Consider the following 57671-nt stretch of genomic DNA (forward strand, 5'->3'; position numbering starts at 1 on the left):
GTACACAGGACATGGCAACACCATCTGTGGAGAGCTTTGTAACGCTTCTCTTAAGTACATAAGAACCCCACTGCTTTAGCTGTGGGAGTAGTCAGCTCCTGAAATTAGTCTGTACAGAAGATGATTTATTATCCGTAGATTAGTTTTAATAATGAAGTAGTATTCACCAAGCGCTTTTTATTATGTCTTGGGAGGTTGAGAATGATATTGAAAGAGGAAATATTAAAGGGTCACCGGAGGATTGTGACCCTTAGTACCGATTTGAAGGTGTAAGGTTTAATTAGTATTACCTTACAATAGTTATGAGCATTAAAGGCGGTATTAGGTATTAATAACCTTTAGTCATGAAAGTAGCGCCTACAATAATTAAAAGAATGAATAGAACAACAATTAGCGCAAATGCTGAACCTGTGCCACTACCACTACCATAGTATTCAGACATAGTAATTTCCCTCCTCTCTATAATTTTATAATATGTAAAGTTTTCAAAAGGGATTGCGATATTTATCTACTTACAAAATTTAATTTTAAAAATAATTTTCAAATATTTTAATGATAAAGAGTTCACTCTTGTAAAAGTGACCATTAAATAAGGTGATTTAAAGCTAAATAAGCTTTACCCATTATTCTCGCTATTTGTGATAGGTATTAACAATGGCTCTTTAGATTAATACAAGAAAGTAGCGCCGATAATAATTAAAAGAATAAATGGAACGACAATTAGAACGAATGATGAGCCACCATAATCTTAGATGGCACACAGTAATTGTTAAGTCTATAGTAGTTAAAATCGGAAATTAGAATATACTATTTTTACTATATATATACTCTTCGGCAAGTTGGGTATGAAACTAAACTACTGTATTTTAAAAATTAATTTCGTGGTATAATTTCCTAAAAAAGGAGTGGTTTTTTGGGAATTCGAAATTATTTTAAAGTAATAAAAATTCTAGTATGTTTATCTGTTAGTTTATGCATCATTAATTACCCGATTATTTCCTTTGCTGCAACACTTGATCCTAATGTAGCTAGTGAAAAAAGCAACTCTAATGACATTGATACTGGTATAGCAAACTTGAACTACAATAACAGAGAAGTTTTAGCGGTGAATGGTGACAAGGTTGATAGTTTTGTCCCAAAAGAAGGTATTAACTCAAATGATAAATTTATAGTGGTTGAACGTAACAAAAAATCACTTACAACTTCACCGGTAGATATTTCAATTATCGACTCTATGGCGAATCGTACATATCCAGGAGCATTACAACTTGCCAACAAAGCTTTTGTGGACAATCAACCTAGTTTATTGGTGGCAAAAAGAAAACCGCTAAATATTAGCATAGATTTACCTGGCATGAAAAGGGAAAATACTACGACTGTGGACAATCCAACATATGGTAATGTATCCGGGGCAGTAGATGAGTTAGTATCTACTTGGAGTGAAAAATATTCAACAACCCATACTTTACCTGCAAGACTACAATATTCAGAATCTATGGTTTATAGCAAATCTCAAATAGCAAGCGCTCTGAATGTTAACGCCCAAGTTCTTGATAATTCTCTGGGAATTGACTTTAGCGCAATTGCGAGCGGAGAGAAAAAAGTGATGGTTGCGGCATATAAACAAATATTTTATACCGTAAGTGCAGAACAACCGAACAATCCATCAGACCTTTTTGATGATAGTGTTTCTTTTGAAGAGTTAACTCGTAAAGGGGTAAGTAATAATGCTCCTCCCGTTATGGTATCAAATGTAGCGTATGGCAGAACAATTTATGTGAAATTAGAAACAAACTCTAAGAGTAAGGATGTACAAGCTGCTTTTAAAGCCTTACTGAAGGATGTCAATACTAATGTAGAAACTAGTGGGCAGTATAAAGATATTTTTGAAGAAAGTTCCTTTACTGCTGTAGTATTAGGTGGAGATTCACAAAAGCATAACCAGGTTGTCTCAAAAGACTTTAATGATATTAGAAAAATAATTCAGGATAATGCAGAATTTAGTCTTAAAAATCCAGCATACCCAATATCCTATACAAGTGCTTTCTTGAAGGATAATTCAATTGCTGCTGTTCATAACAATACAGATTATATCGAGACGACAGCTACAGAATATTCTAAAGGCAAAATCATCCTTGATCATTATGGTGCATATGTTGCTCAATTTGAAGTAGCTTGGGATGAATTTTCATATGATGAAAACGGGAAAGAAGTACTAACCCATAAAACTTGGGATGGAAGCTGGAAAGACAAAACAGCTCATTTCTCTACAGTAATACCACTTCCGCCTAATTCAAAAAATATAAGAATTTATGCAAGAGAATGTACAGGTCTTGCATGGGAATGGTGGAGAACGATTATTGATGAATACAATGTTCCATTATCTAATGAAATAAATGTTTCAATTGGAGGAACTACATTATACCCAACAGGTAATATTAATTAGGTATAAACTTCGCCCTGGAAAAACAAACGGCTGAGGCTCTTGTTACACAAGAACTTCCGCCGTTTTTATTTCCTCAAACATCTAGCCGGATTTATGAACACCAATGACTCCACCGAGTGCAATTCCACCATAATGGTAATCCCTTTTTTCTATGAACTGAATATGAATTTAATACTCGATTTATTATCAAAAGATTTACTCCGGGATATATTTAAACCTTAAATGTTCAATAACTCTTGTTTAAATTTATTGAAACTAAAGCTTACAAAATTATAAGTTTCATGTAACCAAATTTAATTGTTAAAACTAAAATTGTGTTTTAAAATTGCTATTGTTGAAAATAATGAGGTATTCTTATGGTTTAAAATCCCCCGTAAATGTTAGTTGAAAAACGCATATGCGGAGTTTTTTTACGAAAGGTGATTTACACTAGTAGGGAGAAATGTACTAGCTGTCTTCAATTGTATTTAACAACTTGACAGAAGTCTATATGGGGAGTAGTATACAATAGCTACGAAAAAGATACTGTGAAATAATATATTTTGAATGCAATATATACTTATAATCTAAGTTAATATACATCTAGATTTAAAGTAAGTAAACGAGGTGCAAAAATGAAAAATTTTTTAAGTAAAAAAGATAACCTATTAAACAAATTTTTAGGGATATATTTATTAGCTGTTTTAATGTTATGGATTAAAACATACATCGCTCAAACAGCACAATTTAAACTGGGAGTAGAAGGATTCCTTCAACATTTCCTTTTACTATTAAATCCACTAGGTTCAGCAATGCTGTTTCTAGGAATATCATTTTTATTTAGAGGAAAGAGAAAATATACATCACTAGTTGTAGTGTATACTCTGATGTCTATTCTTTTATATGCAAATATTGTGTATTACCGATTTTTTAGTGATTTCATTACATTACCTACAGTTACCCAAACGCAGAACTTCGGAGATTTAGGTGGTAGTGTTCTTACTTTAATAAAGCCTTATGATTTCTTGTTCTTTGTGGATGTATTCGTAATGTTTTACTTACGATTCTCAAGAAAAATACAAAAAGATAGCAATCGTTTTGGATATAAAAAAGCAACGGCAATCATTACTTTTGCATTAGCAATATCAATCCTAAATTTAGGACTAGCTGAAGCTGATCGTCCGCAACTATTAACTCGAGGTTTTGATAGAAACTATATTGTGAAATATCTCGGAATGTATAACTATACGATTTATGATTCAGTAGAAACGATGAAAGCATCTTCACAGAGAGCTTTGGCGGATAGTAGTGATATTACAGAAGTGATGAACTATACAAAATCCAACTACGCCAAACCTAATGCGGAATATTTTGGTAAAGCAAAAGGAATGAACGTTATCTATTTACATTTAGAATCATTCCAAAACTTCCTTATCGACTATAAGTTAAACGGTGAAGAAGTTACACCATTTTTAAATTCATTAACAAAAGATAAGAATACATTGTATTTTGATAATTTCTTCCATCAAACAGGTCAAGGTAAAACTTCCGATGCAGAATTTATGCTGGAAAATTCTTTATTTGGATTACCACAAGGATCTGCTTATATTACAAAAGCACAAAATACGTATCAAGCAGCCCCTAGTATTTTAAAAGATTATGGTTATACATCTGCTGTATTCCATGGTAACAACGGAAGCTTCTGGAATCGAAATGAGATTTATAAATCATTTGGATTCGAGCACTTCTTTGATGCTAGTTATTATGACACGGGTTCTTCAGAAAACATGGCTGAATATGGATTGTTAGATAAACCATTCTTTAAACAATCTGAAAGTATGTTAAGTTCGTTACCACAACCTTTCTATACGAAATTAATTACGGTAGGGAACCACTTTCCATATAAAATGGATCAAAGCTTAGTTACAATTGATAAAGCTAATACTGGGGATTCAAGTGTAGACAATTATTTCCAAACAGCTCGTTATGCAGATGAAGCAATCAAACAGATGTTCAATCAATTAAAAGAATCAGGATTATATGATAATTCGATGATCGTTCTTTATGGTGACCATTACGGTATTTCAGATAATCATAATGATGCGATGGAACAAGTCATTGGAAAAGAAATTACACCATATGAAAATGCTAATTTGCAACGTGTACCATTATTTATACATGTTCCAGGAATGCAAGGTGGAACTAACCATACTTATGGTGGCCAAACAGACCTTCTCCCAACATTATTACATTTACTAGGAATTGATACACAAAAATTTGTTCAATTTGGTTCCGACTTATTATCAAAAGAGCATGATGAAGTTGTACCATTTAGAAATGGCGGTTTTGTCAGTCCTACTATTTATTCGGTTAATGGGAAATTTTATGATAATAAAACAGGTTTACTACTAGATGATAATCAATTAGAGTATGCGAAAACTATTAAAAATAATGTGGATCGTAAATTAGAATTATCTGATAAAGTTGTGAATGGTGACTTATTGAGATTCTATACGCCAACAGATTATACTCCGGTTGATCGTTCTAAGTATAATTACTCGAAAGATAAGTAAACTTTTACAGCGAAATTAGGAAATTTTACATCAGAAAAGCGCGGGAAATCAACGTTTCTAAAATTGATTTCTCGCGCTTTTTAAAGTTTGACCAGCTTTATTTCAGCTTATTTTTGGAGGTTTTCAATGAAAGAAAAGTTAGGAATATAGCATTGGTTTTATGCATTAAAGATTCCTTTGTTGGCGTTAGGCTGTTCAATATGTCTCTTTGGGAGCGAAATGGCCGATTCCCTTTAATTCAAAGTCAAAAAATTTAAGGATTAGTTCATTTTCAGTTTCAATACAGTAATATTTATCAATGTTGGCTTTTCCTCCTTGTAGAATATTTGCAAGTATAGGAGAGAAAAGCGGTAAATCGGTTAAGCTTAAATGTTTTGCCCCTTTAAAATGAGTAGTATATGCTCCTTCGAACTGTTTATTATTGAGTTTGTTCGCTACATAAACAGGAGTACGATTCAGTTGACGCCAAACATCGTCTGAATAAATGTTAAAAAGAGGGGTTGTGTAGGCTTTGCTGCTTGCCATAAAATTATCATCAGCTTTGTTATAAATAAGTTCACTAAAGAAAGGGGCATCGATATTTACTACTGCACTTACATCATCGCGTTCTCTACCTAGCAACACACTTGCAGCACCTCCCATTGAGTGCCCAAACACACCAATTTTCTCTGTATTGATATGTTGATAAATAGGGTCATTGTCACTTTTAGTTTTTGTAAGTATTGTATCAATGACAAAATTCATATCGTCTGTTCGCAGTTTCATCCATTTTTGAATGATATTGTACCGTTCTTCGTTCGAATAAAGACCTTTATTCGTATCTTCGACTTCATTTTTAAAATCAGGACTGATCATAGTTACTATCCCATCCTCTGAACGAGTATAGAAGGAATGATAAGGATGGTCGATGGAAACGACTATATAACCGTGGCTTGCCAGTTCAGTATAAGTAGAACTGTTGCTTGTCTTGATACCATATGCTCCATGTGAGAATACTAATAAAGGGTATGTTCCATCTGCGTTTTTGGGATACCAAAATTCCACATTAACAATTCTGTTGTCCCCCTTGTCAGAAAACTCCTCAATACGGCTCTTGTCGATAAATGTGTCAGTAGCGGTTGCGACTTCATATTCTCCTGTCACTTTTGGTGATTGATACTGTGGAAAAATAATGACAGGTGAAAGTACAAAGACAAATATCAATATCATCATAATGGACTTCCACACAATGGTAGAAGTTTTGTATTGTTTGATATTTTTTTTCTTAAGGATAAGAGATACTGTCCCATATACGGCTAATAAGAAAAGTAGGAAAGCAAGCATTATCCAGCAAAAACTCCAGACAATCACCGATGAAACAGTAAGTATCACAAATACAATAAATACAGTAATCCTAATCCAATTCTTTAATTTTTTATGGTTTTGCTTAGTTGCTATGCAGTAGATTGCAAAAGCAATCTCGAAAATCACAGCTGTTAATAATAGTAAAATTCCCATAGTCGTTCCTCCATCTCATTGGAAAAATTTTTATGAAATTATCATAATAAACAGATGAAAGGATGTATATGGAAAAACGGTAAGCTGTATTTATAAGCCAATAAGATGCAAAAAAAGGTAAGCTCAAATGCTTACCGTAAGATCAATTTCGCCTTGGCGTAATTGCCGCTGACGCTCCGCTTTCGCGCAGTAAACATTTGTAGCTGTCGCTTTGCTTTCGCTACCGATAAACAATGTGTCCGGATTTTGAATTGTGCCCAGGCCTGCACGAGGGCCGACACGATGTCGGTCATTTCGGTAATGCCACAGGACGTGGCGTTTTACCGATGCAGGTCAGTTAGCCGTTTTTGCAGGATGCGAAGGTTTTAGGCTAACATCCTTTATTCATTCCTTTGAAAATCCGTGACACCCGCCGGAGGCTTTATCTTCATTCAATAGGTGTTTGGATACCCACTGAAAAAGTAATTAAAATCGCATTCATCTTACCACCTATAGAGGTGGGAGTCTTTCACTGAATGAAGATAATCTGTTGCAGCCAACTACTGTACTGCTTATTGAATTTCTTGACTACTCACCAAAGTCTTTCTTAAATGTCTTTAGTTTTTCATTGATTTTTTTTGCATCTTTTTTATCATTTTGCCATGACAGTAGATGAACAATGATATAGATTACCGCAATTTGCAGTGCAAGAATGATTAGCCCCGTACCAGTTACAAGATTCATAGCGCTGCCAAGGACAATCAATAAAATCTCCAAAGTGAAGAAATGAATAATAATCCTTATACGCATTTTCTTCTCACTTAGATCATCAGGAGAATATAAAATAAATCCCGTTAATGCACCTAAAAATGAAAATGCCATAAGGATATAAATTGACTTCAAATCGAAGGCCATGTCAGGATCATAAATTTGTCGCAATATAGTAATAATCATGATTATGGATCCGAAGATAATAAAGAAATTCTTAATTATCTTTTGTACAAATTCAAAAAAATTCATATGTATCCCTCTTTACAAACCAAGCATATTTTTAAGGACAGGTACATACTGCCTTGATATAACAGTACGTTCTCCGTTATCCAGGACAGCTTCGAACCGACCACTAATAGTCGGATGAACAGATGAAATTTTGGCGATGTTCAAAATAGTTGATTTCGATGCGCGAAAACAGTTTTTTCCTTTACATAATTCCTCTAACTCGTATAGTTTTTGTTTCACCTCAAAAACGTTGTTCCTGCAGTACATAAAAACTTTTCCATCGACTGCCTCGAAATAATAAATATCACTGAGCCTAATGCGGTGAATACTATCTTGTTGATGTCCGAGTAAAATAGGATTTTCAGATTTCAGCTTGTTTAAGATTTCATTTATTTCTTCATCAACCTCATGACACCTAATAAGAATCTCTTCTTCTAATTCTAGGCTTATTTCTTCTATTGAAATTTTGATATTATCACCCACAAAAATTCAAATTATTTCAGTTTTACTCGAATTCTGTATAAATTTGCAAATGAAACATAGCTAAAGAAGGTTTATTTATTCTAATGATAACAACTTCATATACAATCCTTTTTTACATTTTATCAGGTTACCGTTTTGATTTTATTTTATGATAGTATCCAGAATCTGCTAAGTCAAGTGCAGGAGAAAGGACTCATTAATAGTTATAACTATAATAAGGATAAAGAAACTTTCACTCGTTATGATGAGTATCTTTTCTCTCCAAGTTCTCCACTTTTCGTTTTAATTGCTCTATATCTCTTATTTTAGTTATTATGAATTTAATTGATAAATAAATAGCGAATATTAATAAAATCAGTATAATTGCGATAATAATTGACTCCAACATTAACATCACATACCTTTCTTACTTTTTCACTTTTTTTAAAACATATTAAGTAATGACCCCTTACAGTTCAATATTACTAAACAACAACATGCAAGTAAAATGAATATACAGAATTGTTCTGTATTTGTTTTATAAATGAACGAAGGGGGAGAGCGTGATAGGATTGAAGAATATATTTATTTTTGTGGGAGGGAAACTAAGTAACAATATTTGGAATAAGTTAAAAAGTAACCGCTGTCTTTAAGGATTTACTTCGAAGTGAAATGAAACCATTTCCTATAGAGGATGTAAATATCTCAAACAAAGTATTATTAATTGATTAATATAAATAATGTCTGCTTATGAGGGAAAGCAGACAGGAAATTATATAATGATAGGAGGGTACTAACAGTTTAAAAAACAATTGAACTTATTCGTTATTTCCATAAGAATTCGATTTAAAATACCCTGATTAAAAAACACCAACTATCATAACAATTAAACCAAATATTTGTATTGGTTTAATTTGATTTTTCGAAGAGTTAAATAATCCGAATTTTTCTACCATCAGGCTACCAGTGATTTGACCAAATAAAACAAGGACTACAGTTTGCCCGTTTCCGATTTGATCAACGAGAAATACATTTATTAGAACATAAGCCCCCCCTAAAATACCTCCAATCCATACCCACCAAGGAGCCGACTGTTTAATAGGCTCTTTAATATTTGTGTAAGAACGATCCATGACCCCAACGACGATAATTAACGTAATGGTACCTACCAAAAATGAAACAAAGGCTGCGTGGGAAGAAGAATTCAGAACTTTTCCTAACTGACCATTGATAGCAATTTGTATAGCCAGTAATATTCCTGACATTATTCCTACTAAACGCCAAATCCATTGATTTAACATGTTTTTCTTAGTTGCTTCGGAAGGGTCTTGGTTAGTTTTCATACTCGGTAAAGCCACAGCTAAAAAAACGCCTATAATGACTAATAATACTCCAAAAACTCGGTTCAAACCGAAAGAATATTGCCTAGAGTTAATCCAGCCATAATTGTCTATTAGCATACTCATCAAAGTCATTCCCAAGATTGGCATTATCGCTGTTTGTACACTTCCTAATTTAGGGAATAAAAGTATATTGGTAGTTACAGCAACTGCACCACAGATTCCTCCTAGCCATATAAAAATAGGTTGGCTTAAGAATAAATCAAATGGAATACCTAATGGTAAACCACTAACTAATATTGTAATCGCTAAAAAGATTACCCCTACAGAGAAGGAGATCATTGAAGCTAAAAAAGGGGAAATCACGAATTTTCGTAATTGAGCATTGATCGCTGTTTGCATAGCAAAAACAACTCCAGTGCTTATAGCTAGCAGTATTGCAAACATAAGAATTCACCCCAAATCTTGTTGAATAAAATTTAGTTTATTTTACTGAGATATTGCCCTTCTCATCACTAATAATGAAAAACGCCGGTATCGACTAATCAAAACCGCCGTTTGGCATATTGAATAAATTTTTGGCACGAAAGTTCAGCTGTTTTACTAAAATCCATTTTATTAAAAGGTAATAGTTAATCTATGATTGTTCATGTAATAAGATTATAAAATGATTACACATTTTAATGAAGTGAAAAAAGACTGAATATTGGTTTCAGTCTTTTTTTGTTAAACAGAACTTTTTAAATTCATTATATTCAGGGGATGTATCTTTCTGCTTTTAAATTTAATGGATAAACTTTACAAACGAACAAATAAAATATATAATCAATAATCATATTAACAATGTTTATATGGTTGTTGATTATATTTATTATGTGAGGTGCTTATTTTGAAAGGAAGAGATGTTGTTTTAGGATTACTTATGGAAAAAGAATTATCTGGTTATGATATAAAAATTGTTTTTGAAGATGTATTCACGCATTTTTTTGATGGCAGTTTTGGAATGATTTATCCGACTTTAAGACAGTTGGAAAAAGAGGGGAAAATAAAAAAAGAGGTTGTCATGCAAGAAGGTAAGCCAAATAAAAAAATGTATTTCATAACAGATGAAGGAAGAGAAGAGTTTTATCAATACATGAAGACAGATGTAGAAAAGGATGTTCTACGTTCTGACTTTTTAATGAGGATGTATTTTGGGAATTATAGCGATAGCAATTCAATGAAAAAGTGGATTGAAGAAGAAATTGAGAGAAAAGAGGCGTATGTTGCAGATCTTCTCTTAAAATATGAAAAATGGAAAGAAGGCATTACATTTGCGGAAGAGATTTCATTAGAGGTTGGGATTGCATCTTATATGGCTCAAGTTAAAACATTAAAAGATAAATTAGCGCAATTAGTAATACAAGAAAAAAGAGATGAATTGTAAAGTTTCGTGAAAGTGGGGGGATTTATGGAACAACCAAAAGGAATCAAAATCGTTTTCTTAATGTGTTTAGGGATTTTCTTGTGTATGATTGATACGACAATTATGAATATTGCCTTACCAGCAATACAGACTGATGTGAACACATCTTTGGAGAAAATGTCTTGGATATTGAATGTCTATACGATGTCTATTGCGGTATTAGCGATACCACTAGGGCGAGTCGCTGATATCTATGGAAAGGCAAAATTATATATTATAGGCTTAATAGTTTTTGGAGTTGGTTCAGCGTTATGTGCATTTGCAAATACGGGGGATTTTCTTATTTTTTCTCGTTTTGTTCAAAGTATAGGAGCTGCTGTTTTGTTTCCAACAAGTATGGTAATTGGCGTCTCGGCAGTTCCGCTGGCAAAAAGGCATGTTGCGTTGGGGATTTTAGGGGTGACACAAGGGGTATCGGCAGCTATAGGTCCTGTACTAGGTGGAGTTATTACACAAAATTTAGGATGGAGATGGGTATTCTTTGTGAATATTCCGATTTGTGTAATTGGTATTGTGTTATGTTTCATTATGTTAAAGATAAAGAATGAGGAACGCGTAGTTGCTAAAATTGATTGGACTGGATTAGTACTTTCTAGTTTTGCTATTTTCTTTTTCACACTTGTTTTAGTTAAAGGGAATACATGGGGGTGGATGAGTAACTTTGCATGGATGTGCTATATCATCAGTGCTACTTCTTTTATTCTATTTATCTTAGTTGAATGAAAAGTTACATCACCGATGGTAAATTTGCAGCTATTTAAAGATCGAATTTTTGTTGGAGCTTCTATTGTAGTTATACTTAGTAATTTATTCTTAATTGGTGTAACTGTTTTGCTTCCAACGTTTCTCACAAAAATACAACACCGAACAGAAATGGAAGCAGCTTTTTTAGTGACACCTATTTCTGCTATGATATTTTTAGTTTCTCCGTTTGCTTCACTCGCTATGAAGAAACTTGGCAAGGTTCAGGTTATTTTAGTGGGGTTTATAGTTATGAGTTTTGCTTATTATTGTTTACAGATGATAGGAGCTGAATCAACAAATAAAGAAATTATCATTCCGTGTATGATTTTAGGTGTTGGATTTGGTTTAATTGTTGGGCCAATTACTATGTTAACAGCCTCCACATTTGAGGGGGAATTATTAACCGCTTCTCAAAGTGTTGTATCCATGCTCAGACAAATTGGAATTGTCTTGGCTGTAGCTATTTTTGTCTCAGGCTTAACTCATAATTTATCCATAAATAAAGAAAATGTTTATCACTATGCGGAAAAAAAGGTGCATGAACTTCATGTTGATCAAGCGGAGCAAGAGCAAATATTAACAGTAACAAAGGAAAAAATACAAAACAAAGACTTAGAGTCGAATATAGAAAAGAATCAGGGAACTGATCATATTGGCATAAATCAACAACAAAAGGAAAGCATGATTAAAGAGAAAGTAAATAATGCTTTAAATGAGGTTCCGGTAGAATACAGAGAAATAAAACGGGTAGAAATTACAAACCAAGTAACAAAAGCGGTTGGAGAAAAAATAGAGGACATAAATAGAGAAATTAATACATTCTCGAATGATATTAGTCATTATGCTGAAAAAGAGATGGCAAAAAGTTTCACAGATTTATATAAAGTAAGTGTACCAATTATTTTGCTCTGTAGTTTAGTGTCTTTTATGTTTCGCAATAGAAAATTTGAAGTTAATAACAGAAAAAGACAAAATGTATAGTAAAATTGTTGCCCCATGATTTTGCAACGAAGTTTCAATCTTATAACTTTAAAGGGGTTACAGAAATAATTTGGAATCGATATAGATGCTACTTGTGTCAGAAACAGTACTTTTGGGTAAAAATGATGTTTGAATTGTATTTCAGGGAAAAATTTGTTAATATACAAATACAATGATGAGAGGACTGATGGATGGACATGATTAACTAATCTGTATTTTTATTTGAAATGAAAAACTTCAAACTACAAAATATAGGATTAGTCTGTCCATTTTTATAAATCAGTTTACACTTTATTTGTCATGGTTCCAATGGCAAATAAAGAGCTTATTTAATATAAGTAAAAGACTAATCCTTCCAATTTACAAATTGGGAGGATTTTTTATTCTCTCATGGTTAAGATCTATTGATTTCTGTACCTTAATTTAATAAATAAAGGGGAGTGGAAAATGAGCGATTCAGACACTATTGTTACGCATGTATTACTCCGTACAAGTCGTTAATATCCATCAAACTTATACGGAGAAATTTAGAATGGATGGATATGCCGACTTTGTATAAAAAGTAAAAAGTATTGATATACAAAGGAGGAATTATCATGTCAATGATACAAGTTCAAAATTTAACTTTTTCTTATCCAAGTAGCTTTGACAATATTTTTGAAAATGTAAACTTTCAAATAGATACGGATTGGAAACTTGGATTTATCGGTAGAAATGGACGAGGAAAGACAACATTCTTTAATTTATTATTAGGGAATTATGAGTATAGTGGGAAAATCAATTCTTCGGTGGAATTTAATTATTTCCCTTATCCAGTTTCGGATAAAAACAAGTATACTCATGAAATCATGGAAGAAATTTGCCCCCAAGCAGAAGATTGGGAAATTCTTCGTGAAATTTCCTATCTAGACGTTGATGCCGAGGTCATGTATCGACCTTTTAAAACATTGTCAAATGGAGAACAAACAAAGGTGTTGCTTGCTGCACTTTTTTTGACGGAGGGTCAGTTTCTATTAATTGATGAGCCAACTAACCATCTAGACACGGAAGCACGAAAGATGGTCTCTGAATATTTAAGGAAGAAAAAAGGGTTTATATTAATTTCACATGACCGAAACTTTTTAGATGGATGCGTTGACCATATCCTATCTATAAATAGGGCCAATATTGAAGTTCAAAGTGGTAACTATTCTTCTTGGAAATTAAATTTTGATAGACAGCAGGAACACGAAGAGGCAACTAATGAGCGTCTACAAAAAGACATAGGGAGATTAAAACAGTCTTCAAAGCGTACATCAGGTTGGTCAAATCAAGTGGAAGCTTCCAAAAATGGGACGACAAATTCGGGTTCTAAGTTGGATAAGGGTTTTGTAGGACATAAAGCGGCAAAGATGATGAAGAGAGCAAAGAACATTGAATCAAGGCAGCAAAAAGCTATTGAGGAAAAGTCAAAACTGCTAAAAAATGTGGAAAAAACGGAGTCATTAAAATTAGAATCATTGTCGTTTCATTCAAATGAATTGATTGTTTTGGCTGATGTGTCTGTTAAATACGATGACCAAATTGTGAATAAGCCAATAAGCTTTAAACTGGAACAAGGTGACCGAATTGTGCTAGATGGAAAGAATGGAAGCGGAAAAAGTAGTATCCTCAAACTAATTCTAGGAAAACCGATACAGCATACAGGCTCGATGTATGTAGGTTCAGGTCTCGTTATTTCCTATGTCCAACAAGATACTTCTCATTTGAAGGGAATGTTATCGGACTTTATTGAAGAGCATGGGATTGATGAAACGTTATTTAAATCTATTCTACGTAAGATGGACTTTGACCGAATTCAATTTGAGAAAGATATTTCTCATTATTCTGGTGGACAAAAGAAAAAGCTGCTTATAGCCAAAAGTTTATGTGAAAAATCGCATATCTATATTTGGGATGAACCGTTGAATTTTATTGATATTTATTCGCGCATGCAGATTGAAGAGCTTATTCAAGAATTTAATCCCACAATGGTGATTGTTGAGCATGATCAGGCATTTCAACAAACAGTTGCAACCAAAATTATATCTATGTAGTTAATATGAAGAACTGAAAATATAATCAGTTAATCAGGTATTAAACTATGGTGCATTAGTTAAAGAACGTAGATAAAATAATCAACCTCTTTGTGAAGACCTAAACATAAATATATAGAGAAGAATCCATTTTGATCAATCTTTTTTTCAAAATGGATTCTTTTATTTATCGTAAAATACTGGATTATGAGGTTTTTTGAACAAACTTTATTTTAAAGCAACAATAAAAGGAATGGGTGATAAAGGCATCAAATTAACAACAATTCAGTATGGTGAGAAAACTGGTATACCAAAAGGCTGAAGGAAGTGGCTATTAATCAATTATTGTGATTGAATGATGCGGTCATTAACAAATGCTTTTAAGAAAAATAATTCATCATCATTGGGGTCTCTTTTATTTTCTACTTTAAAGCACTTAATAGCATTTTCTAGTGAGGTGGATTTTACAGCTCGACTTGCTGTTGTTAACTCTTCCCAATATATAGTCATTTCATTGGAATCACAGATCGATTCATGACCAAGTAAGAACATTTCAGCATCATATTTTTTAATGTCATTAATCATAGGCAATAACAATGATTGCTTGAAATGAAATAGGGAATTTGTAGTTGTACAATATGCAGAATCACCTAAAAAAACAACTTTTTCGTCAGGAATATAAATAATTGTAGAGTCGTCTGTATGAGTACTTCTGATTCTTTCAATTAGGCAAACTTTATTACCTAAATCAATAGTTAATGTATTTTCAAAAATTACATCTGGAGAATTCAATTTAAAACTACCTCTGTTAGGTATACCAGCTTGTATAATCTCTATACACTTAGCATTCATCTGATTAGTTTTCACATACTTTTGCAGTGAATTATCATCAAACCTATAACTTTGCCATTCTTTTAACAATTCGTTTGTTCGACTATTAACTATAACAGTTGCTTCAAATTCATTCATTCCAAGGAAGTGATCCCAATGCGCATGTGTAATTACCAAATATTTGATAGGTGGTACACTTAGTTTCTCGATTTCTAGTAAAAAGTCTTTAGCATGTTGAGTTGAATTGCCAGCATCTATAATTAGACTAAATTGGTCACCACATACCAAACCTAATGTTGGCCGTTCGTTATCTTCTTGATTTGGTAAATAATAAATAGTATCACTTAATTTATTTAACATGTTATTTCTCCTCTACTTTAGATATTAATTCTATGAAAGAGAAAATCTACATGTTTGTTGTAAAAAACTAAAACATAATTTAAGATTTTCTCATTTTACTTTTTTACCATTGGACTGTACCTCCTTTTTTTACTAAGGAAAAGTATAACACAATAAACGGATTTTTGCGAAAATTCAGAATAGTGGTACCCGTATTTTATTTAAAGTGCACACTTCGTCAAAATAACAGACAAAACAAGCACTCTCTATTTTGTAATAATAAGCACTGGAAAGGGAGGGGGAATGGGATACCCCATGTGAAAATAATTTCTTTCCGTTATCCAATAAAAACAAGGTCTGTTTGGAAGGAGGTTATTCTATAGGAATAATTTTATCTTTGATAGACAGCAGTATTTCTAGTTGCTTCAAAACTCTTGTAGGAAATAAGGCGGCTAAAACCCAGCCATATAAAACCGGCGCCTGTTAGCGTCCCACCCGTTTAATCTTTCATTTGTTGATGAAATAAGGGTTAAATTGAGTCAGTGAACAAATACTAACTGTGAAAAGGCTGTATTTTATAGAACAGCAAACCTTATTTATTTATAATTAGTAGAGTAAAATTTGGTTGACCTTAAGAAACAATATTTCTTAGAAAAGGAGGTCGTACATGGAGCTCTTAATATCGATATTGATTCTACTTGTATTATTATTAGTGACAAATGTACTGGCACATTATATTTCTTTCATCCCGATTGCTTTAATTCAAATTGCAGTTGGAATTATAGTTGCTTTAGTAGCAAAGAATTTTACCATTGAAATTGAAGCGGAATGGTTTTTGCTATTGTTTATTGCACCGTTACTTTATCATGATGGCGCACATTTTCCTCGTGAACAATTATGGAAAATGCGATTACCGATTTTAGGCAATGCGATTGTATTAGTACTATTAACGACTATTGTTGGTGGTCTGTTTGTGCACTGGATGATTCCGTCGATTCCTTTAGCGGCTGCCTTTGCTTTAATGGCTATTTTATCACCTACTGACCCAGTGGCGGTAAATGGCATCGCCAAAAGAGTTCATATTCCAGATCGTATAATGAATTTAGTTCGCGGGGAATCTTTAATCAATGATGCATCGGGGTTAATCGCGTTTAAATATTCAGTAGCGGCGATTGTAACCGGTTATTTTTCATTGAAAACAGCAACAAGTGATTTTCTTTATATGTTTTTTGTTGGTTTACTTATAGGGATTTTAGGTGCATTAGCAATATATTGGATTCGACTTCATCTTCGCCGTATAGGAATAGTGGATTCAACATTTTACGTCTTGCTACAAGTTCTAACACCATTTATTTTATATTTGATAGCAGAAGAAGTATTTCATGCATCAGGGGTAATTACAGTTGTAACAGGTGGAATTATTGCGGCAATTGTTAAAGAAAAGACCGAAAGTTTCATTGCACAGGAACAGGTGGTAACAGAACATGTTTGGTCAATTGTGACTTTTACATTAAATGGGGTTATTTTCCTCCTGCTTGGGCTAATGCTACCTTCTGCCACAAATTCTATACTAATAAGCGAGGAAATTCACAATAGTATCCTTATTTTATATGTGCTAGCAATTGGCTTGATGGTGTTAGTCATCCGTTTTGTTTGGGTGATGTTCTTTCATGTAGTAGATAAAAAAATATTTAAGAACGAAGATACAGTGACAATGAAAGATCATATTGTGACAACGCTTGTTGGCGTTCGAGGTACGATCACGATGGTAGGTATATTATCATTACCTCTAGTAACTGATCTAGGAGAATTATTTCCGGATCGTCAATTACTTATCTTTTTAGCTGCAGGTGTTATTTTATTCACCTTGATAATGGCAACCATATTTTTACCTTTATTAAATGATCAAGAAAAAGCCCAACAGCCAAATATAATGAATGAAAAAAGAGAAATGTTAAAACATGCGATTCGTAGTATTCAACGTGAAACAGTTGAAGAAAATGCTGCTATAGCTCTAAAGTTAATGAATCAATATAACGCAATGTTAATGAATGTTGAGCGAAAACAGTCAGAAGAAGCATTTCAAGCATATAGGCAACAAATGTTGGAAGTTAGAAAAATTGGGATGGAATTAGAAATAATTTATACGAAGCAATATATGACTGAACTTGGATTAAACGAATCAATTCAACAGGAAATTGATTATATTCTTAAAGAAAGAAAAGATATGTTAAATAATCGAACATTTACTTTATTAAAACGTAGTTTACGTCATTTTTTACGTGAACGGAAGATGAGCAAACTACCAGCCAATGTTGTAGAACAAATTAATAAAGTAAAAAAAGATTTAAAAGATCATGTGACATCATCAATTATCAAGCATGTTCAAGAAACGAATGAATATTCTATAGATATTGCTCAAAAAGTGGAAATGTACTATCGTCACTTACAATACTCATCTTATAAAATGGATTCTTCAGAGCAAGAAGAACAAAAAGAATACTTAGCTTTAATAGCCATTGAAGCACAAAGAAATCTTATAAATGAATGGTATCTGGCCGGTGATATAAATAATGAATTAGCTAAAGAGTTAAGAAGATTTGTGAATAATTTGGAAAGTGTTATTTTACTTGAAGAGGAAGAATAAATGGTGACTGCCTAGCATAATTTGCTGGGCTTTTATGTGTTTTGTTACTTTGAGTTAGCTACGGTTAATCAGTCAATAATGCAATTGGTAATGCTACTGGTTCAGAGGTATTTTTGCCTGGATAGGCCCGATACCAGCCGTAAGAGAATCGCCTATCCCCAGATAACATAAAGGATTGAAATCCATATTTCATCTCAAATGATTAATTGTATTTTTATAGTATTCAGTTCAGTTACGATTAGAAACTATTTGGTTGTCATACAGCCAGGCATGAGGGACAAATCCCGCTTTGTTGGAACTAACATATACATATATAAAGTACTTACTATTGAGATGGAAAGGGGGAAAATCAATGCCAAGCGGAACGCATCAGGTAGAGGTGGAGTTACCGATAAATAAGATTTGGGATTTTGTTAAGGATATGGATAACTGGGCTCCACTTATTCCTGGATATATTCAACACCGAAAAATTACTAACCGCCAGTCCACTTGGGAATTTTATAGTAACATCGGATTCATAAAGAAAAAGATTAATCTAATGGCCACTATAGAAGAATGGATTGAACCGACAAGGGTTACTTTTAATTTAAAGGGTTTAAATGAGGAACTTTCAGGCGGTGGCTATTTCCTGGCAGAAGTAATAGCTAAAAATAAAACGAGGATAACAGGTTTTCTTGAGATCAATGCTGGTGGTGCATTGGGACCGCTGGTTAATGAGGTATTAAAGTCTTATCTTCCTAAAGTAACAGAAGAAATGACGATTGGGATCTCTACAAAATTGGAGGAGCTTAATTAAAAAATGTTGCATAAAGTCATTGCTACACCACAGAAAATGAAAGATTATTACGTTATTTCATGGGAGTTCATTAAGTAAAAAAGAGCTGCATATGCAACTCAATGTTATACAAGTAAAGCCCCGAATAATCTCACCTGCTCCTCAAATTAGCCCTCATCTATTTAAGATGGGGGCTATTTGACGCTTACGAATTATTTGCGACAATGTTGCTATTCCGAGTCGTTATGCAAAAGAAGATAATAATTGGTTGAATCTATCGCGCTCCTCTAAAAAAGCGCAATGGCCGCTGTTTTGGAACGGAACTAGCGTTGAATTTTTGATCAGCTTATTTGTTTCCTCAGCTTGAGTAAACGGAACGACTTTATCGTGAATTCCGTGAATAATTAATGTGGGTACATCGATCTGACCAAGATCGTTGTAAACATTTTCATCCCTAAGCGTGACCATAATGGCGGAAGTCGCCCAATTCGCCGCTTGTAATCCCATTAAAACGAACCAATCGGATTTCAGTTCGGAAATATACTGAAAGAAAAAAATTCGCGTTTGGTCTTGCAGCATTTGCGGTCGGTCATGATTTGTATCCTCGATGATTTTATTTGTAAATTCTTTTGGAACGCTAGATGGAGAGGCAGCGTCGACCAGGACGAGTTTAGATACCCCATACCCTTTGTAACGAGCCATGTAACGGATCGAGATTGCACCTCCTGTAGAGTGCCCTACCAGTGTTATGTTGCTTAGCTGTAACGTCTCGATGACCATGCGGACATCATCTGCTAATCTATCGAAAGAATACCCGCTAAAAGGTTTATCCGATTTGCCATATCCCCTCCAGTCCATTCCAATACAACGATATCCAAGCGTTGGAAGGAAATTGAACTGATATTCGAACTGGTTATGGTTTAGCGGCCACCCATGAATAAACAGAATCGTTTTGTTTCCCTTTGGATTGATGTCCTCGATAAATACGTTGACGCCTGGTTCGACAGTTACAAAGTATCCCAAGTGTATCACCCCATTTATTAAAAAGTAATTTCCCATTAAGATATTCACCTAAGGCAGAGTGTATGCCTAATATCGGCGTTAAACTTTGTTGAGCTAGTGCGAAGTTCTGATGAATACAAACTTAAGAAACGCCCATGGTAGGGGGATTTTTCGATTTTTAATGCAATGGCGGAAAGCCCCTTTCCTCGTTGAAGCAGCATATTAGTATTGATATTTTCGCTCTATAATAACGCGATTTCAACAGTTGAATTCGCTTCAAAAGGTTAAGCAACAAACCAGAAAACGAGCGCTGATTCTTGTTACATAATCGCGCCCGATTGTTGAAGATCGTTATTCAACTAAAGCCCCTGTAGTTAAAATCAAGAACTTTATAAGAAGATTAACTAAATTCAAGAAACTACTCTAAAGATATTCTTATACGCTTTAAAAAGTATAAATCCTATAAAACAACTTAGTAGGTTTAGAATAATGTCATCTATATCAAAACTACCTAAAAACAAGATTAGTTGGAGGATTTCTACACTGAGTATGAGTAAAAAGCAAGAAATCATCGTTTTGATTATATTTCTTTGAGAGGTAAAAGCCATTGGTATTAGAAATCCCATTGGTATAAAAGGAATGATATTACCAAAAATATTCATAAAAGCTATACTAAAACTCAAATCATTTATATAAGTTTCGATTGTTCTAAAAGGAACTAAGTTTGCACTTAATCCCCATTGGTCCCTACGCTCTATATTCGATTGTATAGTATTGATAACATCTTGTATGTCTCCATTAAACTTAATCACTATAAAATTTAGCACTAATAATATGTATATTGAAAAAAGAATCCTCCAATTTTTGTTATTCATACTTAGAAACCACCTCAATTCAGCCTATGTACTACATCATTGGTTGAAGTATAACCTTCCAAAGCGCCGTTTGGTAACATTTTATAAAAAAATGTTATTCAACAATATGGCCCGATTGTTGAACAACAAGTTAAAAAACACTCTTCAACTATCCTGCGCCGTTAGTTGAATTAGAAAAAGATGGGATCTCTATGGAATCCCATCTTTTAAGTAAAGCCCCCATTAGCTTAAAAAGAGAAGTTAATTTTCGGAGGGACATTGTACCCCAAGGCGGATTATACAAAGTAAATCGCTAGAGCCCCTTGTTCCAACCCCAACGACAAGAACCGTCCCCTTAACCCAGCCACGTTTTTCCACTCTGGCATATAATTTTAATAAGGTTATTTTATAAAAAGCAATATAAAGGGGATATATATATATGATTGTAGATGTTAATGTTTTCAACTTTACTGATATCACAACAGCATTAGTGGGCGCACAAGACGGAGATGTATTCAATTTTTTTATTATAAATGATATCAATTTCAGTAGTGTTGTTTTGATACAAAAAAATATCACAATTAACCTGATAAATAGCAGCGGCAGTAGTAGTGTTACACTTGCGATTACAAGTGGAGGAAGCTTTCGTCACTTTTCAACGTTAACAAACGGCAGTTTAACCGGAGTGTCGATGAATGTAGGTGTAGGTATCATCCTTGATGGCGGAGGGACGGGCGGAGGTATATTAATTTTCGGTTCCAATTGTTCCCTAACGCTTGATGGCAGCACAATTACCAATTGCAGGAGTAGTGGCAACGGTGGCGGCATCCTGGTTCAGGGCAATATTAGTAGAAGCAGTCTGATCATGAACGGCGCGCTCATAGAAAACTGTTTTGCTGGTAGTGGTGCCGGTGTCTTTGGTGCTGACTGTGACATCATGATGAACGGTGGGGAAATAACAGGCAACCGTGCGAACAACAGCGGTGGCGGTATTACCACAATAGCGGGAGGGAACAGACTGGGTTCCACCCTTACCATTAACGGAGGAATAATCACCGCTAATTCTACCGTGGTGGCTTTCGGTGACGCAGGAGGTATAAACGCGTTTGACACCATCGTTACAATTCAAAACAGTGAAATAAGCAACAATTCGGCCGACGGCAATGGCGGCGGCATCTATTCAATGCCACAATCTTTGGGTAGCAATGCAAATGCGCTTGTTATCATGAACAGCACAATAATTGGCAACAGTATAAGAAATTTCGGCGGAGGTATTAGGGTACAGGGTGTTCTAGGCGAATTTTCAATTACAAACTGCTTAATTACTGAAAATAAGGCAGTCAGTGTTATAGCCGGCTCAAATCAAGGCGGTGGCATTTACTTCTCCAGTGGTTCCACCCTTACCCTGAGCGACGGCCAGGTGACCGGAAACACGGCGGGAACAGGAGGAGGCGGGATTTTTGTAAATGATGGCTCTATCCTTGTCCTTACAGGGATCGCTGAGGTAAGCGGAAACCAGGCGGGCCTTGAAGGTGGCGGCATTGATGCATTTTCCGGCTCTTCCGTTACCATCGAAGGAAACGCAAGTGTTATCAATAACCACGCAAACAGCAACGGGGATCCCCAAAATGCTACTCGTGGCGGCGGAGGGATTGCGCTTTTTGCGTCGACCCTTACGGTAAATGCGAATGCGACCTTCAGCGGCAACTCATCTTTAAGCTACGGCGGAGCAATTTGGACTTTTCCGACATTCACTCCCATCTCAACTGTTACCATTACGGGCGGGACGATTGAAAATAATACAGCAAATTTTGGCGGTGGCATCTCCATGGGCGCCGTTCCAGGATTCACACCTACCTTAACGATAACCGGCGGCATAATTACGAATAACACCGCATTAACGGATGGCGGCGGCATCATTGCCATGGGTTCGCTCGTTTCAATTGCCGGCGCTGAAATAACAAATAATACCGCCGGTGGGGACGGCGGAGGTATATTTACGGATGAGCTCGCCAATGTAACGGTATTTGCCTCAGTTATATTCAGTGGAAACCTTGCGCAAACATATGCGTATTGGGCTATCACAAGTGGCGGGGACAGCGATATATATAAGACGCATATATTTACAGAGCATTTCAGCACTTTCATCCCAGATCAGACGCCGCCACCGTTGGTATGGTCTTTTCTAAATGCTTATAACAATTACGACATCAACTATGTTAAGCCGGTGAAAATCGTAACAGTAAACTTTGTAGAATTCAATAACCCCGCCCATGTGATTCATTCAACAATTATTAACAGTTTTATTGGCGCCACGGTAATCATTCCACCGTTTGAAACGTTTACGGACATAAATGGTACGGTATGGACATTGTTCCCTCCAGACCAGCCCTCACAAACAATACAATTAATCAATCCTGAGGCAGATTACGTCGTTACATTCACTTACGCAACAACACCTATATTCATGATGACACGTAGGTCTGTTAACGCCTGCTGTAAAGGCATTCGCATTGATTGCGATAACTGCTAACTGACCTGTCATCGGTAAAAAGCGTCACGTTTTGTGGCTTTACCGAAATGACCGACATCGTGTCTACCCTCCTGCAGGTCAAAGCACAAAGCCGAATCCGGATTACAGAAAGAAGATTAAAAAAGCTGAAAACTCAGAAGAAATAAGAAAGGCATTTGTTCCTTTTCTTTTAGTAGGGTTGTATTTTTTGTATCCATTTCATTATTTCTTACTTAACTAACGGGGTGCAAGAGTTAAAAATTAATGAACTATGTAAGAGTAGGTCCATTAAATGGGCAAATGAAAAAGCTTTACAGCTTAAAGCCGCTGCAGCTCGTAATCCTTTTGAAAAGACCGTTTACCAGAGTCATATTTTAAGTCTTGATATGTATATAAAGTTCCTTCTTCAATACAAAGAGCATCTATCAAAGTTAGAGTCAGAAATAGATGCCCTCGCAAAAGAAATTGAAGAATATAGTATTATCAAATCTATCCCAGGTATCGGTGAAAAAATCGCTGCAACGATTATTTCTGAAATTGGTGAAATAGATCGATTTAACAACCCTAAAAAGCTTGTGGCTTTCGCTGGAGTCGACCCGAGTGTTTTCGAATCAGGTAAGTTTTCAGCAACCAAAAATCGAATTACAAAACGAGGTTCAAGTAGACTTCGTCATGCCTTGTTCATGGCTGTTCGTTGTGCAATACGAGATTGCAGGAAAACTAAAACAGACGATAAAATCATTCCTCGAAACAAGAAATTGCGTGAGTTTTATGATAAAAAACGTGACGAAGGAAAACCTTTTAAAGTAGCGATAGTAGCTTGTATTAATAAACTATTACATTGGATATTTGCCTTATTAAAAAACAGAACTACGTACCAAGATTTAGCTTGATAAGTAAGTACAACTAAATTAAACAAAACCTTCCAAAAAACAAACTTTAGGAAGGTTATTTGTCATGCATTTTTTTAGTATAGCACGTACCTATTAAACTTTTAACAGAAAATTATTGACAAACTATTAGCTGGTTTAGTTTAAGTACATTTCTTCACAATATTTACATTAACTTTAACATAAATATCCAGTAACGAATCACCTCTAAGAACAACTAAAGAGGTCATTTTTATCAAACTTTATTATAAACAATCAAACTTTTTTACAAAGCTACACTTAAATATTCCAATTTTCATTTTTGCTCATAAAAAAGCTGAACTAATTTGTTTGAATTAATTCAGCCTAAAAATACCTATTATAATGTTACATTTTATGAAGAATACTGGTGTATAGATAATACGTTAACTATTGACTTTTAATAAAATCGAATTGCTACTTTTTTATTATATATAATCGTTTCTCCCAAAATATAGCTCGGAAATTGATTCACTTAAACTCCCGTATTTCTCTAGATAAACTTCGCAGTATCTCCATATAAACTACAGATTATCCTTCTATAGTTGAACTATCAAGGAGGTAATAAAAAATGAATTTTATCAAACGTGCATTTTTAAGTGTTAAAGCAAGGAAAGGCAAATCGCTAATATTATTTACTGTATTTCTAGTAGTTTCTAATCTAGTATTAGCGGGTTTTGCAATTCAAAATGTCTCACAAAAGGCGAATGATCATGCTAGACAAACATTAGGTGTAGACGTAAGTCTTAGAATCGATGAAGAGAAGCTTATGGAAAATGTGGCAAAACAGCGAGAAGAGAATCCGAGTGGAAAAATAAAGCATCCGGAACTTTTGGTAGAAGACGCAGACCAGTTAGCTAAATCGCCCAATGTAATAGACTACAACTATTTAAAAAGTGACATGCTTGTAGCAGATGATTTTGCACCTATTAATAGTGAAAAAGATGAAGAAGGGGTAATTGGAACAGTAGGTGGTAGTAACCCTGGAAATATGAAAATGCCTAATACATTTATCCAAGGTGTAAGAAGTTCTGATTTAATGCAAGATTTTACAGATGGAACGAATGAAATTATTGACGGTCGTCCAGTTACATCAGAGGATGCGAATAAGAAAGTAGCTCTGATTGAAAAACGGTTAGCCGAACAAAACGAGCTTCAAGTTGGTGATAAGTTAAAGATTAAATCACCTGATGAAACAGCGAAGGTTGAGTTAGAAATAATAGGGATATACAAAAATTCCGAGATAACTGACTTCGAGGAAAACTTACCAGCTATGATGCATCCATCGAATAAAATATACACTACTTATGATTCGACGAAAGAAATGGATGAAGAAAATGATAAAAAGGATGTATCTATTAACGAAGCAATTTACTATTTAAATGATCCAGAAAATATTGAGGATTTTAAAGCAGACGCAAAGAAAACAAATATTGATTTCAATCTATTTAAGTTAGATGCGCATGACGCTTTATATCAAAAAATGGTAGGCCCTATCGAGAATATTGCCGCTACTTCTAAAATGATTGTCTATTTAGTATCCATTGCAGGATCCATTATATTAGGTCTTATTATTATGTTGACCATAAAAGAGCGACGTAAGGAATTAGGTATTCTATTGGCTATCGGTGAAAAAAAGAGGAAATTAATAGGACAACTGTTAGTAGAAGTACTTTGTATAGCTGTACTAGCATTTGGCATTTCTATCATTACAGGTAAAACAGTGTCGCAAAAAATGGGAGACAGTTTATTACAGCAAGAAGTTATTGCTGCTGAAGATCAACAACAAGAATCAAATACTTTAGGATTCTCGTTTGGAATGATGAATAAACAAGATAAAGATGTTGAACCTATCGACAATATTGATGTAAATATATCATCACAAGATGTGTTGAATTTAGGTGGATTAGGGCTATTAATTGCGATTTTATCAACACTGCTACCAGCATTATCAATACTTCGTTTAAATCCAAAAGAAATACTATTAAAAGATGAGTAGGAGGAGTCATATGGACATCATATTACAATTTAAAAATTTAAATTACTATTATCAAAGTAATAATGGGAAGAACACTTTATTAGAGAATGTTAACTTTACCTTTGAAACAGGATGTTTCTATAGCATTTTAGGTCCATCAGGTTCAGGAAAAACAACAGCACTTACTTTAGCGAGTGGATTAGATAACCCTAAAGAAGGACATGTGCTCTACAAAGGAAAAGATATACGGAAAATTGGTTTAGATAAATATAGAAATAAATATGTTTCAATAATCTTTCAATCTTATAATCTGATTACGTATATGACGGCTCTTCAAAATGTCGTCACGGCAATGGAAATTACAGGGGTTAACATAAAAGATAAAAAGAGAAGAGCTCTTGATTTATTAGAAATGGTAGGCTTGTCAGAAATCGAAGCAAAAAGAAAGGTTTTACAGCTTAGTGGCGGTCAACAACAGCGTGTAGCCATAGCCCGTGCATTATCTTGTGAGGTAGATTTATTAATTGCGGATGAACCGACTGGTAATCTAGACGAGAAAACTTCGGATGAAATTGTAAAATTGTTCAAAGAACTAGCGCATAAAGAAAATAAATGTATCATCGTTGTCACTCATTCCCAGGAAGTCGCTAAACAGTCTGATAAGGTAGTTTATCTTGAACAACGAAATTTGGTTTGTAAAAATGTGAAGAAGAAATAGTTTGTAAAAATGTGAAGTCAAATATTAAAATTGGAGTGGAAAAAATGTGGACAAAAGTAGCAGCATCCATTGGCTTAGTATCTATCGGAATAGCAATTGGTTTATTTACGAATTTGGCGAATTTAGGTGGTGACTCGGATCAAAATGAAACCAATATGTTTCAAGACAAAAACACGTATTCAGAAGAAAAGATTCCCGATCAGCGGCAATGGGAATCTCCAAATCCAAGAGGAGAAATGACGCCAGAGCAGTGGGAGGAGTTCACATCAAAACCAGGTGAACGTACACCAGATCAGCGAGATCCTTTCTCATCTAATTCAGAAGAAGATATGATACAAGGTTCTACATCGGGTTCTACATCTCCTATTTGAAATTCTTGCATGCGTGGCCCGACAGATTTACCTTCAGGTAGAAATGAACTGCCTCCTAAATATCGGTTATAAATAACGTTTCCCCTAGGATAAACAGGTGAAGATTAAAACATGTTTATCTTAGGGGGAACTTTTTGTTTTAATCAAAATTTCTCTAAGAAATCTACCAGTAGAGATTTTTAGAATTGAAGCTCTTAAAAAGACAATATCCTTATCGGTAGGAAAGCAATGAAGGAGGATGTATAAAAATCTAGTGATAAAGGCTGGAATTATAATCCTTATTAATTTTACAAATAAATCTTTAAATTACAAAATAAGAATCCATTTTTTTAAAAATGGATTCTTATTATTATCATATTAATAAAGTTTTTAAGAGATTTTAATCATTATCATATTGATAAGTGACTTCATACTCTTAAAGAAGATATCCTCTGCACCTAATGCTTTAAGCGATACGTATGTTAAACACGAACACAATAACAATGTAAAAACGGCCAATAACATCAATGGACGTAGATCAATTTTATACATAAAAGCTTCTCCTTAGTTGAACAAGTTGAAAGAAAACTGTTGAATAGACATATAAATCTAGACGTGTCCATCCTGTTGAAAGTATCAATTTTCTTCCTAACAACTAATGTACATGACCAATCTGGTATTTGTGTGAAGATATTGAGGTGTTTATGTAGAGAAATTAAACTCAAAAGCTTTCCTTCCAGTCGATTGTGGTAATCACATTGATGTTACAAAACAAAGTCGCAAAGAACCTCCATATTTGTAAAAGAGATTGTCTAATGTAATTTTAAAAGGTGAGGCATCTTCACATAAACTACAAATTGAACGGTTATAATGGCTACAAGGGGGATCTATCGATGAACTATCATATTCTTGTAGTAGAAGACGATTTAGAAATTCAAGAATTAATTAAACAGTTTTTAATGACACAAAATTATTCCATAGAGGTTGCATCAGATGGGTTAGAGGGAATGAAGCGATTTAATACACAATCGTTTGATTTAATTCTTCTTGATGTAATGATGCCCAACCTTAACGGGTTTGAAGTTGCCAAAATGATTCGTAGTGAGTCAAGTATTCCAATTATTATGTTAACAGCTTTAGAAGAAGAACAAGATCAAATGAAAGGTTTTGATCTAGGGATTGACGATTATATAACAAAACCATTTTCATTTCATGTATTGATTAGACGAGTACAAGCGGTTCTAAGAAGAAGTTATTGTAATAATAAGGAGAATCATTTAAGTTTTAATGAACTAAATGTCGATCGTGATGGATATAAAGCCTTTGTAAATAAGATTGAAGTACCATTAACAACAAAAGAATTCGAAATTCTACAACTACTACTTCATAATGAAAAAAAGGTGCTTACTAGAGAAATCATCATTGAAAAAATTTGGGGATATGATTATTCAGGAGAAACACGAATGATTGATACACATATAAAAAATTTAAGAAAAAAATTAAATATACCCTACATTAAAACAGTAAAGGGTATTGGATACAAAATCGATGAATAGGATTGTTAACATCATGAAGATGAAAAAAATAACCTATAAACTCTTTATGATCACTTCTCTCATTTTGTTATCTTTTGCAGTCTTGATTTATTTAACTTTATATTTCTTCCTTCCAACATTTCATGAACAATATAAAACTAATCAGCTCCAATCGGGAATAGAGGAAATAATCCATAATTCTAAAAATTTAACATTAACAAATGCGATACCGCTTTTTGACGACTACATCAAAAATAACAATGCCTTCATTTACCTACAAACTAAAGAAGGAACTATTATATATTCGCCTAATTTTTTGATGCAGGGAATTTCGCAACCACCGAATGCAATTGCAAAAACTGCATTAATACAGAATGAAGAAACACCTAAGAATGCATATTTTGTTACTTTGCCGATTCAATTTCTAGATGAAAGTAATTTAACGGTTACTGTATTCGCGACATTTCAACCTATTGATGAAGCGTCGCAGGTCTTAGTACGTTTTCTACCTTTTATAAGTATCATTGTAGTGGTTATTGGATTGGGGAGTGCCTATTTATATTCAAGGTTCATTACAAAGCCTCTCATCTACATTAATGAGGGGGCGCAAAAGATGGCGAACCTGGATTTTTCCGAAAACATTGTAGTTCGTTCAAATGACGAATTAGAGGAACTATCCAGTAGCTTGAATGAAATGTCGAATAATTTGCAACAAACAATGCAAGATCTACAAAAAGCAAATGAGCAATTAAAAGACGATATTGAAAGAGAACGAAAAATCGAAACAAAACGTAGAGAATTTTTCGCAACTGTTGCACATGAATTAAAAACTCCTCTCACTGTGATGAAGGGATATTTAGAAGGGATGATTTATAATATCGGTCCTTATCAAAATCGAGACTTCTATTTAGAAAAAAACCACGAAATAATCGAGAGAATGGAGCAATTGGTTCGAGAAATTTTAAGTATGTCAAAGCTTGAACAAGATACCTTTAAACTGCAATTGGAAGAAGTTAATCTTTTAGAATTATTTGATGCAATAACGAAAGATCTCGGTTTTTTTGCTTCTAAAAAAGACATTCAGATAATAAAACAAATTTCTTCTTACATGAATATACGTACAGATCATGACTTATTAGAAAAAGCCTTTAAAAACATAATTCATAATGCGATTATGTATTCACCGCAAGGAGAAACTGTCTTTATAGAGGTAACTGAGCTTTCAAAAGAAAGTCAGATTGAAATAAAAGTGATTAATACAGGTGTTAAAATTAAAGAAGAAGAAATCCAACAATTATTCGAGCCATTTTATCGAATCGAAAAGTCAAGGAATCGAAATACAGGTGGAAGCGGACTAGGTCTATATATTGTAAAACAAATTTTTGAAGCTCTATCTGTCACCTGTTCAATAAGTAATATCGAAAATGGCGTTCAATTTTTAGTTCATATACCTCGTTTCGATTGTAAAGGTTAAAACGTAAATAGAGGGATTTTCTATCAACATAACCAGGCACTGAACTGCTTCATTAGACAACGAGAATAATAAAGATGTTTTAAACGGCTTGAGTCCTAATTCTAAAGAACTCAAGCCGCATAATCGTTTCTGGAGCCATAAGGAAGGGAAGTCAGGGGAGTTTACTCCTCTATTTGAACCAATGACTGTTTTAAGATATCTTCTAATACTCTAGTTAAAAAATCCAATTCATTAGATTGGTATTTATTTAAAAAATGAATTACATTCTTTTCTATATGCTCATGGAGGTCCTTGTGAACCTCAAACAATTCATATCCGAGTGGCGTAATAGAAAAGAGAATTTCCTTTTTATTATCGGGCAACTGCTCTTTTTTTATGAGGTTCAAACTCTCTAACTTGCGCGTAATTTTTGAAACGGTTCCTTTGGGAATTTCCATTTCTTTGGAGATCGTAATGCCATTGACAGGCCCGAATTTTCCAACTGCTTCTAAAACATGTAACATCATTATCGTTATATTCGGCAAAAGTTGTCTTAAAATTGGATTTTTAATCTTTTGGGCCATCCATTGTTTTTCCTCGTCATCTCCGTCTGCAAATCTTTTCGAAATTTGCTCTGTTAATTTAATGATTTGAAAAACAAGAGCATCCTTTTCTGTGTTATCGTACATCGTTTATTCACCTTTTCATAAATTTATTAAGAAATAAGCCTGTTTCTATAGTATACAAGAAAAAAGCAATCTCACAAAGTTTCCTGGAAACAATATTGACATTAATTCATAAAATGGTAATATGGTTTCTAGGAAACAATATGAGGGAGAGGATAAAATGAGAGATCAAGAAAAGATGCAAGTTGTTCGTATTTATGAATATGGCGGTCCCGAGAAAATGCAATTAGAATGGCTTGATATCCCTGAAATAGGTAAAGATGAGGCGCTCATCAAAGTAAAGTTTGCCTCTGTGAATTTCCTTGATATTCAGATGCGACGGGGTGACCTGATAAAGCAAAAATTTTACGGAAAGGAAGCAGGTTTCAATAGTAACCTGCCGATTACGATTGGTAGTCAATGTATGGGTGTTGTTGAAGCGGTAGGTGAAAATGTTGACCATTTAAAACCTGGAGATAGGGTAATCTGTGGAGGCGCGGGAACCTATGCAACCCATGTAATTTCTTCAGCAAAGAGAATGATTCCAATAAATATAAATATTCCTGATCAACAAGCAGCAGCCGGACTGACACAGGGATTTTTGGCCTATGCCTTTACACATAAAGCTTATCCTATCCAAGAAGGAGAATGGTGTTTAATTCAAGCAGCAGCTGGCGGACTTGGAAGTTTAATATGTCAAATGGCGAAGCTTCGAGGAGGAAAAGTAATTGGTGTAACATCAAAAGAAGAAAAGGCGAAATTTGTGCTTGAAGCAGGTGCAGATATCGTTTTGATTTCCTCAAAAGAGAACATTCCTGAGAGAGTAAGAGAAATAACAAATGAAGAGGGTGTCCGTGTAGTTTATGATGGGGTTGGAAAGGATACCTTTGAATCAAATTTGAACAGTCTTGGTTTAGGAGGTTATCTAGTGATGTATGGTCAGTCAAGTGGATATGTTCCGCCACTTGATATAATGAAACTTCAAGAAAAAGGATCTCTGTTTTTAACAAGAACAAATGGACTTCCGTATATGAAATATTGGCCCGAATATATGGAGAATTTCCAAAAGTGGGTAGCAAATGACGATTTTTCAATAAAAATAGACCATGTGTATGCCTTAAAAGACGTAGCTAAGGCACATTCAAAAATGGAAGATAGAAACTCGGTTGGGCGAATTTTGTTAAAGCCTTAAGTAATTGATAATGAAATAGGGTATTCCATTTGTATTTTTATGTAATTATATGGTAATATGGGATAAATCTATTTGGATGGAAAGGATACAGGAGAACACGTATGCCAACATTTACTTTGTGATGATCAATAAACTGGATAGCATTGCCCTCAAAAAAACAATGTTTTTTTCAAGGGGGTAGTATGCCCATTTTTCTCATTACAAAGGAACCGAGCAACCCTGTAGTCTCAATGCGTCAGGAGGTCCTTGTGTAGGATCTCCTTTTTTATTTATACAATAAATTTTACATTGTACTGCGAGATATCCAAATAGATGCTTGCGTACCTTTATCTTAAGAGGTGAAGGATTAATGTTAAATATTACATTCCGCTGGAGGCTTTCTCAAATACCAGAACGAACTTTCAAGAAGCACTGCAAAATGTGTGGGAAATTATCTGTTTTTATGGATACAAATGTACGAAGGCATAACGCAAACGGAAAAAATATATACCAATTTGCAATATATAAATGCGAAAAAAATCATACGTGGAATAAAAAGTTAGCTATTTATAAAACGTTCTCAGAGCATGTTGCTGAAGTTGAGGAGCAGAAAGAAGAATCTTCAATATTATCAACGATTCCGATAATCAGCTTAGTAGAACGAGGAATAAAGGTGATACACATTGTATTAGATGATGTGATTGGAAAACATCGAATTGATAAAGTGCTTGCAATCCAAATTGAGGATTGGAGTCGATCACAGATCATAAAGAAAATTGAAAATGGAACGATTCAATTAAATAATCAAATCATTAAACCTAGTACAATATTGTCAAAGGGCGAACGTATTTCCATTTTCATTGACTAAATAAATTTCTTTCAAGGTCGCAACATGGTGAAGGGAGACATTCCCTACACGGTTGCGACCTTTTTGTTTGGGTGAAGGAGATATCGTAACAGGGTAGAGTCATTCAATCTTAATGGCTATTTGAATAGTTCAATATCAATTGTTTACATGGAGCAAGGATCGACTTTTTCTAATTTTTTTTACAACCTTGTTTATTTACCTAACGACTTCAACTACTCGCTGATTATCATGGGGAAATTCAGTTAAATCTAAAGGTAAGCCGTAAATCTCTACTCTTACGAAATAGTTAGAATAGAATAATAAATAGTTAGACAATAGTCATTCACCTGTAAAGGAAAACTTGTCTATAATTCAGACATCAAAGTATTAGAAGAGAAATCAAATGAAAAAAATTATAGATTTAGTTTTATCTAATTGATATGCATCGTGTTGTTGTTGAGGCTTCGCTTCCGCACAAAAAACATTTGCCGGCTTAAGTCAAAGCCGATTCCGGGCGTAATATGCCGAGGTATCAGTGATTATCCTTAAATTGGAATATTTTGAAAAACGATGAAACTTATTGTAATAATTCGCGTCTACTAACCGAATCATAATTTTAGGAGGTAAAAATGTGAATTAAAAAAATCTAACAACTTCAGTGTTTAATAGATTAATTGATGACAAAGCTGCTTTTCGTGGCTTGAAAATAAAAGGTAAGCTTAGTTTTCTTACCGCAAAGGATAAGTATTACGATATGCTTGGCCAAAAGTTTAAAATAACAAAAAGTTTTAGTTGATTAAGGATAGGGAAAAATTGAAGGGGGCTAATGCCATGAAAAAAATACTATTCACTTTCATGCTTTTAAGTTTCAGTATAATAAGTGCATGCTCTGATAAAGAAGAGCATGTGAACAAGTCACAAGAAGAACAAAAATCTAACATGCCGAACAAGTCACAAGAAGAACAAAAATCTAACATGCCGAACAAGTCACAAGAAGAACAACAATCTAATACGCCGAACAAGTCACAAGAAGAACAACAACTTAACGTGCCAAATAAGCCACAAGAAGAAGAGCGTCCATCACATGAAAAACAGCAGGAACCGTCCAAAACAAATACGGGAAACACAGTAGCATCTAATACACAGGCTGGGGCATTAAAAAATATTAAGGACCAGCTTAAAACTAATTTACCTATAATTTTACCAAAAGGGCTTCCGATAACAAAAGGTACATTTTTAACGGCAACAACGAAGAAAGAAGCTAATCAAGTTGAAGTACAATTTTTTGAAAGTAAAGAGGTTTTACCAATCAATGATAAGAAGCTTAACAATTCACAGACAGCTACGATTATTGCAAGACTAGTAGTAAAGCAATATCCGAATGCTAAAGAAGCAAATGAGCAAATTGTATATCAGAACTTTAGTCAAAATGGTGGTCAAAAGGTTGATCTTGGCTATAACATTAAAGGTTATCAGGATGCTGGAGCGGGTTCGTTATGGACTGGTTGGAATGAGGGAAGATGGGCATTAGCGACACATACACGAACAGACGACCCAGAAGCAGGTGTGAAGCTTGCTAAACAGGCAGTCCAATTTTTAGAAACACATATGCTTCCTATTCCAAAACAAAATGGTTTTGCGCGCTTAGATGTTTATAAATCAGGAAATACAATTGTTTGGCAGGACGAAAAACTTGTCTATACGCTTGATTCAATCAAAGAGCCACTAAAAGCACTTGAAATCGCCGCAGGTTTTTATCATTAATAGTATTCTAAATTTGGTTCTAGATAAATTCGCAAAGACGGATGCTATGTATTAAAACTCTTTTATTTATGTTAAGTGCCTGAGGTTGAATCGACTCAGGCTCTTTTGTTGAGTATTGCCTATAGCAACTTGCAAAAAGTACATTACACCGTTATTACAGATTAGTTAAGTTGTTTGGAAAATGATATTAGCTCCTAGCGTCATTGCAGTAGTGGGTATTGCATGATCAAGTTAAGATTTCGCCACATCAGAACGATGCTGCAACACATGCTAATCCAATATATATAAAACATGAAGTGGTTTATTAACGAATGTGTATGTAAGGAATAAAGCCCCCATTAGCCATCCATGAAGCGCAAAAATAAGCACTTCACCACAGGAAAAGTTCTTTCATTGGAGTTTAAGTGTAATAATTCATTTATTTCTTCTATATGCATATCTTCTTTAGTTTTATTTATTACAGGAATGCTGCCCCTTCGTTCAGGAAGAATTTTCAACTATAATCGAAATCGCATATATTTTTAGTTTACATATCAACAGACATGGTAATGAATACTTGGTTCTAGATGCCAATTGGAGAGTAGTTATATAGGTAGCGATTTGCGGAACATTCCAAAATCATTACATACAAACCATGCAAAGATCTCAAATATGGGTCTTAGTCTAAGCCTCTTCATTAATTAAACATATCCTTTACTAAATCCTCAGAATGGAGGTGAAAAGTGTTAAATTCAATGCATTTTAATATAGGACATCAAATGTTTCCCGGTTTTCATAGATACAAAGGAATAGGAGGATCCCGTGACGGTTAAACAATTCTGATAGATGCTATGTAATACACAACGATAACAATTCACCCCGAAGAATATACATAAAAGAAAAGATCAGACGGAACCCACCCCAACTGTCCCTTTCACTTTTCTTTCAACCTTGGACTTCGATAGGAATAACATATAAAAAGTTAACTAGTAAGACTAGTTAACTTTTTATACAGACGCACTCAATAGTCCATTGAATAACATTAAGTGTCATACTCTTCAGATAGCGGAAAATCACCTGAAGTTTTTAAAAAAATAAGTCATTCCAAAAGGAGTTTCTGCTCGTGCGTCGTTGGATTCGCGAAGTACGACGTAATCTGCTCGTGCGTCGTTGGTTTCGCGAAGTACGACGTAATCTGCTCGTGCGTCGTTGGATTCGCGAAGTACGACGTAATCTGCTCGTGCGTCGTTGGTTTCGTGAAGTACGACGTAATCTGCTCGTGCGTCGTTGGTTTCGTGAAGTACGACGTAATCTGCTCGTGCGTCGTTGGTTTCGCGAAGTACGACGTAATCTGCTCGTGCGACGCTGGTTTCGCGAAGTACGACGAACCCTGCTTGTGCGTCGCTGGTTTCGTGAAGGATGAAATACCTTGCTAGAGCGTCGCTGGATTCGCGAAGTACGACGAACTCTGCTTGTGCGTCGCTGGATTCGCGAAGTACGACGTCTCCTGCTCGTGCATCGTTCGTTACTAATAGGATCTTGGTGCATGAAGTGACCTAACCCTGAGTTGTTAGCCATTTCTACTGCATTCTGTATAAGTGACATATTCAAACCTCCTTTCAACTTTATTAGAGAAAGAAGGTAGATTCCTTATTCAAAAAGAATCAAACCCATGCCTCTGCACATTCTTTCCCTAATCGTAATATATGAGGTTGCACTAAAGACGTTAGAGTCAATCACATAGTTTTCGAAAGGAAAATATAAACTCTATATCTTTTTGTGGAATCTTACATTTTGTTTTAATACGAATAATTTAAAAATGAAAGGAAAGAATTCGCGTGGATAACGGCACAATAATACCTGAATATCATCTTTTTATTCATCCTTTAGATTTAATTGAACTTAGGAAAGATATATGGTGTGACGAACCTATCGCTGCCAAGCTAACGATTAACAAAAGAAAGTATGATATTGATATCGCCTATCGTGGGAACCATATCCGGGATTTTCGAAAGAAGTCGTATCACATTTCGTTTAATAAGCCAAGTACGTATAGAAATACTAAAGAAATTCATATCAACGCAGAATATAAAGATCCTTCTCTATTAAGAAATAAACTATCGCTCGATTTTTTCAACGAAATAGGGTGCTTATCGCCAAAGTCCCAATTTGTAAATATGAAATTGAATGGGAAAAATGAGGGGCTTTATTTGGAATTAGAATCAGTGGATGAATATTTCCTTAAGAATCGACAACTACCGCAAGGGCCAATATTCTATGCGATTGATGGCGATGCTAACTTTTCGTTGATGAGTGATCTTGATAAAGAAGTAAAGAAATCACTTAAGGCTGGCTATGAACTAAAATATGGGACAGAACAAGATGAATTTCATTTACAAAAAATGATTATTGAAATTAATACCATTTCAAGGGCAGAATTTGAAAATGAAATTGTGAAATACTTCAATGTTAATCAGTATCTTAGCTGGTTAGCTGGCGCTGTTTTCACCCAAAATTTTGATGGTTTTGTTCATAATTACGCATTATACCAAAATAGCGAAACTAGGCAATTCGAAGTCATCCCGTGGGATTACGATGCAACATGGGGAAGGGATGTAAACGGGAAAGTGATGGAGGAAGACTATTTACGAATCGAAGGATTTAATACGCTTACCGCAAGAATTCTCGACGTAAAAACATTCCGACGTCAATACAAAAACTTGCTAAAAGTTATTTTAAACAACCAATTTAATGTAAACTATTTGAAACCAAAAATACAAGATATGCATAATTTAATAAGACCTTATATTCAAAAAGATCCTTATAAAAAAGACGATATCCATTTATTTGATAAGGAACCAGAGTATATATTGGATTATATTGAAGCACGGGCGAAATATATAAGAGGGAAATTAGATTCATTAGATTAAGTTGTTACATCATCTTACAAAACCCTCTTTCCATGTGATAAGAGGGTTGTTGTCCCTTGAATTAGCACACAATTATCTGTACTATAAATATAGTAAAATCGTTTAAGTGGTGTTCTTCTTATGTGGTCATATTATTTAATTTTAGTTTTAGTTCATCAGCTAAGCGAGTTACACGGAGGTTATCCCGTGTAATAGTGAAGTCATTTTAGCTTCCTTTCTTCAACTAAACTGTACCGTACCCTGAATAACCACAGCAATTTTTTTTGCTTTTAATGAATTGAAAATAAAGTCGTACCGTTTATAAAAATTTAATAAAACTCCATTTTGATTAAATTTTTTTCAAAATGGAGTTTTTTGCATTTGCCCTTAAATAAAGGATGAAGGAAACTCTTTATCGAATAAAACGATATGAAGTATGCCTTTTATGTTTGGATATTAGTAAAACTTTTTAGTGGCTTAAGGATGTTAGTATCTACAATAGCACTTTCAATCTTAATTCCTCCTGCAAAAAATAAATACATTTTCTAATATACATAGAAAATATTTATCTTCTATTCTTACTAATGAGTAAGAATAAAGGACAAATAGTTAGACAACAGTTATTCAATTATAAAGAATATCTAGTCTATAATTTAGACATCAAGTAAACGAGGAGAAATAAAAAAATGAAAAAAATTATAGGCTTAGTTTTAGTTATCGCCATTTTTATTGGTATAGGATTTGGAGTAAAACGTCTTATTGAAGGTCCACCACAATCAGTCAATGGAATTTTAGTGATCGGCACAGAAAAGGATGTCAATAAAGTTAAGCAGTTGTATAAAAATATAACTAAACAAACAGTTGACTACAAAATGAAGTTCATAGTAACAAAAAAAGGTGAATCAAATTTAAAGTATGCAGTTATTAACAAAACTACTGCTGAACAATTAGTTAAGAAAGGAATTATTAGGGCGAGAAAAGATCCAAACAGTACGTCTATCATTTCAGAACCTGTTCATGAAATTAAAGAATTACCCGGTTCACTGAATTTGTTCTATTCTTATAGCGATGGGGATATGGAATTTAACCAAATAGATTTGAATGGACAAATGATACCTGTACATTATCTTAAACATCAAGCATGGATCGGATATATTCCCAAGGATCTTGTTATTCTAAATGACCAAACTTATGATGAATTAGCCGATTCTGAGTCTATGCTCACATTGTTTCAGTTAAATGGTGGTAGTAAATTCGATTATAAAGATAAAGAAAAGATAAACCAAGTTTTCAAAGAAATAGAGAGCGTCTATCCAGATAGCGAAGACAAAGTAAATTTTGTAGACATACAAGGTTAACTTCTTTCAGCAATTATCTTTTGTACCGAAAGCGAAGCGGCAGGTACAAATGTTTTATGTAGCGAAAGCAAAGCGGCAGGTACAAATGTTTTATGTAGCGAAAGCAAAGCGGCAGGTACAAATGTTTTATGTAGCGAAAGCAAAGCGGCAGGTACAATTGTCTTTTGTACCGAAAGCAAAGCATCAGCTACTGAAAGAAGTTAAGCCTCCGGCGGATGTCACAGAATCGGATAGGAGTTAATAAAGGATGTTAGCCTAAAATCATCGCATCCATGCGATAACGGCTAACTGACCTGCATCGGTAAAAACGCCACGTCCTGTGGCATTACCGAAATGACCGACATCGTGTCGGTCCTCACGCAGACCTAAGCACAAAGCCGATTCTAGACGCAATTAATCCGAGGCATAATTGATTGAGGAGAGGTTGGGTTATATGGAAGTTGTACGTATGGAAAATGTAGTGAAAAGTTACGGGGAAGGTAATAACAGGGTAGATGCATTAAAAGGGATTGATCTTTCAATTCAGCAAGGCGAATTCGTCTCAATTGTCGGTGCTTCTGGTTCTGGAAAAAGTACACTACTACATATTTTAGGTGGGTTGGATCACCCTAGTTCAGGAAAGGTATTCATTGGGGACAGTGATATTTATAAATATACAGATGATGAGCTTTCCATATTCAGAAGAAGAAAAGTCGGGTTTATTTTTCAATTCTTTAATTTGATACCAGTATTAAATGTCCAGGAAAATATTGCTTTGCCTACATTATTGGATAGTGAATCTATAGATATGGAATATCTAAATGAAATTATTAATATCCTTGGGCTTCAAGAACGTATGAATCATTTGCCTTCCGAACTATCTGGAGGGCAACAGCAACGGGTTTCAATTGGCAGGGCGCTTATTAATCGTCCGCATTTGATTCTTGCTGATGAGCCTACTGGTAATTTGGATACTCGAAATACGAAAGAAGTGATGGATTTATTAAGATTCACGGCAAAAAAATACAATCAAACCATTGTCATGATTACTCACGATTTAACGATAGCATCGGCTTCGGATCGGATCATCACTATACAAGACGGTAAAATCATTTCTGATCAGCGACTGACTGAGAAAAAGTTTCAGACTGGAGGACAATGATTTTGATTCATAGTTATCAGCAATTAGGTACCAGGTATTTAAAGAAGAATATGAAACGAACTATTTTGACCTTGGTTGGCATCATACTCTCTGTAGCGTTAATTTCAACGATTGGTCTCTTTATGAAAGGATCACAACTTACCCATATTGAGAATATCAAGAAGTTAAGCGGAGTTTCTTTTCATGTAGGTATTTCGGATTATGATGAAGAGCTATTAAATAAAGTCAAATTTAATCCCCAAATTGAATCGTTGGGTTTAATGTCTCAGGGAGACATCGTTCCTGTTGGAGATGTTTCTGTGAAAATGAATTTCGCGGATCATCACGCCTTGAAATTTTTAACCTATAGCATTCTTGATGGCAAATTACCAAACAATGGTGATGAGGCAGCTGTAGATTCCTGGGTACTTCCTTATATAAAAAAAGATCTTCAAATTGGTGATTCATTTGAACTGGATGGAAAAACATATCAACTGGTTGGTTTACTGAATAATAGTGAGTTTACACAGAAAAATAAAGAGGGACGATTATTAACATATAAAAGTGAGTTTGCTATTGGAGAAGGAAGGATATTAATTGAAATTAACGAGAAAGCAGACTTTAACGAGGTTTTAGACGAACTAAAATCAATGATTGAAGACAATAACATTGATATTAATACTCAATTGATTCAAGCTTTGAAACCGGAATCGGATCAATCGCTCCTGGCCATTCTTGTTATTGTTATCAGTATAGTTGTCATTTCTACAATTGTTGTCATTTATAACGCCTTTCAAATCAGTGTCGTAGAGCGGATGAAGCAGTTTGGCTTGTTGAGAAGCATCGGCGCTACGCGAAAGCAAATTAGACGAATTGTTATGAAAGAAGCTGTTGTGCTGGCTGTCATCGCTATACCAATTGGGATTGTATGCAGCTTACTGGCACTTGCTATTCTCCAAAGTATGTTCTTGATTTTATTAGAAGATGGTCAGGATATTTCGATGTTCAATGTCGATTGGATGATCATATTAATCAGTTCGATTCTTACCCTGATAGCTGTTTTAGCGTCTAGTTATTACCCTGCTTTTTTTGCAGGCAAAATATCTCCATTGCTGGCAATCAGCAGCAGACTGTCAATAAAAAAAGAGGTAATCAGAAAACAAAAGAATACCGTTCTGAAAAAGCCTTTATCTTTCCCCTTAAGCATGGCCTTGAAAAATGTAAAAAGAAATAAAAATCGTTATATGGTTACCATTTTATCAATTATTATAAGCAGTGTATTGTTTATCACTTTTTCATCGTTGATGGATATCGCATTTTCATCCAAATTTATGAACGATCCTTCCACTAAATCGGATCTTACAATCTATCTGCAAGAGGATAGCTTTGTTTCTTCTGAGAACCTGCAAATTATGGATCAGTTAAAGTTAATTCAAAATGTATCCGAAGTTTACGAACAGGACTTAAGTTTTGAAATTTTATTGAAGGATACAGCTCAATCTCTCGCGACTGCTGAGGACATTCAGAAGACTATTGGAAATAAACACTCCATTACAGTGGTTAATGACTTTGAAGAGAATAAAGACAAGAAGGAAACCGTTCTCGTGACCAAAATTCTTGTCTATGCTTTTATTGTGGTCATTGCTTTAATTGGCAGCTTAAATATCCTCAATACGATTACTATAAGTATCATGATTAGACGAAAAGAACTGGCTGCATTAAAATCCATAGGCATGTCCCAAAGGGATTTGAAAAAAATGATTATCTATGAAGCACTGATTTACGGTTTTTCTGGAAGCTTGCAAGGCATTTTCTTCGGATGCATACTTTCATATATTATTTATTTGGCTGCCTCCGGTGTCTTGAAGGTTGCATGGACGATTCCCTATGAGGCTTGTTTCATTACGTTTGCTGCCGCTTTGTTCATTAGTTATTTATCTGTTTTGCTACCGCTCCGAAGAATCCAGCAGGATAATATTATAGATACGATAAGGGAAGAATAATACGAAAGGCCTGGCTATTTATAGTCAGGCTATTCTGATTTTGCGGTAACTGCTAATATGGAGTTAGAGGAAGGAGAGGGTATTTTTGAATAAAATATTACTGGTTGAAGATGATGAGGCTCTTGGTTTAGCCATCGAGTTTTCATTAAGAAACGAAGGGTATGAGGTGATTAGAGCTTCTAGTGTAAAAGAAGCGAGAAACCAGTTTGATCATACTATTTTTAAGTTGGCTATATTAGATATCAACCTTCCAGATGGAAATGGCTATGATCTATGCATGCACTTTAAAAAACAAAACGATGCCATATCTATTATTTTCTTAACCGCCCTTGACGAAGAAGCGAATGTAGTAATGGGACTAGATATTGGTGGGGACGATTATATAACAAAACCTTTCCGAGTTAGAGAACTTATGTCGAGAGTAAGAGTGCAATTACGTAAACAAACAAAGTTAGAAGAAGCTTCATTGATTTTAACATCTGAGAATATAAAAATTGATATGAATCAAGTCAAGGTTTATAAAAATCAAGAAATTGTCCCAGTAACGAATTTAGAATATAAGCTTCTGTTAACTTTTATGAAGAATGCTTACAAAGTATTAAAAAGAGATGAAATTCTTCTGGAAATTACGGAAGGTGATGAAGTGTTTTTTGATGAAAATACGTTATCTGTATATATAATGCGCTTAAGAGACAAAATCGAAGATAATCCAAAAAATCCACAGTTTATCATCACCCAACGAGGATTAGGATATCGTTGGGATAAGGATGTGTGCAGACAGTAACATGATAAAAAATACTGAGATAAAAGGCTATATGATCATAATGTTCGCTTTATTTTTTCTATTTATTATCTATCAGTATATGACACATCAACTATTTTACGATCATTTAAAAAGTGATTCGATTACAACCTGGGGGGAAATTACCGCCAGATTGGTTGAACAAAATCCTGAGAATGAAGCAGAAATTATGAAAGTCTTAACAAGCAATTCTTCTGATTCCAATGAGTATCAGGAAAAAGGAAGAGAAATCTTTAAACAATATGGATTATATGAAGATTTGGAGACAGAACTTTTTCCACTTTTAAATAACAATATTTTTAGCCATAATCAATCAATTTTTTGGGGGTTGATTATTTTCGGATGTCTATTGTTTTTGGCAAATTACATACAATACACTATTTTCTTCAATAAAATCAAACAACTTACTTCGACTGCCAAAAAAATAATCGAAGGGGATTACTCGGTTACAATAAATGAAAATAAAGAAGGCGATATTGCCAAACTAGTAATTTCTTTGCGTTCCATGAAAGATATTATTAGAAAAAGCATGAGTGATTTGCTTGAAGAAAAGAAGTTTTTAGGTCAAATATTACAAGACATATCCCATCAATTAAAAACACCGCTTTCGACGATATCCATCTACAATGAATTGTTATTGAATGAAGACTTGCCCCGTCAGCAGCAAGTTCAATTATTGCAAAATAATGAAGTTCAAATCAGCAGAATGAATGTCTTGATTCAAAACTTGTTAAAAGTCGCGAAAATTGATGCAAGAGCTATTACATTTGATAAAGAGCCGTTAAACTTGGTGGAAACGATTCATGAAGTTTTAAATCGTTTGGAAAATATGATCAATGAAAAAGATTTGTTAATTGACTGGGATGAGCCGGAAGAAATAGTAGTTTTCCACGATAAATTATGGATGCAAGAAGCTTTGGTGAACTTGTTAAAGAATGCGATTGAGCATTCCAAACATGGTGATAAAATCACACTTCAACTCAAAGATACACCCATTTATACGGAACTTGTGATTCAAGACTTTGGAGAGGGGATTGCAGTTGAGGAATTACCGCATATCTTTAATCGATTCTACAAAGCAAATAGTTCTAAAAAACATGATTCGACGGGGATTGGCTTGGCGTTAACAAAAGCAATTATTGAAGCGCATCAAGCCTTAATAAAAGTTGAAAGTGAGAAAAATGCCTATACAAAATTTACAATAAGCTTCATAAAATTTTAGAATGAATGAGTATACTTACAATAATCTCATGGGTGGTTTTCGTTTTTAGTGCTATAGCTGGTATCTATGCTATTTATGCTATAATCAAAAACAATCATACAAAGAAATATCTCTTATGGCTGCAATATTGTAGGCAGTCATAATTTGCTTATACTTTCTAGAAAGTGCGAAAATTAAAAAAGAATTAAGGGGAGTATGACGATGCTTGAAAATAAATTAGGTATCACAAATCAACTTGAATTGAATCGAACAGAAGAACGGCTTTCAAAGAAGAAAGCTAAAGAGTTATACGATTCAGGGAAAATAAATAGCTTAGAAGTAGGCACTTTCAAGGGTCTTTCTGAAATTCATCGCTATCTATTTGAGGATATTTATTTCTTTGCTGGAAAGGTTCGAGAGGTCAATATAGCAAAAGGGAATTTCCGATTTGCTCCAATCATGTATCTTAGAGCATCTTTAGAGCATATCGATACGATGCCACAAACAACTTTTGATGAAATTGTTGAAAAGTATGTTGAAATGAATATCGCTCACCCTTTCAGAGAGGGGAACGGTAGAGCTACTAGAATTTGGCTAGATTTAATCTTTAAAAAAGAACTTCAAAGGGTTGTTGAATGGAATAAGATTGATAAGGAAGATTACTTGTTGGCGATGGAACGTAGTCCGATTAGAGACGTTGAAATTAAGCAATTGCTCCAACAAGCATTATTAGATGAAATTAATAGCCGTGAAGTTTTCATGAAGGGTATTGATATTAGCTACTATTATGAGGGATATACTGAATATGATATAGAAGATTTATAATAGAAAGGGCTGAAATTCAGTCCTTTTTTACTTTTTAATAGGGGCAAAAAAGGAGCTAACTAAATAGCTCCTTTTATTTATGATTAAAACTAAGATGTTAGGTATCTTTGATTGAAATGTGCGCGAAATCAAAAGAATAGTTTTGGTTATTCCGAAAAGACACTGGCTTCTTTAACACAGGACCAACCTTGTATTTATTTTTCTTCACTTTCTTAAACACACTTTTAAACGTATCCGACCTCACTCTCATCCCACACCTGAAGGAGTAGGCTTTCCCGTTTGGAAAATCAAGTTTTACAATTTAGTAAGATTAAAAGTCATATTGTAAGGGAACAGTCATTCATTTATCAAAAGATAACGTTTATGTTTAAAGTATCAAAAATAAGGAGCTGGCAAAATGAAAAAAACAGTAGCTTTTTTATGTATTAATGCTAAAAAATATAGTTTTCTATTAGGAGATTCTGAATGAATAAATTAAATACGTATGAAAGAATAGACACTATGGATTACTTACGAGGGTTTGCCTTGCTGGGGGTACTTCTTGTGAATAGCTTTCAGGTTATGGATTCGTCCAACTATAATGAATTACACGGAGTATTATATTCTATATTCAACAGGGAATTTTACCCTATTTTATTCTTCTTATTTGGATTTGGGTGTTATCTTTTTATGAATCGATCCAAACAAAAAATAAACAATAGATACCTTTTGTATTTCCGCAGAATCGGTTTTTTATTTGTACTAGGACTGATTCATACATTATATGCACCGCCAGGGATTACCGATGTATTAATGGTGTATGCAGTACTTGGCCTGTTTATGGCAATATTTTTTAAAAGAAGTAAATGGAACAACTTAATAATAACGATTTCACTAATAGCCTTATCTATTGTTACAGCTTTTTATCAACCGTATTATGGTGAGAGAATAGTATGGCTAGATTTACTATCCAACATAAGTAAATGGTTTGCACCGATGATGCTAGGTTTTACGATGGGGCAATTTAATTTTTTTGAAAATATGCATGGGAAATTAAAGTATATTTCGGTTTTTTTAATAGTTAATATTTGTACTTATGTATCTTTATTTTATATAAAGCTGTCAATTGACATTACTCCTGCAGGAACAGAAATGCTAGAAGATTATATTGTTCCTTTTATGATGATGAGCAGTTTCCTTATTATTTTACAATGGGATAGAGCAAAAATGATATTATCTCCATTAAAATTTTATGGACAAATGTCTTTAACAAATTATCTTGCGCAAAGTGCCTTACTAATTGTATTTAGCTTCCTAATTGGTATGACACCTATTCATTCATTAATAGTGTGTTTCTTAATCCACGCTATTTTAATTACTTTTAGTATAGTATGGTTAAAGTATTTTAAAATGGGGCCAGTTGAATTGTTATTACGATACTTTACTTATTGGGCGAAAGTTCCGAATAAGAAAAAAATCATTAAAGAGAGTTTTAATGAAGCTTGATTTACCTAATTACCGTAAAATATGCTGAAAAAACAAAGTTTAAGTTTATATTCGTTTGCGTGATAGGGCATTAAGGGGTCACTAGACTAAATGTGACCCAATGCATCCCTTTAAAAATTTCTTATCTGTTTTAGTAAGGAATTGAGTTCATTCGCCTCTTTTTTAGTCTTAATCAGTGTTATGATCCAAGCAAACAAATAGAGTAATAAAAAACCACCAAGGAAATCTACGCTTAGAAAATGATCTGACCACTTGTTATATAAAGATATAGAAAAGACTACTAGAAACATCATGATAAAATGAATGACTAAAGCAAACAAATAGTTCATTTTTTCAATGTCAAAAATGATTGTAAAAATACCTGCGCAAGCTGAGATTATGAATACACTAATAATCTCAGCTTCTGAAGAAATGATATTTTTTCTCGATAGTAAAACCATCATATAAATAAATGCACCAGTGCCTAAACCTGAAAATAGTCTGTTTTTTAATTGCAACGAAATGTCTTCCTCTCAAAATAAGATAGGCTTGTTTAATTCTTTTTGTACATAATATGTATAAAGAATTCCTCCGAAGAAAAGTCCGATAGATAGTCCATTTATGGCAGAATAAATGATATTAAATGAAAGGTCATTATAAAATGATGGCGAGATGCCTAAAGTTACATTTAAGAGATACTTCACTAAAAAATTTATTAGAATAATGATTAATGGAAGATAGCACTTCTTTCTGATGATTACTGATTCCTGTTTGAAGAACATTTGATATTTTTTGTACAACAAATAACCAATTAAAGTCCCAGGAAATATGAAAAAGAAATAGCTAATCAAACAAATTTCTAAGTGAGAAAATTGAGAGATCATTTTTTCAAATCCCCATATCATAAATATGAAAGGAACTAAAAACATTTTAGATAAATTGATTGGCCTTTCCTGGGAAATAGCGATACCTCTTTTTGTTAAAATAATTAATAATATCCATACTGACAATGGCGTTCTTAAAACTACTTCTCTAATGATGTTATACATTCTTTATTGCCTCCTTTGATGTTATTCATAATGGCATCAAAGAGGGAATAAAGAAATACGTCTAAACATATGTGGTGAAAATCAATACATAAGTGGGCTTTTGGAATATCTTGTTAGTGTCTTTTTCAAAGAAGATACATATTTTCTTGACACAATTACTTTCTCTTCATTCGATAGAATTGCTTCAAGATTACCGTTAGGTTTAACCGAAAATTTATTTAAAAAATGAATATTGATCAGGATCGTTTTTGAGATTCTGATGAAGTTATTGGGAAGATCATGCTCCAATTTATATAAAGGGCTTTTTGTTTCAAAAATAGTATCATTTGTATAAATGAATATTTTTCGTTCAAGATATTCTAAATAAAATATATTGGAATAAGGAATTTTTTCTTGTTCGTTTTTGGATGTAGACTTTGCTAGTAAATAGTTGTCGGAGCTTTTTTCAAGAGTTGATACGATATCTTGAATAAAAGACGTTACTTTGTGAATGTTAAATGTACATGATTCTTCTTTAAGTTTTTCTATAATTTTAATGTTAACCTTCATTTAAGACATATTTTCCTTTCAAAATTGGTTGTTAGTAATTTAAAGTGAATGTAAAGAGTATATCAAATGTTACGCTGATTTTTATAATTGTAGGATAGTTTTTACCAAGATATACAAAAGAATCATAGATTTATGAACTAAGCTATTTCTAAGCAGAGGAATCTGTCCGTAGAAATGGCTTTTTATTGTATGTAAAAATTTGTTTGAAAAATTCAGTCTTATATCATTTTTAAAACCTACAATGAAGTCAAAGGAAAGGAGTAGTGTAGATGAAGATGAAAAAAATTAGTCTTGTTGTAGTTCTTATATTGACAGGTTTTATAACAAATGACGTAGTCGTACATGCAGATGATCACGAACATAAAGATAAAAAACATGAAAAGTATAAAGAATATAAGGACTATAAAGACGACGATGATGATGACGATAAGAAATATTACTATGACGATGAAGAAGAAGGGGAAACTTATTATTTTCAAGACGCAGTAAGTGCGAAAGGTACTTGGAATATTTGGACACGAACAGTTGCTGCAGATAAAGAAGTGCTACCTTTTATAAACTCTCAAAAAGTCACGTTAAAGGTAGAAGGGACAAATAAGGAGCTAAGCTTTTTTATTGTACCAAAAGACGGTGAATTTTTTGTACCGGGTAAAGCAGTAGCACAGGCCCTAGGAGCAAAAGCGACATTTTACAAAGAAAGTAAAATTTTAGACGTCCGAAATGGAGCAAATGAATTAATTTACCGAGCAGGAACTAACGTTGTTTATGATAACAATGTGAAAACACCATCTCCTGCACAAGTATTTTACATGAATGAAGAATTATATGTACCGATTAGTACAATAACGAATGGCTTAGGCTATATAGCAGAGTGGCAAGAAAATAATCAAACATTTGTCTGCCAACCAATTACGAATTAGGGGGGAAGCACTATGAAAGATCCGAAAAAGGCAAAATGGGTATTAGGGGCGTCAGGGATACTTTTATCTGCAGCGATACTAACCCAAATTAACAATCCAACAGAAGCCGAAACTACACGTACAAAAAATATTCAGGAAGTAGATCAGAAAAATATGACGGAAAAAGAAAAAGAACTAGCTCAGCTGGATTGGACAAACTTTGAAATGACAAGTCAGCCTGCTGTTAAAAGCGAGCGCAAAACGAAAAGAACTTAATGGAGTTGGTCGTGTGGATACACTAACTTTGCAAATAATGAATACTGAATTTTATATAGCTATGCCAAAAGGTGTTTATTTCGTATGGAAAGATAAAGCGGAGAAATGGCTTCAATACGTAGCAAAAGAATGGTCAAGATTTCAAGTGAATAATGAATTATCACAACTAAATGATTTGAAAATTGGAGAAACGCTACGCATTAATTCGTTACTGTATGATTGTTTAATGCAAGCAAATCAATATTATCAACTTTCTAACGGTTTATTTTCACCGTATCTTAAACGCCAATTAGAACAGCATGGCTACAATCAATCTTTTCCATTTGATGCAGCTAACATCAAGGTATTTCAAAACAAACCTCTGATTACAGATCAACCATTTCAATTTCTAGGCGATGAACAAGTAATGAAGGTAGCTCAGCAGGAAATTGATTTAGGTGGATTTGCCAAAGGGTATGCCATTGAAAAATTGGCGAAGTGGCTTGAGCAAGAGATATCTCCCGATTTCGGACTAATAGACGGGGGAGGGGATATGAAAATGTGGTCTTCTGGGGAAAAAACTTGGACAATTGGTGTTGCAGATGCCTGGGATATCGACAAGGAAATTAGCTCCATCAAAATGAAAACAGGTGCTATCGCTACATCCAATCGAGTTTATAGAAGCTGGATGCAAGGATCCATGAAGAAACATCATTTATTAAACGGACAAACAGGTGAAATAGCCAATACAGAAGTCTTACAAGCTTCAGTCGTAACGTCCTCATTATGTGATGCAGAGGTTGGTGCCAAACTATGCTTTCTTATGGATGAAGGTGAATTGCAGCAATGGTTCGAAAATAATTGTCAACAAAGTGCCCGCTTCCTTGTTAAAGAAGGGCAAGTAGCAAACTGGAGAATGACGGGGGTGAAATAAATGATCATCAGTACGTGGGAATGGATTCGATTATTAGGGTTTTTAGCGTATTTTTATTTTACAATTTCCATTATATTTGGTTTGTTGAGAAAAGCATCATTTGTCAAATCCCATAAAAACTTAATTTATCATATACATCAAAATGCTGGATGGCTAGGATTAATTACCGTAATTGCGCATATGTTAGTGCTTTTAATCGATCATTATCAGCCTTATAGTATAATGGGGATTTTAATTCCGTTCTCCGCTAAATATCAGTCTCTACCATCGGCACTTGGAACAATAGCATTTTATTTATTTTTAATGGTAATCATGACATCGGATTTATGGATTCGAACAATGAATCGCTCGTTATGGAAAAAGCTACACTTTCTTGTGTTACCAGCATGGGCATTATCACTTGCTCATGGAGTGTTAATAGGAACGGATACAGAAAATACGTTGATTATCATGTTTTATGTAGTTTCTGGGGGAATTACGGTGTTAGTGCTGGTAGCGAGAACAATAAGCCAGTTCATGAAAAGAGTAAATATTTCAACGTCACACAATAATTAAGAGGAAGTGGGGCTGTTTTAAAAAGCCCCGCTTCCTTTAAGTTAAACAATATTTATATAGGGAATTCAATATGGAATGTAGTGCCTTGATCTACTTTACTTGTCGCGTAAATTTTCCCATCATGTTGCTCAACTATTGCTTTTGCTATGGCCAGACCTAAGCCAGTGCCATTTCGTTGACGAGCAGCATCACTTCGGTAAAATCGCTCAAACACTAAAGGCAATTCCTGTTCAGTCATACCAACGCCACTATCAGCAACAGTAATTTTTACAGATTCTTTATTTTTTAAAAGCGCAAGCGTTATTGCTCCACTATTTGTATATCTTATCGCATTGTCTAAAAGAATATAGAGCAGCTCTTGTATCTTTGAAGCATCACCAAGCAGCTCGATGTTTTCTTGGATTTCAGTAGAAAACTGGATTTCAGGAGGCATAATCCTTTGGAATTTCGTGCTCACTTTTTTGAGTAAAGTTGATAACGGTATGGTTTCTTTTTGAATGGAGACCTGCTGCTGATCGTGTCTTGCTAAGAACAGTAGTTTATCTATGAGCTCTTTCATTATTTCAGCCTCATCTTTTAAATCCGCAATCAATTCTTTTCCAAAAGGACTTAATTGCTTTGCTTCCTCATCTTCTAAAATTTCAAGTGAACTATAAAAAATACTTAATGGTGTTCGTAATTCATGGGAAGCATCGGATACGAACTTTTTTTGTTTATCGAACGACCATTGAATAGGGATCATCGCTTTACCCGCCATATAATAAGCCAGTAGACCGATTAAGACCGTAGAAATACAAGTTAATACTATTAGTAAATACTTTGTCATTTGGAAAAAGTGATGCTGTGACGTCACAGATTTACCAACGATTATATAACCTGCTACTGTATCGTCATTGAAAATTGGCTTTTTTAGAAGTAGAAAATGCTCTTCTTGCCATTCATAATGTTGTATGAGCTCCTCATCTGGATTTTTATTCCCTAACGCTTTTTCAATTTGATTTTTCAGTCCCTTGTAAGATTCATCACCATGGACAAACTTATGATCCTTTGTGTAAATATAGTAAAAAAAACTGCGATTTGGGTCAAAATTTAAAGTTTTAGTGTCTGCATGAACATGTTCAAAGAAATCATGCTCTTGCTTACCATAAAAGTCTTCTAATTCGTTTATTTGTTGATTTTCCATTAATTTTACGAGGGAAAAGTATATAACAATAACGAATAGTGAAAATAACAAAAAGTAAAGCGTTGCATACAAATAGGATAATTTTTTTTTCGTTTTATGAAACATTAGTCTTCCCTCAGTTTATAGCCAATCCCTCTAACATTTTGAATACGTGATTTGGATTGACCATCATCAATTTTTTTTCGAACAAGCTTGACTAAAGCATCTAAGGAATTATTCGAAACATCGTAATCGTAGCCCCAAATATAAATACAAATTTGTTCTCTAGTTAGTACACGACTTTTATTGATAAATAAATACTCCAAAAGTAAAAATTCATTTTTAGTTAGATCAACTACTTCATTATTGTACAAAAACACACGAGAATCTACATTCAGCTGTAATTGATCGATCTGGATGACCTGTTCTATCACTTTATCTTTTCTTCGTAGTAATGCGCGAACTCTTGCTAACAGTTCCTCTATTTTAAATGGTTTTACTATGTAATCATCTGCGCCACTATCAAGACCTTTAATGATGTCCTCTGTGTCGTCCTTCGCTGTTAGCATTAAAATACTACCATTGAATCCAGTGTTTCGTAGCTGCTGGCACACTTGAATTCCACTAAGGTGCGGCATCATCCAATCTAAAATAACAAGATCATATTGTTCTGTAAGCGTATGGTCTAGCGCTTCCTGTCCATTCTCCGCTTCAGTCACATTATGAAATTCTTTCTTTAAAATATGAACGATATTTCTTCTTAACCGTGCATCGTCTTCTGCTAGTAATATTTTCAAAGCAGCTTCCTCCTATTTACTATATTCAACTAAGTATACGCATATAAAAATGAAATGAAACTGAAAAAAGTTCCTTACTCCATGATATGTATTCCATACTTCGATAAGAGTTGAAGTTTTTCCTGTCTATAATGTTCTTAAACATAGAAATAGGGGGACAAATAATGAATATTTATAAATTTACAGCATTGTTAGTTTTAACGACCTTTTTAATGGGATCTTCGTTTGCCATTGTTAAATTGGGATTGCCTTATGCATCTCCACTGTTATTGGCTGCACTCCGCTTTCTACTGGCAGGGATTTTGATGGCTGTCGTCGTATTAGCGTTAAAAAGACCTCATCCTACTTCAAAAGAAGGCTGGATGAAAATTTTAACGATTGGAGCATTTCAAACTGCGGGTGTAATGGGCTGTATTTTTTTAAGCTTACGGACAATTACAGCAAGTGAATCTTCTATTCTAACGTTTACGAATCCTTTGCTTGTAGTTATATTCGCTACAATATTTACGAAAGCGCGTTACCGATTGTATCAATGGTGTGGTGTTTTCTTGGGGTTAATTGGTGTTACGATTACAATGGGTATACAGATTGAAGGTGAAATCGGCATTCTTTTTGGTTTTCTTTCAGCTGTTTTTTGGGCAATTGCGACATTACTAGCTAAAAAGTGGGGAGTATCATTTGATACATGGGTGCTTTCAGCCTATCAAATGCTTTTTGGTGGTTTACTACTTTTAATAGCAAGTTTCGTGTTAGAACAACCATTTTTTACTGTGAATGTTCATTCAGTATCCATTTTATTATGGCTTAGCATTTTCTCGTCAATTGTTCAATTTGCCGGCTGGTATTATCTTTTACAAAATAGTGATCCTGGAAAAACGAGTGCCTTTTTGTTTTTAGCTCCTTTTTTCGGCGTGATAACAGGCTGGATACTATTAAATGAACCATTAAAACCATCGCTAGTCGTAGGAGGGCTGTTTATAATTGTCGGTATTTATTTGGTGAACCGTAACTTTACGGCTAACGCAAAAAAAATATCCGCGGGGAGTCGAATATAGACTGTCCGCGGAAAGTAGGCAGAGCCCTGTGCTAGTTTATACATCTAACTGAAAAACGTCTTTAAAGCCAGCCCTTCCTTTTTCAGTCACTTTAATGGCACGAATAGACGGGACACGAGTCACCCAACCCAAACTTAAAAAATGTGTAAGCATTCCTTGACCAAGAGCACCAGCTAGATGATAACGTCGTTCACTCCAATCCAAACATGCATGGGAAAATGATCGACGCTTTCTTTTTAAATCATCTAAATCAAGACCGAAATCTATAAAAAATTGTGCACCTTCAGCTGTTATGAGAAACTGCTTTTCTTCTAGTTTTAAATAGCCTGCGTTAACCAAAGAGTCTGTTAATTGAACACCTAGTTTACCAGCTAAATGGTCATAGCAAGTTCTTGCACCTTGTAGTAATTTCATTTGGCTTGATTGCTTTAATGAGCGTACTTCAGGTGGTGGAGAAATCGCTAGGAAGGATTCTAGTAAATGAGCAATTTCTTCGTCTGCTAATTGAAAATATCGATGACGGCCTTGTTTCTCTACTTTCACAAGTTTACCGTCTACTAACTTTGCAAGATGAAAGCTAGCTGTCTGGGGTTTAATGGCAGCCATATAAGCTAATTCACTTGCTGTATGAAAACGACCATCCATCATACTAGCTAGCATCGTAGCTCTTGAAGTTTCTCCAAGGAGAGAAGCAATTTCAGCCATATTTGGATTAATACTCATTTGTCACAATCCTTTCTGCATTCCATATTTCGATTTTCATAAAAGTATTTATCGTTTACAATAATACATAAAAAGGTGGGAGTAAATAGCTATGGAAACATATTATGCTGTAATTTTTACATCACAAAGAACAGATGAGGATGGGGAAGGCTATGCCAAGATGGCAGAAGTGATGGACGAACTAGCACAAAAGCAACCTGGATTTCTTCGTGTAGAAAGTGCTAGAGATGCTGAAGGGAAAGGAATTACTGTATCCTATTGGGAGTCACTAGAGGCCATCCAAGCATGGAAAGAAAATTCAAAACATCTAGTTGCACAGCAATTCGGAAAAGAAAAATGGTACATGGAATATAACGTGGAAATTTGTACAGTCATAAAAGATTATTCTTTTACAATGTAATCGGGAAACGTCAAAACCAAATTTAGGAGAATTTAATATATGACTATTTTAGAAGAATGGCATGAACAAAGAAGAAATTTTAATCCTTCTGATCCAGCCAGTATTAATCAAATGCATGAGTTTAAGGAAAAAGTGAAACTTCAAGAGCAAACTGAAGGTAATTTTAGGATACTCGCAGACATCTACTGTATGCTTAGGATGTATTCGGATGCCTATAAGATTTTCACTTTAGTTATGGATGTAGGGAACAAGAAAGATCAGAAAAAATTTGGATCAATAAAATATTACATAGATAATCCGAATTGTGTGAAGCCTTTGTATCCTTGTAAAATTAGAGAGGATAAAATAATTAAAACAATAATACCTAAATTTAAGTATTTGCCAGACCCATTAAAATCTAAAATCTTTGAAGCGGAAGAAGATGTAACTTGTGATTGCTGCGAACAGGAAGTAGATGTTTATTATACTGGAAGTATTTATGCTGTTGAAGAGGTTGATTATCTCTGTCCTACATGTATACATAGTGGTGCAGCTGCTAAAAAATACGACGGTTCTTTCCAGCAGGACTTACTAAATGATGAGAATGTTATAAATTCCAGTTTTACTGAGGAAGTAATGTGTAGAACACCTGGTTTTATTAGTTGGCAAGGTAATAATTGGATGGCTCATTGCTCAGATTATTGTGCATTTATTGGCTATGTTGGCTGGAGTGAGTTAGTGGAGTTAGGCATTACCGAACAATTTGAAAATTATACTGGTTTTTCTATTGAAGAGTTATCAGAATCACTTATGAATAATGGGCATCATCAAGGGTATTTATTTCGATGCTTAGAATGTGGTCGCTATGTCCTTTATTCTGATTTTAGTTAAACGTGAAAACCAGTATATCTTCATTCAGTAGAAGACTCCTACCTCTTAAAGTGGTGAGATGAATGAGGATGTGGTTTATTTTCAAGGTGTCCAAACATCTACTGAAATAGAGGAACTCAGTCTAAGAACGCCACGTCCTGTGGCAACGACTGAGTGACCAACATCGTATTGGCCTAAAGCCTCCGGTGGATGTTACGGATTTTTTAAAGGAATGAATAAAGGAAGTTAGCCTAAAACCTTCGCATCCAGCTAAAACGGCTAACTGACCTACATCGGTAAAAACACCACGTCCTGTGGTATTACCGAAATGACCGACATCGTGTCGGCCCTCGTGCAGGCCAGGGCACAATTCAAAATCCGAACGCAATTACGCCGAGGCGTAATTGATCTGATGAGGGGGAGGAGAATTGGACAATTTTTTTCAACGTTATATAGATTCATGGCGTTTTAATGGTTGGTTTATCCACGATATCTTTTTAGGCATTGTCATTGGCGTTGGGCTTTTATTAGTATTGTATGCTTTGTTCAAACGCCGATTTAATTTTGCTCTTGTCATAACTTTTATCCTGTACGCTTTTTTAGGGAATCTTTTGATGATTGCTTTTGGTTTAGCTGGTCGAAGCTTCCCTATCAATTCAGAATCACCTATATATACAGATGATGCACAGAAAATTGCTGTCCAAATGGTTAAAGGATCTGAAAATAACGGTACAGGTAATGGCATTACGCAAATTATTTCACATCATCAAATTATTGCGATTAATTTGCAAACAGGTGAAAAACAGTGGACGAAATCCTCTTCAAGTAAAGAGACTTTAATAGGCAATTTTATGGGGGGACTTCTTGTTCATCATCGTGACGGTGAATACGGGAAACTTTCATTATTAGATATGAAAACGGGAAAAGAAAAGCTCTCTGAAAAAGAATTTACGGAAAAGCATAAACAGTTAATAGATGTTTTAGATATAGGTTCTCACAATATAGTTTTATTAGAGAATAATCTTTATTTAGAGGGTGTCGATGGGAAATTTTATCGCTTCGATGGCAAGAAATTAGCTGAAGATAACAAAGCTGAAAAATATCTTTCTACAAAATTTTTCATAGAATCCGATATTCCAGGTTATTTTGCTTCGCACAATCAACCGTTGGAGGATTATGAAGATGTTCGAGAATTTAGTAGCAATGTATTAGCTGAACCTGCCATACAAGTATACAAGAATTTAGATCCTGCCGTATTAGATGTTGATTTGCAACAACAAACAGCTATTGTATCTTATCGACAAACGAAGCGAGAAAGTGCAGACAGTATCGTATTATTATATGACATGAAAAACCATCGCATTATTTGGGAAGAAAATATAGGTGTTGTTAACGCTGAGCAAAAAAATCCGGGTGTTCGTACATTAGAGAACTACTTTGCGATTCAAGCAGGAGATGAGTTTTTGTTGTTAGATAAGAATACGAAAAAAGAAATGTTCAGATATCAGCTACGTTGGAATCGCCCAGTTCAGTGAAAATTAAAGAGCGTAGAATTATTTATCCCCTCCAAGTAACGACTTGTGAGGGGGTTTTTTATAGAGTTGCTCTATATATCACAAAATGATATATTATTTAATGATATATCATTTTGTGATATATTGGAGGTGTAGACAATGAAATCATTAGAGCAGTTAACAGATTCTGTTTTTTATATTATGGCTGCCTTAACGGAGCCTCGACATGGTTATGCTGTCATGAGTTTAATAGAGGAGACAACAAAGGGGACTTTCGTAGTTGGTCCAGCATCCCTTTATACAATTATTAAAAAACTATTATCTGAACAACTTATTCAGCTACATGATGATTCGGATTCTCGGAGAAAGGTCTATGTCTTAACGGATAAAGGTCGAGAAAT

49 protein-coding genes and 5 pseudogenes (1 of these 54 running past the window's edge) are annotated in these 57671 nt (G+C 34.3%); 35 read left to right on the plus strand and 19 right to left on the minus strand.

The genetic code is table 11. The features are described from left to right. Window positions 1-328: 328 nt before the first annotated feature. Window positions 329-442: a YjcZ family sporulation protein gene (locus tag ACMZ42_RS19250; protein WP_415732423.1), complete on the minus strand. Its 114-nt coding sequence runs from the start codon at window positions 440-442 to the stop codon at window positions 329-331. Between the two features lie 225 nt (window positions 443-667). Further along, window positions 668-739: pseudogene (locus ACMZ42_RS19255) on the minus strand (YjcZ family sporulation protein); the annotation flags it as partial. Between the two features lie 174 nt (window positions 740-913). On the opposite strand from ACMZ42_RS19255, the gene ACMZ42_RS19260 reads away from it, so the two are divergent. Together ACMZ42_RS19260 and ACMZ42_RS19265 are read left to right on the plus strand one after the other, a co-directional pair. Next, window positions 914-2446 carry a thiol-activated cytolysin family protein gene (locus ACMZ42_RS19260; protein WP_415732424.1) on the plus strand — a complete coding sequence of 511 codons (1533 nt, stop codon included), beginning with the start codon at window positions 914-916 and terminating at the stop codon, window positions 2444-2446. A 614-nt stretch (window positions 2447-3060) separates the two neighbouring features. Further along, a complete protein-coding gene (locus ACMZ42_RS19265) occupies window positions 3061-4998 on the plus strand; it encodes an LTA synthase family protein (RefSeq protein WP_415732425.1) in 1938 nt (645 codons plus the stop codon). A 195-nt stretch (window positions 4999-5193) separates the two neighbouring features. Here the strand turns inward: ACMZ42_RS19265 and ACMZ42_RS19270 are convergent, their stop codons facing one another. The 4 genes and pseudogenes from ACMZ42_RS19270 to ACMZ42_RS19285 form a co-directional block, all read right to left on the minus strand. Continuing rightward, on the minus strand, window positions 5194-6495 hold the full coding sequence (locus ACMZ42_RS19270) for an alpha/beta hydrolase family protein (protein ID WP_415732426.1): 1302 nt from the start codon (window positions 6493-6495) through the stop codon (window positions 5194-5196). A gap of 567 nt (window positions 6496-7062) precedes the next feature. After that, a complete protein-coding gene (locus ACMZ42_RS19275; RefSeq protein ID WP_370082548.1) occupies window positions 7063-7494 on the minus strand; it encodes a DUF3021 family protein in 432 nt (143 codons plus the stop codon). 12 nt (window positions 7495-7506) lie between these two features. Beyond that, entirely contained in the window at window positions 7507-7956 is a 450-nt protein-coding gene (locus tag ACMZ42_RS19280) for a LytTR family DNA-binding domain-containing protein (RefSeq protein ID WP_415732427.1), read from the minus strand. Window positions 7957-8781: 825 nt separating this feature from the next. Next, window positions 8782-9722: pseudogene (locus tag ACMZ42_RS19285) on the minus strand (DMT family transporter). A 442-nt stretch (window positions 9723-10164) separates the two neighbouring features. On the opposite strand from ACMZ42_RS19285, the gene ACMZ42_RS19290 reads away from it, so the two are divergent. The 3 genes and pseudogenes from ACMZ42_RS19290 (at window position 10165) to ACMZ42_RS19300 (ending at window position 14540) form a co-directional block, all read left to right on the plus strand. Further along, on the plus strand, window positions 10165-10701 hold the full coding sequence (locus ACMZ42_RS19290; RefSeq protein WP_370082554.1) for a PadR family transcriptional regulator: 537 nt from the start codon (window positions 10165-10167) through the stop codon (window positions 10699-10701). A gap of 24 nt (window positions 10702-10725) precedes the next feature. Then, window positions 10726-12465: pseudogene (locus tag ACMZ42_RS19295) on the plus strand (DHA2 family efflux MFS transporter permease subunit). Between the two features lie 596 nt (window positions 12466-13061). Further along, entirely contained in the window at window positions 13062-14540 is a 1479-nt protein-coding gene (locus ACMZ42_RS19300) for an Lsa family ABC-F type ribosomal protection protein (RefSeq protein WP_415732428.1), read from the plus strand. Between the two features lie 321 nt (window positions 14541-14861). Here the strand turns inward: ACMZ42_RS19300 and ACMZ42_RS19305 are convergent, their stop codons facing one another. Next, window positions 14862-15710, minus strand: a complete 849-nt coding sequence (locus tag ACMZ42_RS19305) for an MBL fold metallo-hydrolase (RefSeq protein ID WP_402874825.1) — start codon at window positions 15708-15710, stop codon at window positions 14862-14864. Between the two features lie 646 nt (window positions 15711-16356). Between ACMZ42_RS19305 and ACMZ42_RS19310 the strand changes: the two genes are divergently transcribed. Then, window positions 16357-18336, plus strand: a complete 1980-nt coding sequence (locus tag ACMZ42_RS19310) for a cation:proton antiporter (RefSeq protein ID WP_415732429.1) — start codon at window positions 16357-16359, stop codon at window positions 18334-18336. A 352-nt stretch (window positions 18337-18688) separates the two neighbouring features. Beyond that, window positions 18689-19132: a CoxG family protein gene (locus ACMZ42_RS19315; protein WP_049665349.1), complete on the plus strand. Its 444-nt coding sequence runs from the start codon at window positions 18689-18691 to the stop codon at window positions 19130-19132. 222 nt (window positions 19133-19354) lie between these two features. Here the strand turns inward: ACMZ42_RS19315 and ACMZ42_RS19320 are convergent, their stop codons facing one another. Next, window positions 19355-20134 carry an alpha/beta fold hydrolase gene (locus ACMZ42_RS19320; protein WP_415732473.1) on the minus strand — a complete coding sequence of 260 codons (780 nt, stop codon included), beginning with the start codon at window positions 20132-20134 and terminating at the stop codon, window positions 19355-19357. A 389-nt stretch (window positions 20135-20523) separates the two neighbouring features. After that, window positions 20524-20988 (minus strand): VanZ family protein, encoded by a 465-nt coding sequence (locus ACMZ42_RS19325; protein ID WP_415732430.1) that lies wholly within the window; start codon window positions 20986-20988, stop codon window positions 20524-20526. A gap of 418 nt (window positions 20989-21406) precedes the next feature. Here ACMZ42_RS19325 and ACMZ42_RS19330 point away from each other — a divergent pair, with 418 nt between their 5' ends. The 5 genes and pseudogenes from ACMZ42_RS19330 (at window position 21407) to ACMZ42_RS19350 (ending at window position 27454) form a co-directional block, all read left to right on the plus strand. After that, a complete protein-coding gene (locus ACMZ42_RS19330) occupies window positions 21407-23500 on the plus strand; it encodes a beta strand repeat-containing protein (RefSeq protein ID WP_415732431.1) in 2094 nt (697 codons plus the stop codon). Window positions 23501-23736: 236 nt separating this feature from the next. Further along, window positions 23737-24372 (plus strand): annotated as a pseudogene (locus ACMZ42_RS19335) (IS110 family transposase); the annotation flags it as partial. A 586-nt stretch (window positions 24373-24958) separates the two neighbouring features. Continuing rightward, complete coding sequence (locus ACMZ42_RS19340; RefSeq protein WP_415732432.1) at window positions 24959-26386, plus strand: ABC transporter permease; 1428 nt, start codon at window positions 24959-24961, stop codon at window positions 26384-26386. 10 nt (window positions 26387-26396) lie between these two features. Then, window positions 26397-27083 (plus strand): ABC transporter ATP-binding protein, encoded by a 687-nt coding sequence (locus tag ACMZ42_RS19345; RefSeq protein ID WP_415732433.1) that lies wholly within the window; start codon window positions 26397-26399, stop codon window positions 27081-27083. A 44-nt stretch (window positions 27084-27127) separates the two neighbouring features. Beyond that, the gene (locus ACMZ42_RS19350; RefSeq protein ID WP_415732434.1) at window positions 27128-27454 is read left to right on the plus strand and encodes a hypothetical protein; all 327 of its coding nucleotides are present in this window, start codon (window positions 27128-27130) and stop codon (window positions 27452-27454) included. A gap of 369 nt (window positions 27455-27823) precedes the next feature. Here the strand turns inward: ACMZ42_RS19350 and ACMZ42_RS19355 are convergent, their stop codons facing one another. Beyond that, entirely contained in the window at window positions 27824-27985 is a 162-nt protein-coding gene (locus tag ACMZ42_RS19355; protein ID WP_415732435.1) for a hypothetical protein, read from the minus strand. 341 nt (window positions 27986-28326) lie between these two features. Here ACMZ42_RS19355 and ACMZ42_RS19360 point away from each other — a divergent pair, with 341 nt between their 5' ends. After that, window positions 28327-28989 carry a response regulator transcription factor gene (locus ACMZ42_RS19360; protein ID WP_370082578.1) on the plus strand — a complete coding sequence of 221 codons (663 nt, stop codon included), beginning with the start codon at window positions 28327-28329 and terminating at the stop codon, window positions 28987-28989. Next, entirely contained in the window at window positions 28982-30442 is a 1461-nt protein-coding gene (locus ACMZ42_RS19365) for a sensor histidine kinase (protein WP_415732436.1), read from the plus strand. The genes ACMZ42_RS19360 and ACMZ42_RS19365 overlap by 8 nt, the downstream gene beginning before the upstream one ends. Window positions 30443-30603: 161 nt before the next feature. Here ACMZ42_RS19365 and ACMZ42_RS19370 read toward each other — a convergent pair whose 3' ends face one another. Continuing rightward, window positions 30604-31110: a MarR family winged helix-turn-helix transcriptional regulator gene (locus ACMZ42_RS19370; RefSeq protein WP_415732437.1), complete on the minus strand. Its 507-nt coding sequence runs from the start codon at window positions 31108-31110 to the stop codon at window positions 30604-30606. 217 nt (window positions 31111-31327) lie between these two features. Between ACMZ42_RS19370 and ACMZ42_RS19375 the strand changes: the two genes are divergently transcribed. The 3 genes from ACMZ42_RS19375 to ACMZ42_RS19385 all read left to right on the plus strand — a co-directional run bounded on the left by ACMZ42_RS19375 (window position 31328) and on the right by ACMZ42_RS19385 (window position 34868). Beyond that, window positions 31328-32278, plus strand: a complete 951-nt coding sequence (locus tag ACMZ42_RS19375) for a quinone oxidoreductase family protein (RefSeq protein WP_415732438.1) — start codon at window positions 31328-31330, stop codon at window positions 32276-32278. 349 nt (window positions 32279-32627) lie between these two features. After that, window positions 32628-33125 carry a S4 domain-containing protein gene (locus tag ACMZ42_RS19380; protein ID WP_415732439.1) on the plus strand — a complete coding sequence of 166 codons (498 nt, stop codon included), beginning with the start codon at window positions 32628-32630 and terminating at the stop codon, window positions 33123-33125. Window positions 33126-33935: 810 nt separating this feature from the next. Continuing rightward, complete coding sequence (locus ACMZ42_RS19385; RefSeq protein ID WP_415732440.1) at window positions 33936-34868, plus strand: hypothetical protein; 933 nt, start codon at window positions 33936-33938, stop codon at window positions 34866-34868. A gap of 1065 nt (window positions 34869-35933) precedes the next feature. Here ACMZ42_RS19385 and ACMZ42_RS19390 read toward each other — a convergent pair. Further along, entirely contained in the window at window positions 35934-36452 is a 519-nt protein-coding gene (locus ACMZ42_RS19390; protein WP_415732441.1) for a CotG/ExsB N-terminal domain-containing protein, read from the minus strand. 233 nt (window positions 36453-36685) lie between these two features. On the opposite strand from ACMZ42_RS19390, the gene ACMZ42_RS19395 reads away from it, so the two are divergent. From ACMZ42_RS19395 to fic, 8 genes are all read left to right on the plus strand, one after another. Continuing rightward, window positions 36686-37777: a CotH kinase family protein gene (locus ACMZ42_RS19395; protein ID WP_415732442.1), complete on the plus strand. Its 1092-nt coding sequence runs from the start codon at window positions 36686-36688 to the stop codon at window positions 37775-37777. A gap of 665 nt (window positions 37778-38442) precedes the next feature. Beyond that, window positions 38443-39114 (plus strand): lipoprotein BA_5634 family protein, encoded by a 672-nt coding sequence (locus tag ACMZ42_RS19400; protein ID WP_415732443.1) that lies wholly within the window; start codon window positions 38443-38445, stop codon window positions 39112-39114. Between the two features lie 49 nt (window positions 39115-39163). Beyond that, window positions 39164-39355: a hypothetical protein gene (locus ACMZ42_RS19405; RefSeq protein WP_415732444.1), complete on the plus strand. Its 192-nt coding sequence runs from the start codon at window positions 39164-39166 to the stop codon at window positions 39353-39355. A gap of 192 nt (window positions 39356-39547) precedes the next feature. Then, on the plus strand, window positions 39548-40255 hold the full coding sequence (locus ACMZ42_RS19410) for an ABC transporter ATP-binding protein (protein WP_370082601.1): 708 nt from the start codon (window positions 39548-39550) through the stop codon (window positions 40253-40255). A 2-nt stretch (window positions 40256-40257) separates the two neighbouring features. Beyond that, window positions 40258-42237: an ABC transporter permease gene (locus tag ACMZ42_RS19415; RefSeq protein WP_415732445.1), complete on the plus strand. Its 1980-nt coding sequence runs from the start codon at window positions 40258-40260 to the stop codon at window positions 42235-42237. Window positions 42238-42322: 85 nt separating this feature from the next. Continuing rightward, a complete protein-coding gene (locus tag ACMZ42_RS19420) occupies window positions 42323-43021 on the plus strand; it encodes a response regulator transcription factor (RefSeq protein WP_415732446.1) in 699 nt (232 codons plus the stop codon). Between the two features lies 1 nt (window position 43022). After that, window positions 43023-44261: an ATP-binding protein gene (locus tag ACMZ42_RS19425; RefSeq protein ID WP_415732447.1), complete on the plus strand. Its 1239-nt coding sequence runs from the start codon at window positions 43023-43025 to the stop codon at window positions 44259-44261. 201 nt (window positions 44262-44462) lie between these two features. After that, entirely contained in the window at window positions 44463-45065 is a 603-nt protein-coding gene (gene fic / locus ACMZ42_RS19430) for a protein adenylyltransferase Fic (protein ID WP_415732448.1), read from the plus strand. 109 nt (window positions 45066-45174) lie between these two features. Here fic and ACMZ42_RS19435 read toward each other — a convergent pair. After that, window positions 45175-45291: pseudogene (locus ACMZ42_RS19435) on the minus strand (RNA-guided endonuclease TnpB family protein); the annotation flags it as partial. 239 nt (window positions 45292-45530) lie between these two features. On the opposite strand from ACMZ42_RS19435, the gene ACMZ42_RS19440 reads away from it, so the two are divergent. After that, a complete protein-coding gene (locus ACMZ42_RS19440) occupies window positions 45531-46550 on the plus strand; it encodes a DUF418 domain-containing protein (RefSeq protein ID WP_415732449.1) in 1020 nt (339 codons plus the stop codon). Window positions 46551-46660: 110 nt separating this feature from the next. Here ACMZ42_RS19440 and ACMZ42_RS19445 read toward each other — a convergent pair whose 3' ends face one another. From ACMZ42_RS19445 to ACMZ42_RS19455, 3 genes are all read right to left on the minus strand, one after another. After that, entirely contained in the window at window positions 46661-47047 is a 387-nt protein-coding gene (locus ACMZ42_RS19445; protein ID WP_370082613.1) for a DUF3021 family protein, read from the minus strand. A 15-nt stretch (window positions 47048-47062) separates the two neighbouring features. Next, window positions 47063-47578 carry a hypothetical protein gene (locus ACMZ42_RS19450; RefSeq protein ID WP_370082615.1) on the minus strand — a complete coding sequence of 172 codons (516 nt, stop codon included), beginning with the start codon at window positions 47576-47578 and terminating at the stop codon, window positions 47063-47065. 81 nt (window positions 47579-47659) lie between these two features. Further along, entirely contained in the window at window positions 47660-48127 is a 468-nt protein-coding gene (locus ACMZ42_RS19455) for a LytTR family DNA-binding domain-containing protein (RefSeq protein ID WP_402870451.1), read from the minus strand. A gap of 269 nt (window positions 48128-48396) precedes the next feature. Here ACMZ42_RS19455 and ACMZ42_RS19460 point away from each other — a divergent pair, with 269 nt between their 5' ends. The 4 genes from ACMZ42_RS19460 to ACMZ42_RS19475 are packed head-to-tail and all read left to right on the plus strand — an operon-like array spanning window position 48397 to window position 50770. Next, a complete protein-coding gene (locus ACMZ42_RS19460) occupies window positions 48397-49047 on the plus strand; it encodes a copper amine oxidase N-terminal domain-containing protein (protein ID WP_370083392.1) in 651 nt (216 codons plus the stop codon). A 12-nt stretch (window positions 49048-49059) separates the two neighbouring features. After that, a complete protein-coding gene (locus tag ACMZ42_RS19465; RefSeq protein WP_370083393.1) occupies window positions 49060-49302 on the plus strand; it encodes a hypothetical protein in 243 nt (80 codons plus the stop codon). 13 nt (window positions 49303-49315) lie between these two features. Next, window positions 49316-50215 (plus strand): FAD:protein FMN transferase, encoded by a 900-nt coding sequence (locus ACMZ42_RS19470; RefSeq protein ID WP_415732450.1) that lies wholly within the window; start codon window positions 49316-49318, stop codon window positions 50213-50215. Next, entirely contained in the window at window positions 50216-50770 is a 555-nt protein-coding gene (locus ACMZ42_RS19475) for a ferric reductase-like transmembrane domain-containing protein (RefSeq protein WP_415732451.1), read from the plus strand. It abuts the gene before it with no gap. 52 nt (window positions 50771-50822) lie between these two features. Here ACMZ42_RS19475 and ACMZ42_RS19480 read toward each other — a convergent pair whose 3' ends face one another. Further along, complete coding sequence (locus tag ACMZ42_RS19480; RefSeq protein ID WP_415732452.1) at window positions 50823-52058, minus strand: sensor histidine kinase; 1236 nt, start codon at window positions 52056-52058, stop codon at window positions 50823-50825. After that, on the minus strand, window positions 52058-52729 hold the full coding sequence (locus tag ACMZ42_RS19485) for a response regulator transcription factor (RefSeq protein ID WP_415732453.1): 672 nt from the start codon (window positions 52727-52729) through the stop codon (window positions 52058-52060). Before ACMZ42_RS19485 ends, ACMZ42_RS19480 begins: the two co-directional genes overlap by 1 nt. A gap of 164 nt (window positions 52730-52893) precedes the next feature. Between ACMZ42_RS19485 and ACMZ42_RS19490 the strand changes: the two genes are divergently transcribed. Continuing rightward, entirely contained in the window at window positions 52894-53784 is an 891-nt protein-coding gene (locus ACMZ42_RS19490) for a DMT family transporter (protein ID WP_415732454.1), read from the plus strand. Window positions 53785-53820: 36 nt separating this feature from the next. Here ACMZ42_RS19490 and ACMZ42_RS19495 read toward each other — a convergent pair whose 3' ends face one another. After that, window positions 53821-54507: an ArsR/SmtB family transcription factor gene (locus tag ACMZ42_RS19495; protein WP_370083399.1), complete on the minus strand. Its 687-nt coding sequence runs from the start codon at window positions 54505-54507 to the stop codon at window positions 53821-53823. 91 nt (window positions 54508-54598) lie between these two features. On the opposite strand from ACMZ42_RS19495, the gene ACMZ42_RS19500 reads away from it, so the two are divergent. The 4 genes from ACMZ42_RS19500 to ACMZ42_RS19515 form a co-directional block, all read left to right on the plus strand. Next, entirely contained in the window at window positions 54599-54907 is a 309-nt protein-coding gene (locus ACMZ42_RS19500; RefSeq protein WP_370083400.1) for an antibiotic biosynthesis monooxygenase family protein, read from the plus strand. A 39-nt stretch (window positions 54908-54946) separates the two neighbouring features. Continuing rightward, a complete protein-coding gene (locus ACMZ42_RS19505) occupies window positions 54947-55777 on the plus strand; it encodes a CbrC family protein (protein ID WP_402870464.1) in 831 nt (276 codons plus the stop codon). Window positions 55778-56184: 407 nt separating this feature from the next. Further along, window positions 56185-57291, plus strand: coding sequence for a PA2928 family protein (locus ACMZ42_RS19510; protein WP_415732455.1), 1107 nt, complete (start codon window positions 56185-56187; stop codon window positions 57289-57291). A gap of 138 nt (window positions 57292-57429) precedes the next feature. Next, window positions 57430-57671: the 5' portion of a PadR family transcriptional regulator gene (locus ACMZ42_RS19515; RefSeq protein WP_370083403.1), read on the plus strand. The gene runs 76 nt beyond the window's last position; 242 of the gene's 318 nt are visible here — the first part of the coding sequence; it begins with the start codon at window positions 57430-57432; the stop codon falls past the right edge of the window.

This window comes from Lysinibacillus sp. NPDC056185 (assembly GCF_047737915.1).
In the GTDB taxonomy this organism is placed as follows: domain Bacteria; phylum Bacillota; class Bacilli; order Bacillales_A; family Planococcaceae; genus Lysinibacillus.

Bases quoted from the DNA above. Each gene is read 5' to 3' on its own strand.
- ACMZ42_RS19250 (WP_415732423.1), bottom strand. From the start codon at position 442: ATGTCTGAATACTATGGTAGTGGTAGTGGCACAGGTTCAGCATTTGCG.
- ACMZ42_RS19265 (WP_415732425.1), top strand. From the start codon at position 3,061: ATGAAAAATTTTTTAAGTAAAAAAGATAACCTATTAAACAAATTTTTA.
- ACMZ42_RS19270 (WP_415732426.1), bottom strand. From the start codon at position 6,495: ATGGGAATTTTACTATTATTAACAGCTGTGATTTTCGAGATTGCTTTT.
- ACMZ42_RS19275 (WP_370082548.1), bottom strand. From the start codon at position 7,494: ATGAATTTTTTTGAATTTGTACAAAAGATAATTAAGAATTTCTTTATT.
- ACMZ42_RS19300 (WP_415732428.1), top strand. From the start codon at position 13,062: ATGTCAATGATACAAGTTCAAAATTTAACTTTTTCTTATCCAAGTAGC.
- ACMZ42_RS19305 (WP_402874825.1), bottom strand. From the start codon at position 15,710: ATGTTAAATAAATTAAGTGATACTATTTATTATTTACCAAATCAAGAA.
- ACMZ42_RS19310 (WP_415732429.1), top strand. From the start codon at position 16,357: ATGGAGCTCTTAATATCGATATTGATTCTACTTGTATTATTATTAGTG.
- ACMZ42_RS19315 (WP_049665349.1), top strand. From the start codon at position 18,689: ATGCCAAGCGGAACGCATCAGGTAGAGGTGGAGTTACCGATAAATAAG.
- ACMZ42_RS19325 (WP_415732430.1), bottom strand. From the start codon at position 20,988: ATGAATAACAAAAATTGGAGGATTCTTTTTTCAATATACATATTATTA.
- ACMZ42_RS19330 (WP_415732431.1), top strand. From the start codon at position 21,407: ATGATTGTAGATGTTAATGTTTTCAACTTTACTGATATCACAACAGCA.
- ACMZ42_RS19340 (WP_415732432.1), top strand. From the start codon at position 24,959: ATGAATTTTATCAAACGTGCATTTTTAAGTGTTAAAGCAAGGAAAGGC.
- ACMZ42_RS19345 (WP_415732433.1), top strand. From the start codon at position 26,397: ATGGACATCATATTACAATTTAAAAATTTAAATTACTATTATCAAAGT.
- ACMZ42_RS19350 (WP_415732434.1), top strand. From the start codon at position 27,128: ATGTGGACAAAAGTAGCAGCATCCATTGGCTTAGTATCTATCGGAATA.
- ACMZ42_RS19355 (WP_415732435.1), bottom strand. From the start codon at position 27,985: ATGTATAAAATTGATCTACGTCCATTGATGTTATTGGCCGTTTTTACA.
- ACMZ42_RS19360 (WP_370082578.1), top strand. From the start codon at position 28,327: ATGAACTATCATATTCTTGTAGTAGAAGACGATTTAGAAATTCAAGAA.
- ACMZ42_RS19365 (WP_415732436.1), top strand. From the start codon at position 28,982: ATGAATAGGATTGTTAACATCATGAAGATGAAAAAAATAACCTATAAA.
- ACMZ42_RS19370 (WP_415732437.1), bottom strand. From the start codon at position 31,110: ATGTACGATAACACAGAAAAGGATGCTCTTGTTTTTCAAATCATTAAA.
- ACMZ42_RS19375 (WP_415732438.1), top strand. From the start codon at position 31,328: ATGCAATTAGAATGGCTTGATATCCCTGAAATAGGTAAAGATGAGGCG.
- ACMZ42_RS19380 (WP_415732439.1), top strand. From the start codon at position 32,628: ATGTTAAATATTACATTCCGCTGGAGGCTTTCTCAAATACCAGAACGA.
- ACMZ42_RS19385 (WP_415732440.1), top strand. From the start codon at position 33,936: ATGAAAAAAATACTATTCACTTTCATGCTTTTAAGTTTCAGTATAATA.
- ACMZ42_RS19390 (WP_415732441.1), bottom strand. From the start codon at position 36,452: ATGTCACTTATACAGAATGCAGTAGAAATGGCTAACAACTCAGGGTTA.
- ACMZ42_RS19400 (WP_415732443.1), top strand. From the start codon at position 38,443: ATGAAAAAAATTATAGGCTTAGTTTTAGTTATCGCCATTTTTATTGGT.
- ACMZ42_RS19405 (WP_415732444.1), top strand. From the start codon at position 39,164: ATGTTTTATGTAGCGAAAGCAAAGCGGCAGGTACAAATGTTTTATGTA.
- ACMZ42_RS19410 (WP_370082601.1), top strand. From the start codon at position 39,548: ATGGAAGTTGTACGTATGGAAAATGTAGTGAAAAGTTACGGGGAAGGT.
- ACMZ42_RS19425 (WP_415732447.1), top strand. From the start codon at position 43,023: ATGATAAAAAATACTGAGATAAAAGGCTATATGATCATAATGTTCGCT.
- fic (WP_415732448.1), top strand. From the start codon at position 44,463: ATGCTTGAAAATAAATTAGGTATCACAAATCAACTTGAATTGAATCGA.
- ACMZ42_RS19440 (WP_415732449.1), top strand. From the start codon at position 45,531: ATGAATAAATTAAATACGTATGAAAGAATAGACACTATGGATTACTTA.
- ACMZ42_RS19450 (WP_370082615.1), bottom strand. From the start codon at position 47,578: ATGTATAACATCATTAGAGAAGTAGTTTTAAGAACGCCATTGTCAGTA.
- ACMZ42_RS19455 (WP_402870451.1), bottom strand. From the start codon at position 48,127: ATGAAGGTTAACATTAAAATTATAGAAAAACTTAAAGAAGAATCATGT.
- ACMZ42_RS19460 (WP_370083392.1), top strand. From the start codon at position 48,397: ATGAAGATGAAAAAAATTAGTCTTGTTGTAGTTCTTATATTGACAGGT.
- ACMZ42_RS19465 (WP_370083393.1), top strand. From the start codon at position 49,060: ATGAAAGATCCGAAAAAGGCAAAATGGGTATTAGGGGCGTCAGGGATA.
- ACMZ42_RS19475 (WP_415732451.1), top strand. From the start codon at position 50,216: ATGATCATCAGTACGTGGGAATGGATTCGATTATTAGGGTTTTTAGCG.
- ACMZ42_RS19480 (WP_415732452.1), bottom strand. From the start codon at position 52,058: ATGTTTCATAAAACGAAAAAAAAATTATCCTATTTGTATGCAACGCTT.
- ACMZ42_RS19490 (WP_415732454.1), top strand. From the start codon at position 52,894: ATGAATATTTATAAATTTACAGCATTGTTAGTTTTAACGACCTTTTTA.
- ACMZ42_RS19495 (WP_370083399.1), bottom strand. From the start codon at position 54,507: ATGAGTATTAATCCAAATATGGCTGAAATTGCTTCTCTCCTTGGAGAA.
- ACMZ42_RS19500 (WP_370083400.1), top strand. From the start codon at position 54,599: ATGGAAACATATTATGCTGTAATTTTTACATCACAAAGAACAGATGAG.
- ACMZ42_RS19505 (WP_402870464.1), top strand. From the start codon at position 54,947: ATGACTATTTTAGAAGAATGGCATGAACAAAGAAGAAATTTTAATCCT.